The 54577-nt window shown below is 71.2% G+C and carries 53 protein-coding genes and 2 pseudogenes; 26 read left to right on the forward strand and 29 right to left on the reverse strand.

Annotated elements, in window-relative coordinates; genetic code table 11:
- Window positions 1-116 (forward strand): annotated as a pseudogene (locus Bequi_RS14470) (IS30 family transposase); the annotation flags it as partial.
- Window positions 117-365: 249 nt separating this feature from the next.
- Here Bequi_RS14470 and Bequi_RS13570 read toward each other — a convergent pair.
- On the reverse strand, window positions 366-1922 hold the full coding sequence (locus tag Bequi_RS13570; protein WP_249738476.1) for an SDR family NAD(P)-dependent oxidoreductase: 1557 nt from the start codon (window positions 1920-1922) through the stop codon (window positions 366-368).
- A gap of 149 nt (window positions 1923-2071) precedes the next feature.
- Here Bequi_RS13570 and Bequi_RS13575 point away from each other — a divergent pair.
- Together Bequi_RS13575 and Bequi_RS13580 are read left to right on the forward strand one after the other, a co-directional pair.
- Window positions 2072-3055: pseudogene (locus Bequi_RS13575) on the forward strand (cation:proton antiporter); the annotation flags it as partial.
- Window positions 3056-3640: 585 nt separating this feature from the next.
- Complete coding sequence (locus tag Bequi_RS13580) at window positions 3641-4066, forward strand: cation:proton antiporter (RefSeq protein WP_249738524.1); 426 nt, start codon at window positions 3641-3643, stop codon at window positions 4064-4066.
- Between the two features lie 11 nt (window positions 4067-4077).
- On the opposite strand, the gene Bequi_RS13585 is transcribed toward Bequi_RS13580, so the two are convergent.
- Window positions 4078-5412, reverse strand: coding sequence for an alpha/beta fold hydrolase (locus tag Bequi_RS13585; protein WP_249738477.1), 1335 nt, complete (start codon window positions 5410-5412; stop codon window positions 4078-4080).
- A gap of 110 nt (window positions 5413-5522) precedes the next feature.
- Here Bequi_RS13585 and Bequi_RS13590 point away from each other — a divergent pair, with 110 nt between their 5' ends.
- Complete coding sequence (locus Bequi_RS13590; protein WP_249738478.1) at window positions 5523-6137, forward strand: histone deacetylase; 615 nt, start codon at window positions 5523-5525, stop codon at window positions 6135-6137.
- A 7-nt stretch (window positions 6138-6144) separates the two neighbouring features.
- On the opposite strand, the gene Bequi_RS13595 is transcribed toward Bequi_RS13590, so the two are convergent.
- The 6 genes from Bequi_RS13595 to Bequi_RS13620 form a co-directional block, all read right to left on the reverse strand.
- Window positions 6145-6324, reverse strand: coding sequence for a hypothetical protein (locus Bequi_RS13595; RefSeq protein WP_249738479.1), 180 nt, complete (start codon window positions 6322-6324; stop codon window positions 6145-6147).
- A gap of 219 nt (window positions 6325-6543) precedes the next feature.
- Window positions 6544-7062: an NUDIX domain-containing protein gene (locus Bequi_RS13600; protein WP_249738480.1), complete on the reverse strand. Its 519-nt coding sequence runs from the start codon at window positions 7060-7062 to the stop codon at window positions 6544-6546.
- Window positions 7059-7457, reverse strand: a complete 399-nt coding sequence (locus Bequi_RS13605) for a hypothetical protein (RefSeq protein WP_249738481.1) — start codon at window positions 7455-7457, stop codon at window positions 7059-7061. Before Bequi_RS13605 ends, Bequi_RS13600 begins: the two co-directional genes overlap by 4 nt.
- Window positions 7458-7730: 273 nt before the next feature.
- Window positions 7731-8051: a DMT family transporter gene (locus Bequi_RS13610; protein ID WP_019160223.1), complete on the reverse strand. Its 321-nt coding sequence runs from the start codon at window positions 8049-8051 to the stop codon at window positions 7731-7733.
- Window positions 8051-8398, reverse strand: coding sequence for a DMT family transporter (locus tag Bequi_RS13615; protein WP_249738482.1), 348 nt, complete (start codon window positions 8396-8398; stop codon window positions 8051-8053). Before Bequi_RS13615 ends, Bequi_RS13610 begins: the two co-directional genes overlap by 1 nt.
- Window positions 8399-8400: 2 nt before the next feature.
- Window positions 8401-8931 (reverse strand): TetR/AcrR family transcriptional regulator, encoded by a 531-nt coding sequence (locus Bequi_RS13620; protein ID WP_249738483.1) that lies wholly within the window; start codon window positions 8929-8931, stop codon window positions 8401-8403.
- Between the two features lie 67 nt (window positions 8932-8998).
- On the opposite strand from Bequi_RS13620, the gene Bequi_RS13625 reads away from it, so the two are divergent.
- The 4 genes from Bequi_RS13625 (at window position 8999) to Bequi_RS13640 (ending at window position 10810) form a co-directional block, all read left to right on the forward strand.
- Window positions 8999-9655 (forward strand): DUF1345 domain-containing protein, encoded by a 657-nt coding sequence (locus Bequi_RS13625; RefSeq protein WP_249738484.1) that lies wholly within the window; start codon window positions 8999-9001, stop codon window positions 9653-9655.
- 107 nt (window positions 9656-9762) lie between these two features.
- Window positions 9763-9945 carry a chemotaxis protein CheY gene (locus Bequi_RS13630; protein ID WP_249738485.1) on the forward strand — a complete coding sequence of 61 codons (183 nt, stop codon included), beginning with the start codon at window positions 9763-9765 and terminating at the stop codon, window positions 9943-9945.
- A 162-nt stretch (window positions 9946-10107) separates the two neighbouring features.
- Window positions 10108-10350, forward strand: a complete 243-nt coding sequence (locus Bequi_RS13635) for an antitoxin VbhA family protein (protein WP_124093353.1) — start codon at window positions 10108-10110, stop codon at window positions 10348-10350.
- 1 nt (window position 10351) lies between these two features.
- Window positions 10352-10810: a Fic family protein gene (locus tag Bequi_RS13640; RefSeq protein ID WP_249738486.1), complete on the forward strand. Its 459-nt coding sequence runs from the start codon at window positions 10352-10354 to the stop codon at window positions 10808-10810.
- Window positions 10811-10832: 22 nt separating this feature from the next.
- On the opposite strand, the gene Bequi_RS13645 is transcribed toward Bequi_RS13640, so the two are convergent.
- From Bequi_RS13645 to Bequi_RS13660, 4 genes are read right to left on the reverse strand one after another with little or no spacing between them, the layout of a single operon-like run.
- Window positions 10833-11276 carry a GyrI-like domain-containing protein gene (locus Bequi_RS13645; protein ID WP_249738487.1) on the reverse strand — a complete coding sequence of 148 codons (444 nt, stop codon included), beginning with the start codon at window positions 11274-11276 and terminating at the stop codon, window positions 10833-10835.
- A gap of 10 nt (window positions 11277-11286) precedes the next feature.
- A complete protein-coding gene (locus Bequi_RS13650) occupies window positions 11287-13275 on the reverse strand; it encodes a hypothetical protein (protein WP_249738488.1) in 1989 nt (662 codons plus the stop codon).
- Complete coding sequence (locus Bequi_RS13655) at window positions 13272-13601, reverse strand: helix-turn-helix domain-containing protein (RefSeq protein WP_196382962.1); 330 nt, start codon at window positions 13599-13601, stop codon at window positions 13272-13274. Before Bequi_RS13655 ends, Bequi_RS13650 begins: the two co-directional genes overlap by 4 nt.
- Window positions 13601-14704: a tyrosine-type recombinase/integrase gene (locus tag Bequi_RS13660; RefSeq protein ID WP_249738489.1), complete on the reverse strand. Its 1104-nt coding sequence runs from the start codon at window positions 14702-14704 to the stop codon at window positions 13601-13603. The genes Bequi_RS13655 and Bequi_RS13660 overlap by 1 nt, the downstream gene beginning before the upstream one ends.
- Window positions 14705-14745: 41 nt before the next feature.
- On the opposite strand from Bequi_RS13660, the gene Bequi_RS14305 reads away from it, so the two are divergent.
- On the forward strand, window positions 14746-15228 hold the full coding sequence (locus Bequi_RS14305) for a DMT family transporter (protein ID WP_283775031.1): 483 nt from the start codon (window positions 14746-14748) through the stop codon (window positions 15226-15228).
- Between the two features lie 70 nt (window positions 15229-15298).
- Complete coding sequence (locus tag Bequi_RS13670; RefSeq protein WP_249738491.1) at window positions 15299-17233, forward strand: glycoside hydrolase family 15 protein; 1935 nt, start codon at window positions 15299-15301, stop codon at window positions 17231-17233.
- Here the strand turns inward: Bequi_RS13670 and Bequi_RS13675 are convergent.
- Together Bequi_RS13675 and Bequi_RS13680 are read right to left on the reverse strand one after the other, a co-directional pair.
- Window positions 17213-18100, reverse strand: a complete 888-nt coding sequence (locus Bequi_RS13675) for an aminotransferase class IV (RefSeq protein WP_249738492.1) — start codon at window positions 18098-18100, stop codon at window positions 17213-17215. The genes Bequi_RS13670 and Bequi_RS13675 overlap by 21 nt on opposite strands.
- A gap of 60 nt (window positions 18101-18160) precedes the next feature.
- Window positions 18161-18991 (reverse strand): hypothetical protein, encoded by an 831-nt coding sequence (locus tag Bequi_RS13680; protein ID WP_249738493.1) that lies wholly within the window; start codon window positions 18989-18991, stop codon window positions 18161-18163.
- A 132-nt stretch (window positions 18992-19123) separates the two neighbouring features.
- On the opposite strand from Bequi_RS13680, the gene Bequi_RS13685 reads away from it, so the two are divergent.
- Together Bequi_RS13685 and Bequi_RS13690 are read left to right on the forward strand one after the other, a co-directional pair.
- On the forward strand, window positions 19124-20623 hold the full coding sequence (locus Bequi_RS13685) for a glutamate-cysteine ligase family protein (protein ID WP_249738494.1): 1500 nt from the start codon (window positions 19124-19126) through the stop codon (window positions 20621-20623).
- A gap of 66 nt (window positions 20624-20689) precedes the next feature.
- Window positions 20690-21724: a bile acid:sodium symporter family protein gene (locus Bequi_RS13690; RefSeq protein WP_249738495.1), complete on the forward strand. Its 1035-nt coding sequence runs from the start codon at window positions 20690-20692 to the stop codon at window positions 21722-21724.
- 238 nt (window positions 21725-21962) lie between these two features.
- Here the strand turns inward: Bequi_RS13690 and Bequi_RS13695 are convergent, their stop codons facing one another.
- Together Bequi_RS13695 and Bequi_RS13700 are read right to left on the reverse strand one after the other, a co-directional pair.
- Entirely contained in the window at window positions 21963-23201 is a 1239-nt protein-coding gene (locus Bequi_RS13695) for a MalY/PatB family protein (RefSeq protein ID WP_249738496.1), read from the reverse strand.
- A gap of 1 nt (window position 23202) precedes the next feature.
- Complete coding sequence (locus tag Bequi_RS13700; RefSeq protein WP_249738497.1) at window positions 23203-23583, reverse strand: RidA family protein; 381 nt, start codon at window positions 23581-23583, stop codon at window positions 23203-23205.
- A 300-nt stretch (window positions 23584-23883) separates the two neighbouring features.
- Between Bequi_RS13700 and Bequi_RS13705 the strand changes: the two genes are divergently transcribed.
- On the forward strand, window positions 23884-25998 hold the full coding sequence (locus tag Bequi_RS13705) for an S-layer homology domain-containing protein (protein WP_249738498.1): 2115 nt from the start codon (window positions 23884-23886) through the stop codon (window positions 25996-25998).
- Window positions 25999-26173: 175 nt separating this feature from the next.
- On the opposite strand, the gene Bequi_RS13710 is transcribed toward Bequi_RS13705, so the two are convergent.
- A complete protein-coding gene (locus Bequi_RS13710; protein ID WP_249738499.1) occupies window positions 26174-27010 on the reverse strand; it encodes a hypothetical protein in 837 nt (278 codons plus the stop codon).
- A gap of 135 nt (window positions 27011-27145) precedes the next feature.
- Between Bequi_RS13710 and Bequi_RS13715 the strand changes: the two genes are divergently transcribed.
- Entirely contained in the window at window positions 27146-27712 is a 567-nt protein-coding gene (locus tag Bequi_RS13715) for a hypothetical protein (RefSeq protein WP_249738500.1), read from the forward strand.
- Window positions 27713-27748: 36 nt separating this feature from the next.
- On the forward strand, window positions 27749-30367 hold the full coding sequence (gene hrpB, locus Bequi_RS13720; protein WP_249738501.1) for an ATP-dependent helicase HrpB: 2619 nt from the start codon (window positions 27749-27751) through the stop codon (window positions 30365-30367).
- A gap of 9 nt (window positions 30368-30376) precedes the next feature.
- Here the strand turns inward: hrpB and Bequi_RS13725 are convergent, their stop codons facing one another.
- From Bequi_RS13725 to Bequi_RS13740, 4 genes are all read right to left on the reverse strand, one after another.
- Window positions 30377-31558, reverse strand: a complete 1182-nt coding sequence (locus Bequi_RS13725; protein ID WP_249738525.1) for a Fic family protein — start codon at window positions 31556-31558, stop codon at window positions 30377-30379.
- A gap of 84 nt (window positions 31559-31642) precedes the next feature.
- On the reverse strand, window positions 31643-32347 hold the full coding sequence (locus Bequi_RS13730; RefSeq protein WP_249738502.1) for an ASCH domain-containing protein: 705 nt from the start codon (window positions 32345-32347) through the stop codon (window positions 31643-31645).
- Between the two features lie 42 nt (window positions 32348-32389).
- Entirely contained in the window at window positions 32390-32644 is a 255-nt protein-coding gene (locus Bequi_RS13735) for a Txe/YoeB family addiction module toxin (protein ID WP_249738503.1), read from the reverse strand.
- Window positions 32645-32905 (reverse strand): type II toxin-antitoxin system Phd/YefM family antitoxin, encoded by a 261-nt coding sequence (locus tag Bequi_RS13740; RefSeq protein WP_249738504.1) that lies wholly within the window; start codon window positions 32903-32905, stop codon window positions 32645-32647.
- 75 nt (window positions 32906-32980) lie between these two features.
- Between Bequi_RS13740 and Bequi_RS13745 the strand changes: the two genes are divergently transcribed.
- From Bequi_RS13745 to Bequi_RS13770, 6 genes are all read left to right on the forward strand, one after another.
- Window positions 32981-34231 carry a methyltransferase domain-containing protein gene (locus tag Bequi_RS13745; RefSeq protein WP_249738505.1) on the forward strand — a complete coding sequence of 417 codons (1251 nt, stop codon included), beginning with the start codon at window positions 32981-32983 and terminating at the stop codon, window positions 34229-34231.
- 132 nt (window positions 34232-34363) lie between these two features.
- On the forward strand, window positions 34364-34876 hold the full coding sequence (locus Bequi_RS13750) for a hypothetical protein (RefSeq protein WP_249738506.1): 513 nt from the start codon (window positions 34364-34366) through the stop codon (window positions 34874-34876).
- 4 nt (window positions 34877-34880) lie between these two features.
- Entirely contained in the window at window positions 34881-35867 is a 987-nt protein-coding gene (locus Bequi_RS13755; protein ID WP_249738507.1) for an asparaginase, read from the forward strand.
- A 106-nt stretch (window positions 35868-35973) separates the two neighbouring features.
- Complete coding sequence (locus Bequi_RS13760) at window positions 35974-36891, forward strand: sulfurtransferase (protein ID WP_249738508.1); 918 nt, start codon at window positions 35974-35976, stop codon at window positions 36889-36891.
- Window positions 36888-37382 carry a SufE family protein gene (locus tag Bequi_RS13765; protein WP_249738509.1) on the forward strand — a complete coding sequence of 165 codons (495 nt, stop codon included), beginning with the start codon at window positions 36888-36890 and terminating at the stop codon, window positions 37380-37382. The genes Bequi_RS13760 and Bequi_RS13765 overlap by 4 nt, the downstream gene beginning before the upstream one ends.
- A 239-nt stretch (window positions 37383-37621) precedes the next feature.
- Window positions 37622-38893, forward strand: coding sequence for an aminotransferase class I/II-fold pyridoxal phosphate-dependent enzyme (locus Bequi_RS13770; RefSeq protein WP_249738510.1), 1272 nt, complete (start codon window positions 37622-37624; stop codon window positions 38891-38893).
- Between the two features lie 113 nt (window positions 38894-39006).
- On the opposite strand, the gene Bequi_RS13775 is transcribed toward Bequi_RS13770, so the two are convergent.
- The 6 genes from Bequi_RS13775 to Bequi_RS13800 all read right to left on the reverse strand — a co-directional run bounded on the left by Bequi_RS13775 (window position 39007) and on the right by Bequi_RS13800 (window position 46302).
- Window positions 39007-39999, reverse strand: a complete 993-nt coding sequence (locus tag Bequi_RS13775; RefSeq protein WP_249738511.1) for a hypothetical protein — start codon at window positions 39997-39999, stop codon at window positions 39007-39009.
- 213 nt (window positions 40000-40212) lie between these two features.
- Window positions 40213-42354 (reverse strand): 3-hydroxyacyl-CoA dehydrogenase NAD-binding domain-containing protein, encoded by a 2142-nt coding sequence (locus Bequi_RS13780; protein WP_249738512.1) that lies wholly within the window; start codon window positions 42352-42354, stop codon window positions 40213-40215.
- Between the two features lie 259 nt (window positions 42355-42613).
- Window positions 42614-42916, reverse strand: coding sequence for a hypothetical protein (locus tag Bequi_RS13785; protein WP_249738513.1), 303 nt, complete (start codon window positions 42914-42916; stop codon window positions 42614-42616).
- A 98-nt stretch (window positions 42917-43014) separates the two neighbouring features.
- Window positions 43015-43662: a LutC/YkgG family protein gene (locus Bequi_RS13790; protein WP_249738514.1), complete on the reverse strand. Its 648-nt coding sequence runs from the start codon at window positions 43660-43662 to the stop codon at window positions 43015-43017.
- A gap of 1 nt (window position 43663) precedes the next feature.
- A complete protein-coding gene (locus Bequi_RS13795; protein ID WP_249738515.1) occupies window positions 43664-45499 on the reverse strand; it encodes a lactate utilization protein B in 1836 nt (611 codons plus the stop codon).
- On the reverse strand, window positions 45496-46302 hold the full coding sequence (locus tag Bequi_RS13800; protein ID WP_249738516.1) for a (Fe-S)-binding protein: 807 nt from the start codon (window positions 46300-46302) through the stop codon (window positions 45496-45498). Before Bequi_RS13800 ends, Bequi_RS13795 begins: the two co-directional genes overlap by 4 nt.
- Window positions 46303-46529: 227 nt before the next feature.
- Here Bequi_RS13800 and Bequi_RS13805 point away from each other — a divergent pair, with 227 nt between their 5' ends.
- Entirely contained in the window at window positions 46530-48194 is a 1665-nt protein-coding gene (locus tag Bequi_RS13805; protein WP_249738517.1) for an L-lactate permease, read from the forward strand.
- Between the two features lie 91 nt (window positions 48195-48285).
- Here the strand turns inward: Bequi_RS13805 and Bequi_RS13810 are convergent, their stop codons facing one another.
- Window positions 48286-49098 (reverse strand): hypothetical protein, encoded by an 813-nt coding sequence (locus Bequi_RS13810; protein ID WP_249738518.1) that lies wholly within the window; start codon window positions 49096-49098, stop codon window positions 48286-48288.
- Window positions 49099-49391: 293 nt separating this feature from the next.
- On the opposite strand from Bequi_RS13810, the gene Bequi_RS13815 reads away from it, so the two are divergent.
- Complete coding sequence (locus Bequi_RS13815; RefSeq protein WP_249738519.1) at window positions 49392-50624, forward strand: RNA/DNA-binding domain-containing protein; 1233 nt, start codon at window positions 49392-49394, stop codon at window positions 50622-50624.
- On the opposite strand, the gene Bequi_RS13820 is transcribed toward Bequi_RS13815, so the two are convergent.
- Window positions 50561-51370 carry a serine hydrolase domain-containing protein gene (locus tag Bequi_RS13820; RefSeq protein ID WP_249738520.1) on the reverse strand — a complete coding sequence of 270 codons (810 nt, stop codon included), beginning with the start codon at window positions 51368-51370 and terminating at the stop codon, window positions 50561-50563. The two genes, Bequi_RS13815 and Bequi_RS13820, sit on opposite strands and share 64 nt — an antisense overlap.
- A gap of 76 nt (window positions 51371-51446) precedes the next feature.
- Between Bequi_RS13820 and Bequi_RS13825 the strand changes: the two genes are divergently transcribed.
- The 3 genes from Bequi_RS13825 (at window position 51447) to Bequi_RS13835 (ending at window position 54463) form a co-directional block, all read left to right on the forward strand.
- On the forward strand, window positions 51447-52115 hold the full coding sequence (locus tag Bequi_RS13825; RefSeq protein WP_249738521.1) for a hypothetical protein: 669 nt from the start codon (window positions 51447-51449) through the stop codon (window positions 52113-52115).
- A gap of 120 nt (window positions 52116-52235) precedes the next feature.
- A complete protein-coding gene (locus tag Bequi_RS13830) occupies window positions 52236-53993 on the forward strand; it encodes an ATP-binding protein (protein WP_249738522.1) in 1758 nt (585 codons plus the stop codon).
- Between the two features lie 131 nt (window positions 53994-54124).
- Window positions 54125-54463, forward strand: coding sequence for a type I restriction-modification system subunit M N-terminal domain-containing protein (locus tag Bequi_RS13835; protein ID WP_249738523.1), 339 nt, complete (start codon window positions 54125-54127; stop codon window positions 54461-54463).
- Window positions 54464-54577: the final 114 nt, after the last annotated feature.

Consider the following 54577-nt stretch of genomic DNA (forward strand, 5'->3'; position numbering starts at 1 on the left):
CGAGCATCGCGGAGGAGATCAACAACCGGCCCCGCCGCCGACTCGGCTTCCTCTCACCGAAAGAAGCCTTCACCCGCCTCCTCGCCGGCGAACCCCATGTTGCTACGACGCCTTGACGCCACCACCGGACCGACATTCGAAACCGACGCGCCCCGGCTGTGGATAAATCGGATTAGATGGCGCCAGCTTTTCCACGATTGTGCAGAACTGCGCCTGTGGAGGATTTAACTAGACGCTTCTTCGCACAGTTCTCCACATCTTCCATATTTCGCTGACGCCTTGCGGGATGCTGAGGGCCGCACGAGCCGACGGGTGAGCAGGAGGTCGGGCAAGAAGAGCCGCCGCTCAGCCCCTCACCGCATTTCTCACCACGGGCTCGGCTTGTAGTCCTTCACGAAGCAGCCGTACATGTCCTCGCCCGCTTCGCCGCGCACGATCGGGTCGTAGACCCGAGCCGCGCCGTCCACCAGGTCCAGGGGTGCATGCCAGCCCTCGGCCGCGATCCGCAGTTTGTCCTGGTGGGGGCGCTCATCCGTGATCCACCCGGTATCCACGGCCGTCATGAGAATGCGGTCCGTCTCGAATGCCTCACCGGCAGCAGTGCGCGTGAGCATGTTCAGCGCAGCCTTCGCCATATTCGTGTGGGGGTGCCCCGCGCCCTTGTACCGGCGCGAGAACTGGCCCTCCATCGCCGACACGTTCACGATGTACGCCCGCCGCGCCCCGGCCTGCACAGCGGCGCGCATCGAGGCCCGCAGGCGGCTGATCAGCAGGAACGGCGCGGTCTCGTTGCACAGCTGCACCTCGAGCATCTCGAGCGCCTCGACCTGGTCGACCGTCTGCGTCCAGGAGTTGCGGGTCTGCAGATCAGGAAGGAGCCCGCCGGCGTCGACGGCCGTCCCCGCGAGGTGCTGCTCGAGGCTCGCACTGCCCGCCTGCAGCGACAGCGCCGTCATCTGGGCGGCCGACTGCGCCGTCATCTGCGCTGCCATCTGCGCCGTCGTCTGCGCCTCCTGCTGCGCGGCCAGCGCCGCCTCGGCCGACTCCCCCTCGTGATGGGGCACGGCGACCGACCCCAGCACCCCGGCGATCGCTGCGGGGTGAGCTTGGGAGATGCGGTCGAACGCCGTCATCTCCGGCAGCGGGATGCCCGTCGGCAGCGGCGCATCCTCCTGCTCCAGCAGCGCCGAGTACGAGCTCGGGGAGCGCCGCACGGTCTGCGCGGCATTGTTGATGAGGATGTCGAGCGGGCCTGCGGCGGCGACGTCGTCGGCCAGAGCGATCACCTGCGTGGGATCGCGCAGGTCGATGCCGACGATCTTCAGGCGGTGGATCCAGTCGGCCGCGTCCTCCATCTGCGCGAAGCGACGCACGGCGTCCTTCGGGAACCGCGTGGTGATCGTGGTGTGGGCGCCGTCGCGCAGGAGCCGCAGCGCGATGTACATGCCGATCTTCGCGCGGCCTCCCGTGAGCAGCGCCCGCTTGCCGGTGAGATCGGTGCGCTGATCGCGCTTCGCGTGCGACATCGCGGCGCAGTCCGGGCACAGCCAGTGGTAGAACGCGTCGACCAGGGTGTAGTCGCGCTTGCAGATGTAGCAGCCGCGCGCCTTCTTCAGCTCCCCCGCGAATGCGCCCTTCGCGTTCGAGACCAGGGCGATCCCGCGGGTCTCGTCGTCGATCCGCATCGGCGATCCCGTCGCCGTCGCGGCGATCACGGCGCGATCCGCCTTGCGCTGCGCCCAGGTCTTCTCGCTGCGGCGACTGCGGGCGAGCTGGCGCTCGAAGGTGCGAGCGCCGCGCTTCAGCGCGACCAGGAGCTCATCCTCGTCGGCCAGCAGCGGGGCCGACCGCAGCACGCGCAGGGCGACGGCGACGTCGTCGGGAGTGGGCGGGAGGGTGTTCGCGGGGGTCTGCTCAGGCACCTGGCGAGTGTACGGGCAGTGCTCTTCGCCCAGTGCTCCCCACGCAGTGCTGAGAGGGCGGCGCGCCCTCCCCGGCCCTACGATCGATCCCGCCGTCCCGGCACCCCACCCGCCGCGCCGCGTGCGCGCCCCACCGAGTGGAGTCCCCGATGATCGAGCTGATCGGACTGGGCATAGGGGCCGCGCTCCTCATCTGCGCGGCCGACGTCCCCGCGCCCCGCGCCCGGATCGCCGCCCCGCTGCTGCTGGTCCTGGCGGGGATCGCGCTGAGCTTCATCCCGTCGCTGCGCGGCTTCGAGCTGGAGCCGGAGCTGGTGCTCGAGGTGATCCTCCCGCCGCTCCTGTACGCGTCGGCTGTCGCCATGCCTGCGATGAGCTTCCGCCGCGAGCTGCCGCCGATCGGCGGCCTCGCGGTCGCGCTCGTGCTCATCAGCTCGCTCTCGCTGGGGCTGCTGTTCGCCTGGCTCGTGCCCGACCTCGGATTCGTCTGAGGCGCCGCGCTCGGCGCGATCATCTCGCCGACCGACGCGGTCGCCACCTCGATCATCAAGGGCCGCGGGGTCCCCGGGCGCGTCGTGACCATCCTCGAAGGGGAGTCGCTGCTGAACGACGCCACCGCGCTCGTGGTCCTCGCGACAGCGATCGGCGCGACAGCCCACGGCTTCTCGGCGCTCGCGGCGACCGGCTCGTTCCTGTACTCCGTGGTCATCGCGATGCTGATCGGCGCCGTCGTCGGCATCGGGAACTTCTGGGTGCGCCGGCGCGTCGAGAGCCCGGTCGTCAACACGATCCTGTCGTTCACGCTGCCGTTCCTCGCCTCGGTCCCGGCGGAGCTGCTCGGCTCCTCGGGCCTGGTCGCGGCGGTCGTCGCGGGGCTCATCACCGGCGTCCGCGGGCCGCGCGAGCTCCCCGCGGAGCACCGCCTGACCAGCGGCATCACCTGGCGCAGCATCCAGATGCTGCTGGAGGGCATCGTGTTCCTGACGATGGGCCTGCAGCTGCACGCGATCGTCGGCGAGCTGACGGGCGAGGGGGCGGCCGAGGGACCGGCCCTGCTCGGCGGCCTCGGCATCGCCGCGCTCGCCCTCGTGCTGGTGCTCCTGGCCCGCACGGCCTGGGTCGCGCCGATGCTGCGGGTGATGTCCCATCGCGCCCAGCGCCACGCCGTCCTCCAGCCCAGCATCACGGCGATGCAGGAGCGCCTGGAGCAGAGCCAGCAGCTCACCCAGCAGCACCTCGACGCATGGGAGCGGGTCGGTGCCGCGCTCGCCGGCATCGAGTCACCGACGCGGCAGCAGGTCGGATCGGCCTGGCGGCGCGTGCTCGAGGAGCAGGCCGACGGCGGCGACGAGCTCGCCGCCCGCCGCCTGGAGCTGATGGACCGCACGCCTCAGGAGCAGTTCGGCACCGCGCTCACGGCTCCGGCGGAGCAGCGCGGACCCCGGCGCGGGAGGCAGCGCGGCGACCGGGGCCCCCGCGGCCGCCATCCCCGCCTGCGCCGCCACCGCCGCGAGCTCGCCCGTCGCCGGGCGCTGCGCGCACTCGGGCTCGGCGGCCGCGACGCCGGAGCCGCGTTCGCCCTCGACGCGCGGGCGATGCCGGATCCGGCACGGCTGGAGCGCTACGCGACGCGCCTGCGCCGGGCCAGCGCGGACATCGGCTACCTCGTGCGGCAGCCGCTCGGCGCACGGGACGGCGCGGTGCTGGTGTGGTCGGGCATGCGCGGAGCGATCACTGTCGCCGCCGCCCAGACCCTGCCGGAGGAGACCCCGCACCGGGCGCTCGTCATCTTCATCGCCTTCGCCGTCGCGACGCTGTCGCTCCTGCTCCAGGGCGGAACCATCGGCCTGCTCGTGAAGCGCCTCTACTCCCCCGAGCCGACGCAGGAGGAGGCCGACCGGGCCCGCGAGGAGCACTCGGCGATCATCGCGCTCATGGAGGCCGCGGGCGCCGAGGCCGAGCTCTCGCTGGACGAGGACGCGAGCGCCAAGGAGCACCAGCTCACGACCCTCACCGCGCAGCGCGAGACCCTGCTGGATGCCCGCGATGACGGGCTGTTCGACGCCGACGCGCTGCAGCACGCGCTCGACGCGGTCGACGCGGAGGAGATCGCGCTCGCGATGCGCGGCGGGCCGACGGGCTGAGGCAGCGGGGTTCAGCCCCGCCGCTCTCCTGTCACCAGGCCCAGCAGGTGGTCCAGCACGCCCTCGCCGCTCGCTCGCAGTCCGTTGTGCTCGAACTCGCTGGTGATCCAGAGCCGCGGATCCCGCAGGTGCGAGGCAGTCTCGAGCGACAGCTCCCGCGGCACGTACGCATCGTCGTAGTACACCGCCGCGGCGACCGGGCAGGTCGCCTCGGCGAGCGCGGCGGGGTCATACAGGGCCGGCCACTCGCGCGCGGCGAGCAGCTCCGCCGCCTCGGCCCAGGGCGCGAGCTGCGGATCCTCGGCGATGGCCTCGCGGTGCATGTGCTCGCCGGCGAGCAGCGTCGGATCCTCGCGGACCGCGTCCGGCATCGTGCGCTGCGCCGCCCAGCGGGTGGCGCCGCCGTCGGCCCAGCAGGACTCGTGCAGCACCGCGTAGATCGGGTTCCGGCCGGAGAACGGGAGGGCGCCCGCGAGATCGGCGCGGAAGGCGGGACTGCGGGGGTCGAGCTCGAGCAGGTGGTGGAGCTTCTCCTGGCCGCCCGAGGCGCCGAGCAGATGCCCGAGCCTGCGCAGCCGTTCCGTGCCGACGGGTGCGCCGTCGGCCGTCGAGAGATCACCCGAGCGCGCGAGATCGACGAGGGCGCGCATGCGCTCCCGGTCGCCCGGGAAGCGCGACCAGTGCCGCTCGCTGCGCGCGATCATGCCGTCCCAGGTCAGGGCGTAGGCCTCGTCGATGCGGGGGCCGAGCACCGGCAGCCCGCCCGTGAACATCGCAGCCGCGACCGACCTGCTCGCGACGCTCAGATACCGCAAGGTCGTGAAGCCGCCGAAGGACTGGCCGAGCACGGTCCAGGTCTCTGCGCCGAGGGCCACGCGCAGCAGCTCGGCGTCGGCCACGATCGAGTCCGCGCGGAAGAGCGCAAGGTAGTCAGCCTGCTGAGCAGGGGTCGCCTCGCGGAGCGTGGATGCGCCCGGGATCGCGCCCTCCGGGAGAGCTGAGTCCAGGCCGACGGGCGTCGAGCGGCCGGTCCCGCGCTGATCGAGCATGATCACGCGGAAGTCGCGCAGGGCGCGCGCGAGCCACGGCGGCGAGGAGGGCCCGTCGGACCGGGGCGCCTCGAAGCCCGGGCCGCCCTGCAGATAGAGCAGGAACGGGCGGTCCTCGCCGCCCGGAGCGGCGAGCTCGCGGGCGAAGAGGGAGAGGTGCGGGGCCGACGGGCCGGCGGCAGCGCCATGGTCGAGCGGGACCTCGAGGACATGGTCCGTGATGCGCAGCCCGGGGGCGCTCCACGGCGTGCTCGAGAGCGTGCTGGAGGGGGCGGGGGCGGCGGCAGGGGAGGTCATGCGGCCAGCCTAGCCGGGCTCCCGGAAGGGGCGGATTCCGTGGCCTTGACCACGCTCTGCACTCCCCGGGCTTCCGTATCACCCTGGATCAGGGTCATAGTGGACAGGTCATGCACTCTTCAGAAGACCTCGTCTGGTACGTCAGCTACGGCTCCAACATGAACGCGAGCCGGCTCGCGTGCTACCTCGAGGGCGGCAGGCCCCCCGGCGCGATGCGCGGATACACCGGCGCCCGCGATGCGACGCCGCCGCGCGCCGCGGCCCCCGTGATGCTCCCCGGGCGCCTGCACTTCTCCGGCAGCTCGCGCGTGTGGGGCGGCGGGATCGCCTTCTACGACCATGAGGCCGACGGTCCTACCCCGGCTCGCGCGTTCCTCATCAGCGCGGAGCAGTTCGTGGACGTCGCCGAGCAGGAGATGCACAAGCCCGTGCGCGCCGACGATCCGCTCGAGGAGATCGTGCGCGAGGGCGTGCCCGGGGGTCGCTTCGAGGCCGGTCCCGGCCGCTACGAGACGCTGCTGAACGTCGGCGAGCGCGACGGGCTGCCGATGCTCACCTTCACGGCACCGGATTCGATCACCGAGATGGAGTCCACCGACCCGACCGAGCCCTACCTCGACATGCTCGCCGAGGGGCTCGCCCAGGGCCACGGCTGGGGCCGGGACCGCTGCGACGCCTACTTCGCAGCGCGCGGCGCGCACCTGGATCTGCCGGCCGCAGCCTGAGGCGGAGTCAGCGGCGGGCGGCGGTGCCTGCGTGCCGAGCGAGGCGTGCGCTCTGTGGGACCCGCGCGCGCAGCAGGCGCGTCAGCACGACGGCGCCGACGATCGCGCACGCGAGCACGATCACGGTCATGCCGGTCGAGAGCAGCAGGACGAGAAGCTCCTGCGGGGTGAGTCCGAGCATGTCCATCGTCGTCCCTCCATCGGGCGTGCGCTCAGCCCTGTGGCCTGCGCTCCTGGGAGGAAGGTAGCACCGCCCCCCATGGCGCAATGGTCCGATGCCACAGCTCCGCCGGCACCGGAACGCCCGCAGGCAGGCGGCGAGAGTCACGAGAGGACCCGAGCCGGGCTGCTCTCGAGTCCTCTCGTGACTCTCGCCGTGGGCCACCTCGCTCAGCGGCCGCCTTGCTCAGCGCCCCGGGCCCACCAGGGTCCCGAGCCAGGTCGGGCGGGAGCTGGGATCGGACTGCAGCCATTCGCGCAGCCGCGCCGGGCGCACGTCGTACTGGTGCAGCTCATCGATCGGCAGCCAGGCGGTGCCGATCTGCTGCCCGTCGGGAACGGCGCCGAGACCGGGCTCCTGGCCCTCGGGGAGATCGCACCAGAACACGAGGTTCACCTGGTGGAACAGGTCGATCGGACGGCCCGAGCGCGCGGCGACGTCCGTGATCACCTCGAAAACGCAGGCGAGGCCGAACACCTCGATCTCGGCGCCGATCTCCTCGCGGCACTCGCGCTGGAGCGCGTCGATCTGCGCTTCCCCGTGCTCCTGGCCGCCGCCCGGGAGGTCGTGGACCTCCCCGGCGTAGCGGTTCATCAGGATCGCGCCCCCGCGCACGATCGCGGCCCGCACCCCGACGCGCGGGGTGCGGGAGATCGGCGTCAGGGCGTCGGACGCGGATGCGCCGGCCGAAGACGCGTCGCTCACGGACGGCCCGCGAGGGGATCCTCACCGGGCGTCGTGGCCGAGTTGCCGTCGAGCTCGGCGGCGATCTCCGGCGACTCGAAGCCGGGGGCGCCCACGGTGTCGACGCCCTCGGCGTCGCCCGCCAGCTCGACGTTCTCGGCCGCGGAGTTCCCCTCGGCGACCATCTCGTCGCCCTCGCGGTTGCCCTGCTCGGCCGCGGTCAGGTCATCGGCGCCGACAGGATCGGGCGCGTCGGCCGCGTCGTAGGAGGCGTCCTGCGCGTCGCGCGCGCGATCGGCCTCGAGGATGTCATCGGCGCCCTCGACGCCGGTGCCGACGGGACCCTCGGCCCCGGGAGGGGTGTTCGCGCGGATCGCCTCGTCGCCGAAGGGGTTCTGACCGGTCTGCTCCGTCATGGGGGCCTCCTGTGCATGTCGCTGCGCCGGTGCGCAGGTGGAGCACAGAGTGTAGGCCGCGCCTATGGTTGTTCGGTGAGCTCCCCTTCCCTCCCGCCTGCACCTGCGCCTTCCCCGCTCCCCCCGTCGGCCCCCGCCTGGGCCCTGCCCGCCGCGATGCTGGGCGGCGTCTGCGGCGCTGTGCAGTCGCGCATCAACGCGCGCCTCGCCCTCGGGCTGGGCGACGGGTTCACCGCCGCCGCCGTCTCCTTCGGCACCGGGCTGCTCAGTGGGTTAGTGGGCGGCGCCGAGTTCGACGAGGAGGACGCCACCGATGATCAGTGCGATGCCGAGCGCCATGACCCAGGTGAAGGGTTCTTTGAACAAGAACTTGCTGGCCACCGCGGTCAGAGCAACGCCCGAGGCGGCCCAGATTCCGTAGGCGACACCGATACCGAGGCCAAGGGCGAGGACTTGGGTGAGGAAGAAGAACGCTCCGAGGTAGCCCACGACGACGGCGATGTAGAACAGCTTCCGGCCGCCGGTCGCGAGGCGCAGGGAGAGCGCGGCGCCGACTTCGAGGACGATGGCGAGGATGAGGAAGAGCCAGACCATCAGATGCTCGCCTCCTTCTTGCGCTGTGCCGCTTGTGATCCGAGCTCGACGGTGAGGACACCGCCGATGATCAGCGCCAGGCCGAGGAGCATGACCCCGGTGAGGGGCTGTCCGAACAGGAGTGCGGCCAGCAGCGCGGTCAACGCCACGCCCATCGCGCCCCAGATTCCGTAGGCGACCCCGAGGGCCATTCCTTCGCGCAGGACGAGCGCGAGAAGGGTGAACGCGCCGACGTAGCCGACGCCGACGAGGATGAACCAGGCCGGGTGGTCCTGCGCGGCTTGGAGGGAGAGGGAGCCGGCGACTTCGCCGATGATCGCGCCGGCAAGGAGAAGCCATTTCTTCATAGTCAGTCCTTCAAGAGGGTGTGGGCAAAGACGCGGAGCTGGGCTCGCTCGTCAGGGGTTGGGGGGTAGAAACTGGCGGCTTCGGCGAGCCATCCACCGTCCGCGAGGAGGCGGGCTGCGAGTAGTCGTGTGCGTTCGGCGGGGTCCACGTCATCAGGCACGACGAGCCACGGTGCGAGACGTTCGGCCCAGCGTCGGGTGAGCGAGCGCCGCAGCTTCGGGTCGCTCATCGCCACCAGGTCGGTCTCATCGAACCCCCCGGACAGTGACCAGTCGAGGTAGGCGCCGATGCGCGCCGCCGCGCCCGCCTCAGCCGGAGGTATGCCCAGTCGTGCGATCAGAGCCTCTTCCCACCGGTCTAGAACGGAGTCGACTAGGGCGAGCATGAGCGCTTCCTTCGTGGGGAAGTGATACATCACCCCCGGCTTGGTCAGACCCACGATCCGGGCCACCGAATCCAGGGACACCGCCCGCCCCTCATCGAGCTGGGTGAAGGCGGCCGCCAGGATCGCGGGACGAGGATCAGTGCGCATACAGGTAGATTACGATCCGGAAGGTAACCGCGCTGACAATATGCTGTGATCGGGAGAAGGAGGCGTCGTGAACGCAGAGCGGCCGCGTGGCAGGAATCGTGGCGTCGACTACCTGGTCACAGGCCTAGAAGCCCTCACCGCCCTGGCTGCGCTGGCATACGTGGCGTCCGGGGATGTCGTGATGCTGATCGTGTGGGAGGCGATCGCCGCCGGATACCTCCTCGGAGGGCTCGCACTGACCTGGTACCGCAGCGTGCGCGGCCAACAGGTGCCCCCACGGACGGGAGTGCTGGACGCGCTCTCCTGGATCTTCCCGCTCGTGGCAAGCCTCGTCGGAGTGAACGCCGCGCTCCTGGCCATCACCGTCCGCGCACCGATCGACGGAACCCGGGCCGGCTACACCTTCACCGGTGTTGTGGCGGCCGTCGGCATCATCTTGTCGTGGCACCTTCTACACACCGGATTCGCGCAGATCTACGAAAGCATGCAACACCGCAGCCCCCCGCAGCCGGGCCTCGAATTCCCGCGCACCACTACGCCGGGCCTAGCCGACTACCTCTACTTCGCGTTCACCGTGGGAACCTCATTCGCGACCTCGGATACGTCCGTGACCACGGTGCGCATGCGGTGGCTGGTTCTTCTCCACAGCGTTGTGAGCTTCTTCTACAATGCCCTCGTCGTCGCCGTGGCCATCCAGATCATCCAACAAATCGCCGGCGCCTAGCTCCATCGTCGCGCGCGATCGCAGGCCCGCGGCAATAGCGATGCCTCCAATCTCCCCGCCTGGGCCTCGAACCAGCTACGATCCGGGAAGCTCTGGGGGGAGTGTCTATGGCTGAGCGAGTGGCAGAACGGGTGCGGCGGACGCTGCGCGAGCAGCCGGAGCTCGAGATCCGGTTCACCGAGGCGATTAGGGCAGATAGCTACTACCAAGGCTCTGTCGTGCTTTTCTTGCACCCCATGCACCAGGCCCTCGTCGACGAACTGCGCGCCGAGCGTCGCGGCGGTGAGTGACGGGACCGAAAACGATCGATTCCGGCACGGCCGCGAGCTGCACCGCGGCGATGTCGACACGCCGTGCCGAAAGTCCGTGCCGAAACCCTCTTGTGCCGAAACTTCTTATAGACCGTTTTCGGGAAAACCGGTAGACTGGTAGGACGACGAAGGGAGCCCATCGTGGCTGAGACATTCACGGTCGAGCAGGAGTGGCCGGAGCTGTTCGCGCAGCTCGACGCGACGCAGCGCGACAGCGTGCGCCAGGCCCTCGCCGCTGGATGGCACGAAGGGTTCACCCCAACCCGCGAGGACGTCGAGAACGTGACCGACTACACCCGCGGGGCGATCGACCTCGCGGAGTACCGTCGACGCGGCCACGCTGCCGCTCGCCGCGCGGCCGGCGTCGTCGGCGCCGCCCGCTGACGTGGCATCCCAGTTCGATAGCTGGGAGTCGTACTTCTACCCCGACACGATCGACCCGGATACCGGGATCGGGACGCTGCGCAACCTCTACGAGGAGCGCGACGCGCGGGTGCTGTCCCGGATGGAGTACACCGACACCACCGTGCGCGCCGTGCAGCTCGGTAACGGCGAGGTCGAGATAGCTCGCACGTTCGACGGGGCGCACCTACGCGCGATCCACGGGCACCTGTTCCAGGACGTCTACGAGTGGGCGGGGGAGTACCGCACTGTCGAAATGTCGAAGGGTCCGGGCCGCGGATTCGGTGAGGTCAGGTCGGGCGAGGTCGACCGGTATCTGTCGGACGCGCGCCAGCTCGTGACCTCGACCGACTGGGCCAAGATCAGCCGCAACGATTTCGTGGCCACGGCGTCGACCGTGTTCGCCTACGTCAATACCGGTGGAAGTGCATTATCCGAGTGAGAACTATCCGCCTTGTCTGAGGTCAGCTCGATGAGTTGATCGGGACGAGGCAGTCAACCTCGCCCTCGCGGCGGTAGTACTCGATGTGTGGCCGTCCAGGGTCGTGGTTTGCGTGTTTGAAGAGCGCGTCGAATGCTGGGGCGATGTCCTCGTAGATGGACGGTGCGCTGCCGCGCAGGCGCAGGCGCAGATAGCTGCCGCCTGGGATCACGGTCTCGTCGAGACCGAGTGGATTGTCGTGGTCTCGATCGAGACGCGCGGAGGACAGCCGATAGACATCGTCTTGGCCGTAGAACAGTCCCATCATTCTGCGGCCCTGTAGCGAGTCGAAGGAGCCCTCGAAGTCGGGCCAGGAGGCTTGGATCGCCGCGATATCGAGGGCGACGTCACGACTCAGGGCAGGGGTATCGTCAAGCTCGATGACGTCGATCCGGCCGAGGTCATGGTTCGTGGGGTAGTCGGTCATGGGTTCCTGTCTACTGGATTTTCGGGCCTTTTCTCAACGCGGCTGGTGCCGTGCCGCGCAGGGCGGGGTAGTCGCCACGGGTGCTGCCGGAGAGGCGGGCATAGTTCTCGAAGGTGGCGACGCTGAAGTCGAGCATGTCTGCGAGGACTTTCGCTGGGACCGCTCCTGCGAGGCGGAATCGGGCGATGTTCTGCAACTCGGAGATGGAGACGCCGAACGGGCGGAGTCGGCGATTGAGATACTGCGGGTCACGCGGCTGGCCGGGCCGTAGGCCGGGGAAGAGCCAGCCATCGGGCGTTGGCTCCGCGAGGAGATCGAGTTGTTCCCTGGCGAGGATGGCGATCGGATCGGAGAGCGCGAGTGGGCGGTCTCCGATGAGGAGGTCGAGGGAAGCGTCTCGATCCCGGAGCTGGTTGCGGCGCAGGAGGAGAACCTTGCTGGCCGGGAGCCCGTAGACGGCGATCAGCAGCGATGCGAGGCGGGCATCGAGCGCGATGGTGCGATCCGTCGCGAGGATGCGGATGACGTGTTCGAGCTGTTCTTCGGAGGTGCTGATCGTCGGTTCTCGACGTGGGAGCGTCGCGATGCCGAGGTCTGGTGTGATGTCTCGTTCGGCGGCCCAGGCGAGGAACTGCGGGAGCCAACGGCGGGCGGTGCGAAGGGTGATGAACTCTTCGATCTGCGCCTGGGTGAGGGAGGCCAGGGGCGTCTGCTGTTCTTCGATCCACGTGAGGAAGGCGACCAGGCCACGCAGGGATGCTTTGACGTGCCGGGCGGCTCCGATGGGGATGTCGCCGGAGTCGTTTCGGCTGGCGCGGCGGAGAAGTACCCATCGGGTGTAGGTGCGCAGCATCTGGTGATGCTCGGCCGGTGCCTCGCTGATGGTCTGCGCCGCCCAGGCCATCAGCTGCCTCGTGGCGGCCGTGTCGCGGGGAAGGGCACCGGCGTCGAGGAGCAGCGTCCGCAGGTAGATCAACGGCTTACTCGGCCGCGGCGTGTCGAGCACCGCGTCGATTGACGCTCGCCCGGAGGCGATGTCGCGCAGCAGGTCCGTGCTTGGCTCCATGCGCAGCCACTTGATGACCTGAGCCGGACGGGGCTGGGCGAGCAGGTAGTCGCGCAGTGCCTGCATCGGAGGAAGGAACTCACCGTCGGGTCCGGTGAGGATGTCGTCGCAGCGGTCGCTGAGCACGCACTTCCCGCAGAGGCGACCGTAGTTGTGTTCTTCGCTGCCGCAGCGGCGGCAGGCGTATCGAGGAGGCTGCCCGGCGCAGGCCGCGCAACAGGGGTGGTCGTCCTCGCTGAGGAACGCGAGGATGCGCTTCTGGCCGCATCCGGGGCAGGGTGCGGCGTTGCGGAGGATGCGGTTGTGGCAGGCGAAGCAGTGCGGGCCGTGCAGGATCGTCGCGGCGATCTTCTTCTGCTGCCCGCAGGAGACGCAGCGACGCAGGCGTGGCGGCAGGCAGTTCAGGCAGACCCGTCGCCCGTCGACGCGCCCAACGGTGGTGACGGTCTTCCCGCAGCTCTCGCAGGCGAACGTCGGGATGCCCTCTGGGCCGCAGCGCTGGCAGACGCGCTGCCCGTCGGCGTTGATCGCGGTGAGCTTCTTCATTCGCAAGCACTGGGCGCATTCACCATAGGAGCGGCGCTGAGTGCATCGGAAACACTCACGCTCACCGTGCTCGTTGCGGGCTTTGACGACCTTCCTCGTGCGGCAGGAGGGGCAGAGCGGCAGGCCGATGCCCGTCGCGCCGTCGCGGGCGAGGCTCGCCAGCAGCATCTGCACCTCCCTCAACGTTTCAGCGTGCAGTTCATGGGGATCGAACTGCTCGCTGGTCAGCAGCCGCAGCGCCCCGTTCCGCGCGCCTGCTCGCACGATCTTCTCCGCTGCGTCGATGACGACCTGTTCGGGCGCGATCACGCCCTTGACGGCCAGTGCGGCCGCGACGCGAAGCCCGAACACTCCATCCGGCTGTGGGGTGCCGCGCGGGATCGTCACGGTTTCGGACGTGTGATTCGCGCGGGGACGGGACGCAGATCACCGATGTCTTCGATCCGCCCGCCCGTGCCCGTCGCTTCAGCAGGCCGCGCGGCGACCTGTTCGAGGACGAGCAGGTCACTGGGGGTGCAGTCCAGGATCGTGCAGAGCGCGGCGAGGACCTCGACGTTGAGCCGTTGCGGGGTCTGCGTGACCAGCCGGAACACCTGCTCGCGGGAGAGCGCGACGCCCTCGGCTTTCAGCGGTTCGAGGAGGTCGGTGGTCTTGAACATGCCCCGCTCGGCCATCAGCGTGCGCAGCCGCCAGGTGATCGTCTTCGTCGTCATCAGGTGCTTCCTTCCGGGAAGTAGAACTTGTCTATCGCCGCCGCCAGGACGCGGTTGCGGTAGTCGTCGGTCACCGAGGTGTAGATCGCTGTCGTCGACGCGTAGGCGTGCCCGACCTGGGTTTGCACGAACTGCTCCGCGTAGCCCAGCTCAATGAGGTGCGTCACGTAGGAGTGCCGCAGGCTGTGCAGGGTCAGCTCGGCCGGCAGCTCGGCCTCGTCGCGGAGCTGCGCGAACCGGCGGTCGAGGTAGCGGTCACCGACACGGGTGCCGCGCTCGGTCGGCCAGAGCCCCGGGTGATTGCCGGGATTGAACCTCTCCCGAACCTGCTCGACGTAGACGCGCAGTCCGTTGATTGCCCAGTCGAACTCCGGGAGGGACAGCACCGACCGGCGCTTGGGGATCGACCCCTTTGAGGACTTCCCGTGCCGCACGTGCAGCAACCCGAACCGACCCCACTGCGGTGTCTTCGCGTTCGTCCGAAGATCGACCACATCCAAGCCCAGCACCTCGCGGCGGCGCAGCCCCCACGCATAGGTCGTCTTCAGCAGCTGGGCATCTCGCAGCGCGGCCAGCGCGCCCTTGCGGCCCTGCCGCCGCAGCGTCTCCACGCGAGCGTCCGCGACAGCAAACAGCGCGTCCAGCTCGTCGTAGTCCAGCGGCCGCCGACCCGGCGTGCCCTCGAAGTCGACGGTGTGCGCGACCGTGTTCCACTCGAAGCACACCTGCGTCGGCACCGACCCGAACCGAGACCGGCACTCTGCGACCCAGCCGTAGCGCTGGTCGGTGATGAAGTCGCAGAACGCGCGCAACGTCAGGTGATAGATCCGCACCGTCGAGCGCGACAACGGGCGTGGCCCGCTGAACAGGCTCGTGGTGAAGTCCTCGATGTCACCGGGCAGCCATTCCCACGGGTACGAGTCCGCGAACCGTTGGAACCGCTCCACCTGCCAGCGCCGCATCTGGATCGTCTGCGTGGCCAGACCGCGACTCGTCTGCTGGCGGGAGAACCCATCGAGCATGCCACTGAATACCGCAGCGTCCTCGTGCAACGGCACGACGCCCGGCTGCCGAAGCAGCAACACCTCCGCATCCTCACTCACCCCATCATTATTGCATCTAACGCAACGCTATGATGGATGACATGGGTCACGACACGAACCAAACCCTCGGGGAGTCGCCCGGAATCGTACGGCCGAGCGCTACTCGCGGGCACTTGTGCACCCCACTCCACGGATACGCTGGCAAGCGGACGCGATCATGGCGACCCGGAGGCCCGGAAACCCGCGGAACCACCGCATGTTGCATCAGATCGAAAAGTTCTCGGTTCCTCGCCCACGCGTTCCTCACGGGGAACGGTCCGACGCATCTGCCGACCAATCCGCTGCTCTACACGGGGGGCGCGATCGGCGTCGCGTTCATCGCGGTGGCCGCGTACCTCGCCCAGCCCCTCGGCGTGCTCACCCTCGCGATGTCCACGATCGCCGGGCAGATCGTCGGCTCCGTCGCGCTGGACCTCCTCGCGCCGACGGCGACGACGCACCTGACGCCCCTCACCCTCGCGGGAGCGGCGCTGACGCTGGTGGCGGCGGCGATCACGGCGGGGGTGCGGCCGCGGCGGCGCTGACTCCCCGCGCAGCGGAGGATGCTCCCCGCGCATCGGGGGTGTTCCCAGCGCACTGCGGGATGCTTGGAGCATGACCGCCGCCGACGAGACCCCCCGCCCCGGCGACCGCGGGAGCGGCGCCCCGCTCTCGGGCCGGCCCCCGCACTGCCCCGCCCCGCGCACCGATCCCGGCCCCAGCACGGCCCCCGCGATCGAGGAGCACGCGCTGCTGTCGGACCAGCGGGGCTCGGCGCTCGTGACCCGCGAGGGCCGGATCGACTGGCTGTGCATGCCCCGGTTCGACTCGGCCGCGCAGTGCGCAGCGCTGCTGGGGAACGAGGAGCACGGGCACTGGAGCGTCCGGATCGCAGGCGGCACGGTCGCCTCCCGCCGGTACCTCGAGGACACGATGGTGCTGGAGACGACGTGGACCTGCCCGACGGGCACGGCGGTCGTCACGGATTTCATGTCCATCCGCCCCGATCTGCGCGACGGCACGCTCCCGTCGGAGCTCGCCGACCACGCCGACCTCTACCGCATCGTGCGCTGCACCGAGGGCTCCGTGCAGGTCGAGCACGAGCTGCGGCCCCGCTTCCAGTACGGATCCGTGGTCCCCTTCGTCCAGCACGCCGTGGACGACGAGGGCGCCGAGGTGCTCTCGGCGATCGGCGGCGAGACCGCGCTCGTCCTCCACGGCGCGCTCCCCACGGCCGAGGACCACACCCATCGCGGCACGCTCGACCTCGCTGCGGGCGAGCGCGCCCAGTGGGTGCTCACCTGGCATCCCTCCTGGTCGGCGATCCCCGTGCCGACGGATGCCGACGAGGCCCTCGACCAGACGCGCGAGGCGTGGACCTCCTGGCTCGGCGACATCCGCATCGGCCCGCGCTACGACGCCGCCGTGCGCCGCTCGCTCCTCGTGCTGAAGTCCCTCACCTACGGGCCGAGCGGCGGGATCGTCGCCGCACCCACGGCCAGCCTCCCGGAGGACTTCGGCGGCGAGCGCAACTGGGACTACCGCTACTGCTGGCTGCGGGATGCGGCCCTGTCCATCGAGGAGCTGCTCACCCACGGCCACACCGGGGCCGCCGCGCAGTGGCGCGACTGGCTGCTGCGCGCGATCGCAGGGGACCCCGAGAAGCTGCAGATCATGTACGGGATCGACGGCGGGCGCCGGCTCGACGAGAGGACCCTCGACCACCTTCCCGGATACGCCGATTCGCGGCCGGTGCACGTCGGCAACGGTGCGGCGACCCAGTTCCAGGGCGACGTCCTCGGCGAGGTGATGATCGCCTTCGCCATGTTCCGCGACGCCGGCATCGAGGAGACCGGCTGGTCCTGGTGGGCGCAGCGCGCCATCCTCCAGTACGCGCTCGACCACCTGGACGACAAGGACCAGGGGCTGTGGGAGATGCGCGGGGACCCCGCCTTCTTCACCCACTCGCGGGTCATGATGTGGGCCGCCTTCGACCGCGGCATCGCCGCCGTCGAGGAGCACGGGATGCCCTGCGAGGATGCCGCACTGCAGGACTGGAATGACGCCCGCGCGCGACTGCGCGAGGAGATCCTCGCGCGCGGCCTCGACGAGACCGGCTCCTTCACGCAGTCCTACGGCAGCTCCGAGGTCGACGCCTCGCTCCTGCAGATCCCGCACACCGGGTTCCTCCCCGCGGACGATCCCCGCATGCTCGCCACCGTCGCGCGGATCGAGGAGGACCTCCTCACCGACGACGGCCTGCTGCTGCGCTACCGGACCGTCGGCCAGGACGGCCTGGCCGGCGAGGAGCACCCCTTCCTCATCTGCAGCTTCTGGCTCGTGGAGCAGTACGCGGGCTCGGGCCGGCTCGCCGACGCGGAGAAGATGATGGAGCGCACTGTGGCCTGCGGGAACGATCTGCACCTGTTCGCCGAGGAGTACGACGGCACGGCGGGCCGCATGGCCGGGAACTTCCCCCAGGCCTTCAGCCACCTGGGGCTGATCCGCGCGGCCGACGTGCTGGAGCGCTCAGCGCGCAGCGCGGCCTGAGATCGCCTGGCTCAGCTCCTCGCTCAGAGCGCGATCCACCGGGAGCTCCTGGTCGTCCAGGTGGGTGATCGGGCAGGCCAGCCGCACCGAGGACAGCAGCCAGGCGCCGTCGGCCTCGGCGACCTGCGCCGGCGTCAGCAGCTCCTCCACGACCTCGCGGCCGCTGCCGCGCAGATGCGAGGCGACCGAGGCGAGGCTCGTGCCGGGCAGGACGCCCGCGCTCGCGGGCGTCGTCGAGAACTGCTCGCCGCGCCGCACGAGGAGCGTGGACGTCGGCCCCTCGAGGGCGAAGCCGTCGCTCGAGACGAACAGGACCTCTTGCGCGCCCCGGCGCTGCGCCTCGCGCAGGGCCGCCATGTTCGTCGCGTAGGAGAGCGTCTTCGCGCCCGCGAGCAGCCAGGGGCTCGTCTGCGGGGCGGTGGTGGAGATGCCGCGGTCCAGCGCCACGACCTTCAGGCCCGCGCGCTCGGCGGCGTAGCTCGGCGCGGTCTGCGCGTGGATCCATGCGCTCGGCGTGCCGGAGCCCTCGATGCCGCGGGAGACGACGATCTTCACCAGCAGCTCGGGGACGGGCAGGTGCGCGGTCACGGCCGTGTCGAAGGCCTGCTCGAGGACGCCGAGGTCCAGATCGGGCAGGTCGATCATCGCGGCGCTGCGCGCGAGTCGCTCCAGGTGCGGGCCGAGGTTCGCGGGCCGGCCGTCGAAGACGCCGACGGTCTCGAACACGCCGTCCCCGCGAGTGGCGGCGAGGTCCGTGACCCGCAGGCGCTTCCCGGGCTCGGCGACGATGCGGAAGGCGGGCCTGCCTCCGAGGGAGGAGCCGCGAGCGGCGCCGTAGATCATCACCAGGACGGCGGGATGGGACACAGATATCTCCTGCTCAGAGGGGTATGGGGGGGGTGTCGATCCTACGCCGTGCCCGGCGCGTCAGACAGCGGAGGCGGGAGCAGGGGCGAGGATGTCGACCACGAGGCCTGCCTCGCGCCAGCGGACCTCGAGGGCCAGCGGGTCCGACCCCGGCGGCAGCTCGGCGTCCATCGTCTCCACGCGCGTGCCGACGGCCACGCCGCGCAGATCGGCCTCGGCGACGGCGCCGGCGGGAGCGCCCGCCCCGGGAGCCGTCAGAGCGACGGCGGGGCCGAGATCGTCGGCCGCGCCGAGCAGGGGCGCGAAGAAGCCCTCCTCCATCGCCTCGGCGACGGCGTCCGCATCGGGGGCGGCGTCAGGATCCTCGCTGTGCGCGGCGATCGCGCGCTCGAGGGCGTCGGTGTAGCGCTCGAGGTACTCCTGCAGGCTCGTGGCCGCGAGGGTCAGGGCGAGATCCTCGCCGATCCCGTAGACCGCGCCCGCCGCGCCCGTCTCGTCGAGAGCGAGGACCACGGCGACGTCCTCGCCCTCGTGGAGCGGGGTGCAGGAGGCGGGGTCCGCGATCACCGTGTAGGGCCCGAGATCGGTGCGGTCGGCGGGGACGATCATCAGTCCCGCGCGCTCGCCCGCCACCTGGACGCCGCCGAACTCGTCGGCGATCCCCGCGAGGACGGGCGCGAGGAAGCCCTGGGGGTCCAGCGGATCCAGCGGGGCGCTGGGCTCGGCGGCGCCCTCGGCATCCTGGCCTGCGGTCTCCTCCTGCTCGAGCGGCTCGAGGAGCTCGACGACTCCCGGATAGCGCAGCGCGAGGGAGTGCAGGCGCTCGATGGCGGGGCGCAGCGGCTCGATGGGCAGGGGCTTCGCCCCGCGGGGCCAGTGGACGGAAGGCATGGGGCCATGCTGGCACACCCGCGTGCGGACAGGCGTGCACGGACAGGCGTGCGCACCAGCGCCGGCACCGTGCCAGGATGGGCGCGGTCGCTCCCTCCGGAGCGCTGCCCCTGAGAGACAGGCGGATGCCCCATGGGACGCGAGATCGGCTCGACCCAGTACACGCGCAGCCAGCGCACCCACTACCGCCGCGAGCTGCGCCGCAATCTCGACCTGTTCGAGTCGTTCCTGGACACCGCGGAGTTCGAGAGCACGGGCACGATCGGCGTCGAGCTCGAGATGAACCTCGCCGACGCCTCGGACTTCTCGCCCTCCCTCACGGCGACCGAGGTCATCGAGGAGATCGGCGACCCCGAGTTCGTCCACGAGCTGGGCCGGTTCAACACCGAGACGAACCTGCCGGTGAACCACCCGCGCGGGGCCGGGCTGCGGGATCTGGAGGACCAGCTCGCCGCCCGCATGCGCCGCACCGACGAGGCCGCGCAGAAGCACGGGGCGCGCATGGTGCCCGTCGGCCATCTCCCCACCCTCTCGAGCGACACCTTCGCCGACGAGCGCTGGCGCTCCCCCGGAGCGCGCTATGAGGCGCTCGAGAACACGGTGATGGAGGCCCGCGGCGAGGAGATCCACCTGCGGATCAGCGGCGAGGGCAAGGGCCTGGACGTCGAGTTCGACTCCATCGGGCCCGAGGCCGCGTGCACCTCCATGCAGCTGCATCTGCAGGTCTCCCCCGAGCGCTTCGCACCCGTGTGGAACGCGGCGCAGGCGATCGCCGGGCCGCAGGTCGCCCTCGGCGCGAACTCGCCGTACCTGCTGGGCAAGCGCCTGTGGCACGAGACCCGCATCCAGACCTTCACCCAGGCCCTCGACACCCGGCCCCCGGAGTACGCGACCCAGGGCGTGCGCCCGCGCGTGTGGTTCGGGGAGCGCTGGATCACCTCGATGTTCGACCTGTTCGAGGAGAACGTGCGCCTGTTCCCGGCGCTGATCCCCGAGTCGCGCACCATGGCCGAGGAGCCGCTGCTCACCGAGGGCTCCTCCCCGAAGCTCCACGAGCTCATGCTCCACAACGGCACCGTGTGGCGCTGGAACCGCCCGATCTACGATCCCGGCTCCGACATGCCCCACCTGCGCCTGGAGAACCGCCTGCTCCCCGCGGGGCCGACGGCCATCGACATGGCCGCGAACGCCGCGTTCCTCTACGGCAGCCTGCAGACTCTGGTCAACGAGCGCCGTCCCCTGTGGTCGCGGATGAGCTTCGAGCAGGCCAGCGAGACGTTCGGGCAGTGCGCGCGGTGGGGGCTCGAGGCCCGCATCAGCTGGCCGCGCCTCGGCAAGATCCGCGCCGCCGACCTGCTCGTCGAGCACCTCATCCCGCAGGCGATGGACGGGCTGCGCGAGCTCGGCACCGACGAGGACGTCGTCGCGCGCTACGAGCACGTGCTCATCGGGCGCGCCCGCACGGGCCGCAACGGCGCCCGCTGGCAGATCGACACGGTCAACGCGCTCGAGCTGCGCGGGGCGAGCCGCGAGGAGGCCCTGGCGGAGATGACCGCGCTCTACATCGACGGTGTCTGGTCCGAGAAGCCCGTGCACGAGTGGCCGCGGCCGGCGCGCGGAGGGCGGGGCTGAGGGGGTGCGGGGCTGAGGAGTCTCAGTATTCGAGCAACTCATCTCACAGCTGACTAGCATGGAGGGATGACATCCTCATCCCCCGTCTTCACCACCCAGGAGGATCGCTCCGCGCGCATCGCGGTGACGATCTTCCCCCTCCTCATCCTCGCCGCCGCCGCGCTCGGCTTCTTCGCTCCGGCGGCCGGGCAGGCGATCGCCGGCTACACGAGCATCTTCCTCGGCGTCATCATGTTCGCGATGGGCCTGACGCTCACCCTCCCGGACTTCGGTCTCGTGCTGCGCCGCCCCCTTCCGGTGCTGATCGGCGTCATCGCCCAGTACCTGATCATGCCGCTCACCGGCTTCGCGATCTCCTGGGCCCTGCAGCTCCCGCCCGAGCTCGCCGCCGGCGTGATCCTCGTGGGCTGCGCCCCCGGCGGCACCAGCTCGAACGTCATCACCTACCTCGCCAAGGCCGACACCGCCCTGTCGGTCACGATGACCTCGATCTCCACGCTGCTGGCGCCCCTGCTCACCCCGCTGCTGACGCTCTGGCTCGCCGGCACCTACATGCCGCTCGATGCAGGCGGCATGGCGCTGACGATCGTGAAGATCGTGCTGATCCCCGTGATCGCCGGCCTCGTGATCCGACTGCTCTTCTCGCGGCTGGTGGACCGCATCCTGCCCGCCCTGCCGTGGGTGAGCGTCGCCGGCATCTCGCTCGTGGTGATCGCCGTGGTCAGCGGCAGCGCTGACAAGATCGTCGCCGCCGGGGCCCTCGTGCTGCTCGCCGTGATCCTCCACAACAGCTTCGGCTACCTGCTGGGCTACTGGTTCGCGCGCGTGCTGCGCCAGCCCGTGCGCACCGCGCGCACCACCTCCATCGAGGTGGGTATGCAGAACTCCGGGCTCGCCGCCGGCCTCGCGGCCAGCTACTTCTCCCCCGCCGCGGCACTGCCCGGCGCGGTGTTCTCCATCTGGCACAACCTCTCCGGGGCCGTGCTCGCGATGTACTACCGCCGCTCGGCCGACCGTCACCTCGCGGCCGATCCGCACGCGGGGGCGGAGGCGCCGGGCCTCGGGGCGGACGCCGGGGCGGGCGCGCCGGAGTCTCGCTGACCCCTTCCCAGGGAACCGGAAGCCTCTGCGCAGTGAATCCCCCAGGTCACCTGGTTATCTGTTCTCAACGCGCCGCAGGCGGCCGGATCTTCTGAGGAGGGGATCCCGCCACACATGCCGCGGCGCGGGGGAAAGGGATGGCCCCGGCTCGTGGGGACGAGCCGGGGCGCTTTCCATTTCGGGGGGTTCCGTTTCGGGGGGCCGACACGCGGATCACCGTCAGGCGTACGCCTCACCGTCAGGCGTACGCCCTGCGCATCCGCTCGAGGCCCGCGAGCAGCGTGTCCGTCGGGCAGGCGATGACCAGGCGCTCGAAGCCCTCGCCCTCGGGGCCGAAGATCCCACCCTCATCGAAGAACAGCCCGGCCTCGATGTTGCGCCGGGCGAGCTCCTCGGCGCTGAGGCCGAGGCCGCGCAGGTCGAGCCACTGCAGGTAGGTGCCCTCGAGGTCGGCGACGATCACCTGCGGCAGACGCTCGGCGCAGAAGTCCCTCACCACCTGCTGGTTGTGCGCGATCAGCTCGATAAGGGCGTCGAGCCACGCCTCGCCGCGGGTATAGGCGAGCTGGCAGGCCAGCGCCCCGAGGATGTTCGGGTTCTGGTGCCCGGTCGCGAGCAGCTCCCGCGCGAAGCGCTCGCGCAGTGCGGCCGACGGGATGATGACGTTGCTCGTGGCCATACCGGCGATGTTGAAGGACTTGCTGGGCGAGGTGAGGACGAGCGCGCGCTGCGCGATGTCCTCGCCGAGGCTCGCGGCGACCGTATGCCGGTGGCCGGGGAGCGCGAGATCGCAGTGGATCTCGTCGCTGACCAGCACCAGGTCGTTGTCCACCACGATCCGGGCGACCTCGGCGAGCTCGCCCTCCTCCCACACCCGGCCGGTCGGGTTGTGGGGGCTGCAGAACAGCAGCATCGTGGTGCGCGGATCACGCGCCTGGCGCTCGAGCTCTTCGAAGTCGATGCGGAACCGGCCCTCGTGCTGGACGAGAGGATTCCGCACCACGCGCCGATCGTTCAGCGCGATCGCGTCGAAGAACGGGTAGTAGCCGGGGGTCTGCACGATGACGCCGTCGCCGGACGCGGTGAGAGCTCGGATCGCCAGCGAGAACGCGGGGATGATTCCGGGGCTCAGGACGATCCACTCGGGATCGACCGTCCAGCCGTGGCGCCGCGCGAACCAGCCGGTGACGGCTTCGACATACTCGGGCGTGGTGACGGTGTACCCGAGGACCAGCCCGCCCTGCAGCGCCTCGATCAGGCCGTCAGTGATCTCGGGGGCGTTCGGGAGGTCGAGGTCGGCCACGGAGAAGGGCGCGATCCCCTCCCCCGCGGCGCCGCCCGGCGCGGCCGCGTGCATTGCCGTCCACTTGGAGGAGCCCATCGCGGTGCGGTCCACCAGGGTGGTGAAGTCGTAGGCGGGGGCGCCCCGGTCTGGGGAGACGAAGTCCTGGGCGGCGGGCGCCGGGCGGGGATCCACGTCAGCCCGCGGCGGCGACGACGGCGATTTCGACCAGGGCGCCGCGCGGGAGGCCCGCAGCGGCGTAGGCCATGCGCGCCGGGTACGGCTCGGAGAAGAAGGTCCCGTAGACCTCGTTGACGGCGGCGAAGTCGTCCATCGAGGCCAGCAGCACGGTCACCTGGAGGGCGTTCGCGAGACTCGTGCCCGCGGCTTCGAGAACCGCCTGGGCGTTGGTGAGCACCTGCTGGGCCTGCTCGCGCACTCCGCCGGCCACGAACTCGCCGGTCGCCGGGTCGATCGGGATCTGGCCCGAGGCGTAGACCGTGTCGCCGTGGCGCGTGGCCTGCGAGTACGGGCCGATGGCGGCGGGGGCGGAATCGGTGTGGAAGGTCTGGACCACGGGATGCTCCTTCGGATCGGGTGCGGGTGCGAAGCCGAGCCTAGAGGGTGGGGGCGACTGTCGAGGTGCAGGATGAACGCGCAGGACGGCCCCCGCGCCGGGCACGGTCGATCCAGAGCCCGGCCTGCGGCCTTGACTGGCCCTCGAGAAGACCCATATTCTGTCGCAATATGTTTTTCGGCTTCCGCTGGGGTCGATTCCTCTTTCCCTTCTTCGAATTATTGGAGCGCGATTTTCGTGAATTCCTCATCCGGCTCTCCCGAGTCGCCCGCATCGCATTCCGCTGTCAGCGGATCCGGTATGGGGCGGCGCGCATTCCTCGGTGCCGCCGCCACCGGCGCCGCCTCTGCCGGTCTGATCGGGACCGTGCTCCAGCCCGTCGCGGCGCACGCCGCTGGCAGTGCGACAGACGATTCCGGCAGCAGCGACTTCCGTCTGGTGTGGGAGGAGCAGTTCGAGGGGGGCCGGCTGGATCCCGAGGTCTGGGAATACGAGCTGGGGAACATCCGCGGCAATTCGGCGCAGCACTACTCCTCCAGCAGCGACAACGTGCGCGTGGAGAACGGCCAGCTGGTCATCACCGCCACCGACCGTCCCGCGCAGGACCGGTTCCAGCCCTGGCCGGGAGCGCGCCAGGTGCGCTACAACTCCGCGAGCGTGCGCACTCACGGCCGGCGCGACTTCCTGTACGGGAAGATCGAGGTGCGCGGCCGCCTGCCCCGCGGGAAGGGCGCCTTCCCTGCGTTCTGGACCCTCGGTCACGACTTCCCGCTGGACAACCGCATCAACCCCGCCCAGGGGCACACCTGGCCGTCGTGCGGCGAGATCGACATCATGGAGATCATCGGTGCCCCCACTGCGCGCCGCGCCGCCGAGGGCGAACAGCCCAGCTACGGGCAGAGCAATCGCGTCCTCTGGGGCACCCCGCACTTCTACTACGCCAAGGGCAACGAGGAGGGGAACGGCACGTACCTCCCGTACCGGTACGGGACCACGACCGAGATCGCCGAGGATTTCGCCGAGGCGTACCACGTCTTCGGCATCAATCGCAGCCCGGGCAAGATCGAATGGACGCTCGACGGCAGGGTGTACTGGAGCGTCGGCTATTCCGATGACCCCGCCGATCAGCCCCGCCGCGACGCCGCGCAGGCCGGGCTGAACCGCCCGCACTATCTGCAGATCAACCTCGCCCTCGGCGGCGACTGGGCGGGGGACGTCAGCGACCACCTCGCCGAAGACGGCACCCGCCTCGAGGTCGACTGGATCCGGTTCTCCCAGACGCCCCAGCAGGCCGCTCAGGATGCCGCCTACCGCTCCCGCATGCCCGTGCTCCAGAACGTCCGGGACATCGCCATCCGCCAGGGCGAGGCGGCCGATCTGATCGCCGCAGTCACGGTGGACCGTCCCGGCTACGACGTGCAGCTGTCGGTGAACGACACGCCCATGTTCGTGAACACGGGCGCTCCGGGCGGCCGCAACGAGGTGCATCTGCGGGTCCGCGACGAGAACGACGCCGCCGCGATCGCCGCCCTGCCCGAAGGGGTGTACTCGCTGTATTACACGGCGATTCCGAAGGGGGCCACGATCACGGGCGCCCGTGTCCCGACCGCTCCTACCGCCCGCGCACGCGCGTTCTTGACAGTCCTGCCTGCGGCCGGTCTCAGCGGGCAGCACGGCGCCGCCGTCAGCTCGGTCGCCCTGCCGGCCGGACACCGATTCCGCGACGGCAGCCAGATGCTTGCCGATGGCTCCTCGTACCTGGTCGACTTCGTGAACCCGCACGACCCGATCCCCGAGGCGAAGAGGCTGGTGCACACCTACCGCCTGTCGAGCTCGGCGATCTCCATCGCGACGAAGAGCCCCTTCGCCGATATCAAGGAGGGCCACGAGCACTTCGAAGCCGTGCTCTGGGCATACAGCGCGGGCATCACCAAGGGCTACCCCGACGGCACCTACCGTCCGCTCTCGCCCGTGAACCGCGATGCGATGGCCGCGTTCCTGCACCGCATGGCGGGCAGCCCGGCGGTCAGCCTCCCCTCCACCGAGCCTTTCACCGACATCAAGCGGGGCGATCAGCACTACGAAGCCGTCATCTGGGCCTACCAGAACGGCATCACGACCGGATACCCCGATGGCAGCTACCGGCCGACCCAGCCGATCGCTCGCAATGCGATGGCCGCTTTCCTGTATCGCTACGCGGGCTCGCCTGCGGTGAGCGCGAGCGGGGCACCGTTCGTGGACGTGCCCGCCGGCTCGGCCTTCACCCGCGAGATCGCGTGGCTGAAGCAGCGTGGCATCACCAAGGGCTGGCCCGACGGCACGTACCGTCCTTACGGTCCGATGAACCGCGATGCGACTGCCGCCTTCATCCAGCGCGCGGTCGTCGAAGCGGGAGTGACGTTCGGGCGGGGCTGAGACCCCGGACCCGGCCAGCGGACCTGGGGGCCTCCGGATCGAGGTGTTCCTTGGCGTCGGAACGAGGAGACCCTCCGGATCGAGGTGTTCCTGGACGTCGGAATGAATGGCGCATTCCGACGGCACGGAACACCTCGATCGAGCGGGCGGGCGCTGAGGCTGCGCCTCTGTCCCCTCAGCGCCGCAGGTCGATGCCGAAGACGCGACGGATCTGCGCGACCGCGTGCCGGGTGAAGCGGACGTCCGACGGGGTGCTCGCGAGCGGCACGAACAGGCCCGGGTGCTTCGGGTGGCTGACGCGCCCGTGGGAAGCGCCCGCGGTGATGACGAACCCGGCCTCCTCCATCCGGTCGATGAGCTCGCGACGGGTCGTGGGGTGGCGCGTGCCGCGGCCGCCGCGGGCCGAGCGGCCAGCGGCGTCGTCGGCGATATCGAGGGCGCTCTCGTATTCCTCCGGGCGCACTGAGAGTGCGTAGCGGGCGGAGAACGCGCCGATCACGGCGTTGTCGGCCCGGCGCACCTGCACCACGAGAGCCCCGCGCAGGAAGTGGTCGGAGGTGCCTGCATCCGCGGTCCAGGCCTCCTCCGGATCGGCGACGACCTCGATCACCTGCTCGCTCGTGAGCCCGAAGACGCCGACCGTGCGGATCTCGCCCTCGTCGATCGTGAGGGGACGCAGGTTCGGCCGCGGGTCCGACGGCTGCAGGGAATGCACGGCGCCTGCCGGCGGGGCCGGGAGGGGGCGCGGCAGCTCGACGGTGCGGGCGCGCGGGCGGGGGCGAGGCGCGGGGCCAGGAGTCGCCGGGGTCTGCTTGCGGGATGTCGACGGGGCTGCGCCGGGCGCCGACGGGCCTGCTCCGGTCGCCGACGGGGCAGGGCTGGTGGCCGACGGGCGGGCACCGGTCGCGGTCCAGTCCACGGGCCGCACCTTGAGGGCGGGCTTCGCCTTGCCGGCGAGCGCGCGCGGGGACGGCCTCGGGACGCGGGGCGTGCCGGGGTTCTGCGCTGCCATGGCGTTCTCCTGGGGTGTGGGGCGGTTCGGGCCGCGGGATCGGCCGCGTCCAGTGTGGCAGGCGGGCCGGGAGAGGCCTCCGGTACGGTGGACGGCCTGCCCCTCGCCCCAGCCCCCCACCTGAAGGACCTTCCTGTGCCTGCACCCTGTGCCGTTCGATTCCGATTCGTCCGCGCGCTCAGCGCCGCTGCCGTCGTGACGGTGCTCGCTGCGGGCTGCGCGGGAAGTGCAGGATCGTCCGACGGGGCGGGAACGGCCGACGGCACCGGGGCTAGCGCGTCGGGGACTGCGAGCGCAGCGGCCGACGGCGCAGCGTCCGACGGCACGGCGACGGGGACTGCGGAGGCGCCCGGCGCCTCGGGCCCGTCGGCCCCTGCTTCTCCGTCGGGCGCCGAGAAGCTCCCCGTCACCCCGCCCGCGCAGCCGATGGAGCTCGCGGATCCCTGCACGTACGAGGGCGCCTACCTCGTGCGCCCGGGCGAGCCGACCAGCCCCGCGCTGCCGGAGCGCGGCGGGCACTCCCTGCAGGTGAGCCTCCTCGGCGTCACGGCTGACGGCGGCGCGGATCTCGAGGCCACCAGCGGCGAGCGGACCACGCCGATCGAGACCGCGCACGTCGGCGACACCATCGCGGCGGGCGAATGGACCCTCTCGGTGACCAGCGTGTGCGCGGACCAGGTGGAGTTCGACCTCATCGACTGAGCGCGGATGTCGGTGGAGCGCGAGACGATGGACCCCATGCCCGCCCCGCACGCCTTCGACCTCGCCGCCATCGGCGCCGGACTGCCCGTCGCGGGCGCCCGCGCAGAGCTCGAGGCCGGGGCGCGGTCGGGCGCGATGGTCGTCACCGCGCCGCCCGGCACCGGCAAGACCACCTTCGTGCCGCCGCTGCTGGCGAACCTCGTGCCCGGCCAGGTGCTGCTCACCCAGCCCCGCCGCGTGGCCGTGCGCGCCGCGGCGCGGCGCATCGCGCAGCTCGACGGGACCGCGATCGGCGGACCGTCGGGCTTCACCGTGCGCGGGGAGCGGAAGGTCTCCGCGGCCACGCGGATCGAGTCGCTCACCCCGGGCGTGCTGCTGCGGCGCCTGCTCGCGGACCCGGAGCTCGAGGGCATCGGCGCGGTGATCCTGGACGAGGTCCACGAGCGCTCTCTCGATACCGATCTGCTGCTGGGGATGCTCGCCGAGGTGCGGGCTCTGCGGGAGGATCTTCTGGTCGTGGCGATGTCGGCGACGCTGGATGCGGCCGCCGTCGCGGATCTTCTCGGCGGCGCGGCCGTGCTGCACGTGCCCGCCCCGCTGCACCCGCTGCGCATCGACTACGCGCCGAGCGCGGCGCCACGGCTGGATGCGCGCGGGGTGACCCCGGGATTCCTCGACCATGTCGCCGAGGTCGCAGTGCGCTGTCAGCGCGAGGAGGGAGGGGCCGACGGGGGCGGCGCCGGAATGAGCAGCGCTGACGCGCTCGTGTTCCTGCCCTCGGCCCGGGATGTCGATGAGGTGGTGCGGCGCGTGCGCGCTCTCGCCCCGGAGCTCGAGGTGCTTCCTCTGCACGGCCGCCTCTCCCCCGCCGAGCAGGATCGCGCGACCGCGGGCCATGCGTCAGGCCCAGCGCGGATCATCGTCGCGACCGCGCTCGCCGAGAGCTCGCTGACCGTGCCCGGGGTGCGGCTCGTGATCGATGCGGCGCTGTCGCGGGAGGTGCGGCGCGACCAGGGCCGCGACATGACGGGCCTGGTCACCGTGAGCGCCTCGCGCGCGAGCATCGAGCAGCGGGCCGGTCGCGCGGCCCGCCAGGGCCCCGGCCGCGCCGTGCGGCTGTGCACCGAGGCCGACGCCGCGCGCATGCGCCCGTCGGCTCCCCCGGAGATCTCCGCGGCCGACCTCACCGACGCCGCCCTGCTGCTCGCCGCCTGGGGCACGCCGTGGCGGGTGGATGGGAGCGGGACGGCCAGGAGCGAGGAGGTGCGCACGGATCTCGCGCTGCTCACTCCCCCGCCCGCCGCGTCCGTGCTCCAGGCCCTCGAGGTGCTCACCGCGCTCGGGCTCACGGAGGCGGACGGCCGGGCGAGCGCGCTCGGGGCGCGCGTGGCGCAGCTCCCCGTCGGGGTGCGCGAGGCGCGGGCGCTGCTGGAGACCGCTCGCGCGACCGCCGATCCGCGCGGGGCCGCCGAGGTCATCGCCGCGATCTCGGACGACCACCGCACTCGCGGCGCCGACGTGCCCGCGCTGCTGCGCGAGCTGCGCAGTGGGCGCGCGCCCGGGGCGGCGCGCTGGCGGCGGGAGGCGGAGCGCCTTGAGCGGATCGCGCGGCGGGAGCTCGGGGCGAACCGGGCGGGCGAGGGGCCGGGTGCCGTCGGCGCTGATGCGGCGGGCGCGGTCATCGCCCGGGCGCGCCCCGACTGGATCGCCCGGCGCACCGGAGCCGCGAGCCGGTCATACCTGCTCGCGAGCGGCACACGCGCCGCGCTGCCCGAGGGGTCCGGTCTGATCGGCAGCGCGTGGCTCGCGATCAGCGAGGTGCAGCGCGCCGAGGGGCGTGCGGCCGACGGCACCGGCGCCGTGATCCGCGCGGCCGCACCCCTCGACGCAGACGACGCCCTCGGGATCGGGAGTGCCCTGCTGCGCGAGGAGCGGATCGCGCGAGTGGAGGACGGCGCCGTGCGCGTTCGCGCACAGCGGCGGCTCGGCGCGATCGTGCTGGCCGATACGCCCGTCGGCGCCCGCGAGGAGGACCTCGCGCCCGCCTTCGCCGCGCACCTGCGGGAGACGGGGCTCGAGGCCCTGACCTGGAGCGATGCCGCGAAGAGCCTGCGCGGGCGGCTGGGACTGATCCACCGGGAGCTCGGCGCGCCGTGGCCCGCGATGGACGATGCCGCGCTGCTCGATCGGCTCCACGAATGGCTCGGGCCCGATCTCGCCCGTCTGCGACCTGGCGGCTCGCTGCGCGGCATCGACGTGACCACGGCGCTGCAGCGTCTGCTGCCCTGGCCCGAGGCCGCGCGCCTCGGAGAACTGGCGCCCGAACGGCTGGCTGTGCCGTCGGGCGGAAGCGCCCGGATCGACTACCCGGCTCCGGATGCAGAAGACGGCCGCCCCGTCGTCGCGGTGAAGCTGCAGGAGCTGTTCGGCCTCTCCGTCACCCCGCGCCTGGTCGACGGGCGCGTGCCCGTGCTCTTCCACCTGCTCTCGCCCGCCCGCCGGCCCCTCGCGGTCACCGACGATCTCGAGTCGTTCTGGAACGGGCCGTATCAGCAGGTGCGCAAGGAGATGCGGGGGCGCTACCCGAAGCACCCGTGGCCGGAGGATCCGTGGACCGCGGTCGCGACGGCGCGGGTGACGCGGGGGCGGGGGTGAGGAGGGTCCTCAGCTAGCGGCGCTCGCGGGCACCAGCCGCCCGCCGCGCCGCAGCATCCGATAGGGATCCTCTGCCTCCTCGAAGCGAGCTGCTGCCTGTGCCTGCACCCCGTCGATCCAGGCGGCGAGGTCATCGGCCGGGCTGTACCAGGTGCCCCGCTTCTGTCCGTGCCGCTTCAGCAGACCGGCGTCGACCAGGGCGTTCAGCTCTCGCGATGCGACGTTCGCGCTGACCTCCGCGAGATCCCGGTACGTCGCGTTGCGGATCCTCCAGCCGGAGAGCGCCAGTTCCATCGCCGCCGAGCTGCGCGCGGGCATGTGGCCGGCATCGACCAGCTCGTCCACCTTCTCGGCGATCCGGTCGAGCACCCAGATCCGTCTCTGCACCGTGCGCACCTGCCGGTAGTGGGCCGCCAGCACGAACTCGATCCACTCCGAGGCGTCCCGCTGCGGCGACCACTGGCCACCCCCGACCCGCGCCAGGACGTCGTAGTAGGCCTGGGCACTGCGGCCCAGATGCTCCTCGATGCTGACGAGCTCGGCCTCATCGACCTGCTCCCGGTAGAGCATGAAGGACTGCACGATCCGGGCCATGCGGCCGTTGCCGTCGGCGAAGGGATGGATCATCACGAGGTTCAGGTGGGCCATCGCCCCCTGCAGGAGCGGATGGACCCCGCTTCCTGCGAGCCGCGCGAGATCCTGCGTGTACTCGGCCATCAGGCCTGGAACGTCCGCCGGCTCGGGGCCCGCGTAGACCACCTCACGAGCATCGTCGTCCCGCACGAAGATCTCGCCTCTGCGGTACTCCCCGGGCCGACGATCCAGGTCATAGCTCTGCACCATGAAGTGCAGTGCCAGCAGCGTCGACTCGTCCAGGGGCGCTCCAGGTCGCCGGGCGACGGCGTGGAGATACGTCATCGCGTCGCTGTACCCCTTGACCGCGAGCCAGGTGGGATCGATGGACACCTGGTCCGATTCTCCGCTGACGATCGCGAGGGCTTCATCATCGGTGACCTCGATGCCCTCGATGCTGTTGGAGCCCCGCACCGCACGGGCAAGGCTCTGCCGGCGCAGGGTGCCGCGCCAGCGACGGGGCCGCGACAGCGAGAACCGCAGAGCCTGGCGCATCTCATCGATCGCTGCCAGGACCTGGGCATCGGCCTCGCTCAGCTCGGGAAGCGCGAAGAGCATTCGGGTCACCTCGTCAGTTATTAACTGACATGGAGCGTACGTACGCTATGCCCGGCGGTCAACGAACGACGGCCCGTCTGCGGGTCAGCCCTCCCCCTCCAGGCGGAATCGGACGACCTCCACGACCGCGTCGTCTCGGATCTCGGGATAGTGAGTGCGCAGCAGGTCCTGGAGCTCGGCCGCCGTCTCGCACCCTTCCCGCTGGGCATCCTCATCGGTGATCTGATCGAAGCGCTTCGGGGTCACGGAGTCGACGCTGGCGCGCAGCCTCCTGTACCCCTCGTCGAACTCGAAGAGCAGCCACGCCGGCCCCGCAGCGCAGGGCTCGTCGAAGCGCGTGGTCGCCGTCTTTGTGCCATCGAGGACCGCCTCGTAATAGCGCGGGTGGAAGCGGATGATCCGGCCCAGCGCATCCGCGGCAACGGTGTACGAGTAGGGCAGCAGCTTCCGCACCGGCACTGCCGCGAGGGTTCCATCGATCGGGAGGATGACGTCGCAGTCGGGATGCTGGTCGAGGAGCACCTGTCGGCAGCGCCCGCACGGCGGGATCGCGCCGCGCCCGACGTCGGCCACCGCCACCATCGTGACGAGCGGCGCCCCGGCGGCTTGGCCGAGAGCCGTGAGCTTGGCGCACGGCCCGCCAGTGAAGTGGAAGACGTTCACGCCGGTATGGATCCGTCCCTCGGTGTCCATCGCGGCCGCCGCCACGGTGTGGAGGTCATTTCCGGTGAGACGGTCGAGCTCCTGGAGCGCCGCGTCCACCACGCGCTGCTGCTGGCGAGTGATCATGCGGCGAGTCTGGCATGCGGAACGCGCTGCGCGGCACCTGCCTCAGTAGTGATAGCGGGCCTGCAGGATCACAAGGTCCTCGCCGTCGACGAGATAGACGAGCCTGTGCTCATCGGTGATGCGCCTCGACCACGATCCCTGCGCGCCGTACTTGAGCTGCTCGGGCTTGCCGATCCCCGAGAACGGCTCCCGCAGGCACGCGTCGATGAGGGTGTTGATGCGCTTCAGCACTCTTCGATCAGCTGTCTGCCAGTGCGTGTAGTCCTCCCAGGCGGATGCGTCCCAGACCAGGCGCACTCAGTCGTCCTCGTCAGAGCGGTCGAGCTCGTGCACCTGGGTCTTCCCGGCGCGGGCGCGGTCGTAGGCGTCGAGGAGGCGACGGGCGTTGGCGGGCGAGCGGAACAGGTACGCGGTCTCCTGCCAGGCGGCGTACTCGTCGGCCGGCATAAGGACGGCATTGCCCTTGCGGGAGACGATCTCGACGGCGTCGCGATCCTCGTTCACGCGCTCGATGAGCGGGAACAGAGTCTTGCGCGCCTCGCTTGCGCTGATCGACATGGTGCGGGCCCCTTCCTGCTGTGAACTGGTACGGGGTAACGGTACCACTCAGGGTGCAGCCCCTAGACTCCCCGGGTGCAGTGCCACCACTTCGATGCCGGACGCTGCCGCTCCTGCACGCTGATCCGCGTGCCCCACGAGCGGCAGATCAGCGACGCCGAAGCGCGCTATCGGGAGCTGCTCGCCCCCTTCGCCGCGGCGGGGGCCGACGTGTGGGGCGCTCCCGTGACCAGCGCGGACTCCCGCTTCCGAGCGACCGCGAAGATGGTCGTCACCGGCACGGCGGCCGAGCCCGTCCTCGGCATCCTGCCGGAGCCCGGCACAGGCCCCGGCGGCAGCGGCGAGGGTCCGGGCTCGGACCTCGTGGACTGCCCCCTCTACCTGCCCGGCGTCGAGGAGCTGCTCGAGGGCGTGCGCGCCCTCATCCGCCGCGCGCAGGTGCCGCCGTACAGCGTCGCCCGGCGCCGCGGCGAGCTGAAGAACGTGCTGGTCACGACCTCCCCTGCCGGGGAGCACATGCTCCGCCTCGTGCTGCGCACAGGCGCACCCCTGCCCCGGATCCGCGAGCACCTCCCCGCGCTGCTCGCCGCGCAGCCCTCCCTGCGCGTGGTCACCGCGAACCTCCACCCCGAGCACAAGGCCGTGCTCACCGGGCCCGAGGAGATCCACCTCGCCGGCGAGCACGCTCTGCTGATGCGGATGGATGGCCTCGGGCCGGGCGCAGAGGTCGACCTGCGCGTGCGCCCGGGCTCCTTCGTCCAGACGAACACAGCCGTGGCCGCCGCCTTGTATGCGCAGGTGGGACGCTGGATCGCGCAGCTGCGCCCGGCGCGCGTGTGGGACCTGTACTGCGGCGTCGGCGGGTTCGCGCTGCACTGCGCCCGGGCTCTGGAGGGCACCGCGGCAGGCGACCGGGTCGAGATCGCAGGCGTAAAGATCCCGGACGTCGAGATCACGGGCGTGGAGATCTCCCGGGAGGCCATCGCCTCCGCACAGGAGACCGCCGCCGACTCCCCTCTCACCGGCTCCCGCCTCGCCTTCCATGCGGCCGACGCGACCTCCTGGGCGATCGAGCAGGCCGAGCGCACCGGGCCGCCGGAGGCGATCATCGTGAACCCGCCGCGCCGCGGCATCGGCGAGCGCCTCGCCGCTTTCCTCGAGGGCTCCGGGGTCCCGCACCTCATCTATTCGAGCTGCAACCCGGCGACCCTCGCCGCCGATCTCGCCGCGATGCCCTCGTACCGCATCACGGCCGCGCGACTGGTCGACATGTTCCCCCACACCGGTCACGACGAGATGCTCGTGCGCCTGGAGCGGGCGCTCTGAGCGCGAGAGGAGACGGGCCCGATCCGTCGGGCCTCGTTCGTCGGCCGGATGTGCCAGAGTTGGGCGGTGAGCACGCGCCGGCGACCGACCGGCCCCACGAACCCGCAGGCCCCACGAACCAGGAGCACGACGATGAGCACCCAGATGAGCACTGACTCCCGCACCGCCGCGGTGCAGCAGCCCGGGCCGAAGCCGCTGCTGGCCGGCCTCTTCGCCGACCAGATGGCGCGGCTGGGCCTGTCCACCGCGACTCAGCGCCACACCGGTGCGATGCCGACCGTCCTCATCGATCCCGCGCGTGCCACCGGCGCTCTGGCCGCCGAGCTGCGCGGTGTGATCGTCCAGCTCAACGGCGCGGAGGTCTGGGGGCCCTTCGAGTCCGCGCGCAGCACGGGCGACGGCTTCTTCGAGATCGTCCTCGGCGACCGCACCGTCCGCACCGAGGCCCAGGACCGCCTCGCGGTGAGCGGCAGCGCGTACGCAGAGGCCGGCGGCAAGCCCGTCGTGCAGTACGCCGCCGCTCCCGTCGCGGATCGCGCCTACGCCGGCGGCGCCATGGACGTGGCCTTCGAGGCGCGCGACGACGCAGGCGCCACGGCTCCCCTGCGCGCCAGCGTCCTGGAGGACGGCTCCCATCGCCGCTGACGCCGTGACGGTGCTGTCGCTCGGCGGCACCATCTTCATGACGGCCGACGAGACGGGCAGCCGCGCCACCCCTGACGCCGCGAACGCGCAGGTCGCGGCGTCGGCTCAGGCGCTCGTGCCGGGCATCGCCCTCACCCACCGGGCGATCGCGAACGTCGGCTCTCCATCGGTCCGGCCGGCGCACCTCGCGGCCGTCCTCGAGGCGGCGCGCGAGGCCGTGCGCGCGGGTGCGCGCGGGGTGGTGCTCACCCACGGCACGGACACGCTGGAGGAGTCGGCATACCTGCTGAACCGTTACTGGGACGAGGACGCCCCGCTCGTGCTGACCGGCGCGATGCGCCCCGCGAACGCTCCGGGGGCCGACGGGCCCGCGAACCTGCGCGACGCGGTGCGCGCGGCCGCCTCCGACGCCGTGCGCGGTCTCGGCGTGCTCGTGGCGTTCGACGGCGCCCTGCACCTCGCCGATCGCGTCACCAAGGGATCCTCCCGCTCGGTCTCCGCGTTCGCCTCCGAGCCGGGCGGCCCGCTCGCCCTGGTCGACGGCGCGCAGGTGCAGCTGCTGCGCCGGCCCGTCAGCCCGCGGCCCGTGCCGCTGGGCGCTGACCTGCCGGAGTCCCTTCCGCGCGTGCCCGTGATCGCGCTCGGCCTCGGAGACGACGGGGAGCTGCTCGACCAGATCGCCCCGGGTGCGATCGCCGGGCTCGTGGTGATCGGCTCCGGGATGGGCCACGTGAGCGCCCCCGCCGTGCCGCGGCTCGCAGCGCTCACGGAGGCCGGGGTGCCGGTGGTGGTCGCGACCCGCATCCCCCGCGGCGGCACCTCCACGCACCACTACGACTACCCGGGATCCGAGGTCGACCTGATCGCCCGGGGCTGCACCATGGCCGGGCTGCTGCGCCCTGCCCAGGCCCGCCTGCTGCTGCAGGCGGCGCTCGCGGCGGGCGGCGGCTCGGGTGCGGCAGCCGCCGCGTTCGCGCCCTTCGCCTCGTAGCGAACACCCCTGCTGTGCGCGTCACCCCGGCGTGACGCGCACAGGCGGGGCAGGCAGACTCGAGGGACGAACCGCTTCCGACGCCAGATCCCCCGAGGTGATCCCTGTGCCAGCCCCTCTCGACCCCGCCCCCGACTTCGCCGACTACGCGCATCCCGAGAAGCTGGTGAGCACGGCCTGGCTCGCCGAGCACCTCGACCTCGTGGGCACGGAGGACCTCGCGGTCGTCGAGTCCGACGAGGACGTCCTGCTGTACGCGACCGGGCACATCCCCGGCGCCGTGGGCATCGACTGGCACCTCGACCTCAACGACCCGGTCACGCGCGACTACGTGAGCCCCGAGGCGTTCGCCGCGCTCATGGAGCGCAGCGGCATCACCCCGGAGACGACGATCGTGGTCTACGGCGACAAGTCCAACTGGTGGGCCGCGTACGCCCTGTGGGTGTTCGAGCTGTTCGGCCACGCCGACGTGCGCCTGCTCGACGGCGGCCGCGCCGCCTGGCAGGCCGAGGGTCGCGAGCTCACCCGTGAGGAGCCCTCCCCCGCCCCGGCCCCCTACCCGGTGCCGACGCGCAGCGACGCCCCGATCCGCGCGTTCCGCGAGGACGTGCTCGGCTTCCTCGGCGGCCAGCTCATCGACGTGCGCTCCCCGCAGGAGTACAGCGGCGAGCGCCTCCACATGCCCGATTACCCCCAGGAGGGGGCCGTCCGCGGCGGCCACATCCCCGGGGCGCGCTCGGTGCCGTGGGCGAAGGCCGCCCGCGAGGACGGCCGCTTCCGCTCGCGCGCGGAGCTCGAGCAGATCTACCTGACCGAGCAGGGCATGGACCCTGCCGAGCCCGTCATCGCCTACTGCCGTATCGGCGAGCGCTCCAGCCACTCCTGGTTCGTGCTCACCTACCTGCTGGGCTTCGCCAGCGCCCGCAACTACGACGGCTCGTGGACCGAGTGGGGCAACGGCGTGGGGCTGCCGATCGCGATCGGCGAGGAGCCCGGCGAGATCCCCGCAGGAGCGCGGCGATGAGCGCGGGCGCTGAGGGCACGGGCGCACGCGGCGCGGAGACCACGGGCGCTGTGCCGGCGGCGCTGGCGGAGATCGCAGAGGACTTCCGGGCGATGGCCCCGAAGGACCGCCTGCAGCTGCTGCTCGAGTTCTCCGACGGGCTCCCTGAGCTGCCGGAGCGGTACCGGGAGCACCCGGAGCTGCTGGAGGGCGTCCCCGAGTGCCAGTCCCCGATCTTCCTGCTCACCGAGGTCGGGGGCACCGGAGCGGACGCCCCCGTGCGCCTGTTCTTCTCCGCTCCCCCGGAAGCGCCGACGACGCGCGGCTTCGCGGGCATCCTCGCCGAGGGCCTCGACGCTCTGAGCGCCGCCGAGGTCGCGGGCGTCCCCGCGGACATCACCGAGGAGATGGGGCTCGCGGAGGTAGTCTCGCCGCTGCGGCTGCGCGGCATGGCCGCGATGCTGGGCCGGATCCAGCGCCAGGTGCGCGAGAAGGCACAGCTCGGGGGCTGACGGGCTGAGCCCTGAGAACAGACGAGCGGCCCGCGCTGCACCAAGGTGCGTGCGCGGGCCGCTGCCGCTCGGCGTCTCGGACCCCCACCCAAGACGCCAGTGCCAGGCCGAGGCCTTACACCCCGGGAGTCTAGGCAGGATCGCGCGTCCGGATCGGCCACCCGCGCAGTTGCGAGAACGTTTCCGCAGGTCGGGGGCTCGCCGTAACTTTTCACCGCCCCACCTGCGACACTGCCTGCATGGACGCCCCTCCCGCATCACCGCTCCCCGCGACGTCGGCCCTCCCCTGGCAGCGCGCCGCAGCGGGCGCTGGGCTGCTCGCCGGATCCGTCCCGCAGCCGACGATCTTCGCGCGGATGTCGGCGCGCGCGGCGCAGCTCGGGGCCATGAATCTCGGCCAGGGCTTCCCCGACACCGATCCGCCCGCTGCCGTCGCCGACGCCGCCGTGCGCGCGATCCGCGAGGGCGTGAACCAGTACCCGCCGGGACCGGGCGCCCCCGCCCTGCGCGCGGCCATCGCCGAGCACCAGCGGCGCTTCTACGGACTGGACGTCGACCCCGCGACCGACGTGCTCGTGACCACCGGGGCGACCGAGGCGCTCGCCTCCGCGATCCTCGGCCTCGTGCGCCCCGGCGATGAGGTCCTGACACTCGCCCCCTGGTACGACGCCTACGGGGCGCTCATCGCGCTGGCCGGCGGGATCCACCGCACCGTGGCGATCCGGGAGCTGGGCGAGGAGGGCGGCGATGGCCGGGCGAGGGGCGTGCGCCTCGGCGTGGACCTCGAGGAGCTGCGCTGCGCGTTCACCGACCGCACGCGCCTGGTCATCGTGAACTCCCCGCACAATCCCACCGGCATCGTGCTCGATCCGGCGGTGCTCTCCGCGATCGTCGAGGAGGCGACCGCGCACGACGCCCTGATCCTCACCGACGAGGTCTACGAGCACCTCGTGCTCGAGGGCGCGCACGTGCCGGTCGCGACGCTCCCCAGGGCGCGCGAGCGGACCATCACCGTCTCCTCCGCGGGCAAGACGTTCTCGGTGACGGGCTGGAAGATCGGCTGGGCGTGCGCGCCGGCGCCGCTGATCGCCGCGATCACCGGCATCAAGCAGTGGCTGACGTTCACCAGCGGCGCCCCGTTCCAGGGCGCGGTCGCGGCCGGCCTGGCCCTGCCGGATGCGGACTACGCGGAGATCCGCGAGGACCTGCGCGCCCGGCGCGACCTGCTCGTCGCAGGGCTGCGCGACATCGGCGCGCGCGTCAGCGTGCCGGACGCCGGCTACTTCGTGCTGGCCGACCTCTCACCGCTCGGGGCGCAGGACGCCGCGGAGCTCTGCGAGCGCCTGCCGGAGGAGGCGGGGGTCGTCGCGATCCCCGTGAGCGCGTTCCTGCGGCCCGGCGAGGGCGATCATCTGCGCAGCTGGGTGCGGTTCGCATTCTGCAAGGACCGCGAGACGCTGCGGGAAGCCATCAGCCGGCTCGAGCACTGGGCGCAGACGCAGCAGGGCTGACGCGGCGGGAGCGTCAGCGCGCGGAGGCGTCAGCGGGAGGACGTGTCAGCGTTGGGCAGATGTCAGCGCTGGGCAGATGTCAGCGCTGGGCAGATGTCAGCGCTGGGCAGGTGTCAGCGCTGTGCAGGCAGGCGGCCGAACACCATCACGGGCTCGCCGTCGATGCTCGAGTGCAGCGCTCCGTGCCAGACGCCGTCGGCCCCGCCGTCGGGCGTGCCGGTGAGCACGCAGGTCGCCTGCGCGCCGCCGCTCTCGAGAGTGCACACGGCCGTGGGCATCTGGGTGATCTCGCCGTCCGCGACCTGGGAGAGCAGCGCGCCCTGGACGAGGGACTGCTCGATCTGCGCCGGAGCGACCTCTGTGAGCACGGTGACCGGTTCGAGCTGCGCGTCGCGGACCGGCGCGAGGATCACGGGAACGCCCGTGGGGAGCGTCATGGGGGCGGTGGCGCTGCCGGGGGCCCGTGTGAGCAGCAGGCTGTGCGCATACGGCGCCGGGGCCAGCAGCAGCTGCGAGGTGCTCGCCTGGACGGCGGGATCCGCGGGGAGCAGCTGGCAGGTGATCGCCCCCTGCGCCATGGAGACGGCCTGGTTGCACTGGGTGCTGAACTCGGCCCCGCCGAGGTGGACGGTGTGCGTGGACTCCATCTGGGAGAGATCGTTCGCCTCGACGCGGGTCTGCCCCTCGTAGAGGACCTCCCCGAGGAGCGTGCTGGCGCTCTGCCCCTCCGGGGCGGGCCAGCTCGGCTCCGTCAGGAGCGTCCCCGACCAGGTCGCGGGGATGACGGGAGCGCCTCCGGACTCGAGGCCGGCATCCGTCGGCCCGACGGTGTCGCTCGCGGATTCCGATGCCGGGCGGGTGCTTCGCGGCGCGGACGTCTCCGAGGGCCAAGCGGCACTGGAGGCCTCCGGCGCCGCAGTGGCCGCTTCCGAGGAGGGCTCCTGCGCGGTCGCGGTGCCGGCGGTGGCCTCCGTGGGCGTGCGCTCGTAGGTCGTCGCCGTGCCGCAGCCGGCGAGCGCGAGGACCGCCGCCGCCGCTGCTGCCGCTCCGCGAGCGCGCACCATCGCGGCTCGAGGGCGCAGAGCGCTCGCGGCGGTTCGGCTCATCGGCAGGAGACCTTCCGGGCGGATCGCGGGAGTGCGGACGGGGCGCCGTCGGGGGCGCCCATGGGGGCAGACTGCCCGTCACTTTACCTGCCCTTGGGGTCCGACGGGCTGTGAAATCGGACAGATCGCCCGGTCTGGCGGCGGCCCCGCCTCTCGGAATGAGACGGGGCCGCAGGCCAGGGGCGCATTCGCGGGGTCACCGCGCGCCTCGGATCAGTGCGCGAACCGCTCCCCGTGGAAACGGGAACCGGTGGCATCCTGCGCCGCACCGCACTGATCGAGGTACGGCGTGAGGCCGCCGCGATGGCGCGGGTACCCGGCGCCGAGGATCATCGCGAGGTCGATCTGCTCAGGCCGCTCCACGACCCCCTCGGACAGCATCAGGCCGACCTCCTCCGCCAGGCCCCGCTGCACGGCGGCGAGCAGATCCGGGCCGACGGGCGCGCCCGCGCCCGTCTCTTCGGCGCCCTCGTTCGCGGCGGCGAACACGGGGGCGACCTCGTCGCTGACGGCGGGGTGCACCTGGTCCTTCGCCCGCACGGTGAACGACTTCTTCTGCTCCACCATCGCCGCCAGGCCCTTCGAGATCGGGAAGCGCGTGGTGCCGAGCTCCTCTGCGAGCACCCGGCCGACGTGGTCCGCCACGCCCGTGCCGACGAGATCGAGCAGGGCGAAGGGGCGCATCGGCAGGCCCATCTCGTCGATCGAGGCGTCGACCTCGGCCGGATCCGCGCCCGCATCCACGGAGGCGAGCACCTCGCAGAGCACGCGGAACAGCAGGCGGTTCACGATGAACCCGGGGGCGTCGGCCGACTCCACCGCGAACTTGCGGCAGCGGCGCACCACCTCGCGACCGGTCGCGAGGGTGACCTCGTTCGTGGCGGGGGCGTTGATCACCTCCACGAGCGGCATCTTCGCGACGGGGTTGAAGAAGTGCAGTCCGACGACGCGCTCGGGGTGCGCGAGATCCGCGCTCATCGCCGCGACCGAGAGCGAGGAGGTGTTCGTGACGAGGAGCGCGTCCTCGGCGAGGACCCCTTCGAGCTCGGCGAACACGGACTTCTTGATCGCGAGGACCTCGGGGACCGCTTCGAGCACGAGGTCGCAGTCGGCGAGATCGGCGACGTCGACCGTCGCGGAGAGGAGGCCGGCGACCTGCTGGGCGGCGTCCTCGGTCAGCGCGCCCTTGGCGGCGGCCTGCGCGATGACCTCGCGGGCGTGCGCCAGGCCCTTCTGCGCGATCTGCTCATCGAGGTCGCGCAGCACCACGGGAACCTGCAGTCCGAGGGCGAGCTGCGCGGCGATCTGGCTGGCCATGAGGCCAGCGCCGGCGACGCCGACCTTCCGGATCGCGCGGGCGCCCTCCACGGGGGTGCGTCCGGGCTTGCCGCGGCGCAGCAGCTCTGCGGCATACAGCGATCCGGCGGCGCCGTCGCTCGCGACGAGCTCGAGGAGTCCCTCGGCCTCAGCGGCGAGCGCCTCGGGGAGCGTGCGACCGGGCAGGGCGTCGAGGAGGCCGACGGCGCGCGAGAGCGCGGGCGCTCCGGCCTCGCGCATGCGCTGTGCCCATTCGCGGCGGCTCTCGGCCGGGCTGTGGGGCGCGTCGAGCGCCGCGCGCAGGGCGCGGGCCTCCTCGGAATCGGCAGCAGGGATCGGGTCGGGACGGGCCGAGGGCTCGAGGTCGCCCGCGGCCATGCGCGCGGCGAGCACGTCGAGGGCGGCGTCGAGGTCGCCCGCGAGGGCATCGACGAGCCCGAGCTCCTGCGCGGCGGAGGCGCTGAGCTGCGTGTCGCGCGCGGGATCCTCGAGGATCATCCGCACGCCGTTCTCGGGGCCGACGACGCTGGTCAGGAGCGTGGTGCCGCCCCAGCCGGGGAGGATGCCGAGGCTGGTCTCGGGCACGCCGATGCCCCGCACGCCCGGGGCGGCGGTGCGGATGTCGGCCATGAGGGCGACCTCGAGGCCGCCGCCGAGGGTCGCGCCGTTCAGGTGCGCGAGGACCGGGACGGGGATCGCGCGCATCGCGACCTGGAGGGCGTGGGCGCGGTCGGTCATCGCGGAGACGGCGCGGGAGGCGGTGTCGTCGGCGAACATCGCGAGATCCGCGCCGGCGAGGAAGACGCGGTCCGTGCCGGTGAGGGCGAGGGCCTGGATCTCGCCGGCCTCGGCCCGGGAGATCGCCGTCTCGAGCGCGCGGGCGATCGCCTCGAGGGACTGCGGGCCGAGGGTGGCCGGGCGCGAGGAGCCCTCCTGCGGCGCGAACGTCAGGACGGCGACGGTGCCGATGCCCTCGTGCGCGCGATCCTCGGCGAGGACTCGGGTGACGTGCTCGGTGTAGGTGCTCTGGTTGCCCATGGGGCTGCTCTGCCTCTCCGCGATCGGTCATCGGCGGCAGTATGTGGTACCGCCGGTCTCAGGCAGATCATGCCCCAGGGAGCGGGGGGCGGCAAGGCGGGGCGGGCGGCGGGGAGGCACGTCGGCTCGAGTCGTTCGCCATCCGTCGGCGCACGCAGAGGCCCGCTCCGGTACCTCTCGCGCGCGGGAAAGGTACCTGAGCGGGCCGGAGACCTGCAGATTCGGAGGGGGGCTGGCCAGGTGATGCCGGGCGGCGGTGTCAGCTGCCGTTGACGATGGCGGCGATGCCGCCCATCCCGGCGACCGCCACGATCACCGCGATCAGGACGACCCAGATCAGGAGCATCGCACCGTTGAGGATGATCCCCCACAGCGCGCGGCCCTGGGCGAGCGGCTCACGGCGCCGCGAGGAGACGCCGAGGTACAGGCCGATCACAGGGGCGAGCACGAACCAGCCCGCGAGAACCGAGCAGATGCCCAGGACCAGGCTCGCTGTGCCGCGGCCGGTGCCGGTCTGCTGGTAGGCGGGGATGGAGGTGGGGGCTCCATGGGTGGGGGTCATGCGGTGTTTTCCTCTCGTGGTCGATGCGCGCACGGGAGCGTGCGCCTGCGTCCACGATTCTCCCGCGATCTCCGCACCCTCTGGGAATCGCGCAAGGCTCAGTCCTTCAGGATGATGACGTCCAGCTTCCGCGGTCCGTGCACTCCTTCGACGCGCTGCAGCTCGATGTCTGACGTGGCCGAGGGCCCCGAGAACATGGTGACCGGGCGCTCCGGGTCCACGCGCGCGAGCGCCTGCGGCAGCAGCTCCACGATGCTGCCGGCGGGCACCACGCAGATGTGGTGGTCGGGCACGAGCGAGATCGCGCGGCGGCCCTCGTCGGGGGCGCTGGTGAGGAAGATCGTCCCCGTCTCGGAGCAGGAGACCGTCGAGGAGGTCAGCACCGCGTCGGTCGCATCGAGCTCGGCGTCGCTGAGCACGGCGCCCTCCCCGTCGGCGCGCCACTGCCAGAAGCCGCCCTCGGGGAGCCAGGAGCGGTCGATCACCACGGGGATCACGCACGTGCGGGCCTCCCCCAGCAGCTCGGCGATCCGAGCCGGGAGCGTCTGGCGGGTCTCCACGAACGCGCGCGCCCGGTAGTCCTCGAGCCGGTCGATGAGCTGCTCGCGCACCGCGTCGGCGCTGAGTGCGCCCTCGCGCTGGTAGCGGCGGGAGGGGACGGGCGGCGTCGGCGCGCCTCCGAGGGCCCCGCGGATGCGGGCGAGGATCTCGCTCTTCGCGCTGGGCGTGCTGTCGCTGCTGCTCATCTCAGGCCTCCCCGTCCTGCTCGGTGCCGCGCGCGTAGTCGGCGAGGGTACGGCCCGTGGCCTCCTCGCGCTGGATCTGCTCGCGCTCGACGGCGAGCAGCCGCGAGTACAGATCGCCGTCCTCCCCGCGATCGTCGACCGCCGGGGCCGACGGCGCCCCGCCCTCCGCGGCGGCTCCGCCGTCCTCGGGCGCGGGGTCCGCGGAGGACGGGCCCTGTCCGTCGGCCCCCGTGAAGCGCTCGTGGAGGCGCTGCGCGGCGCCGCGGTTCTCCTCGATCAGCGCGAGCACGTCGACCGCCGTGCCGTCGGGCCGACGGCGGTCTGCCTTCGGCCGATTCTTCTTCCACCAGTGGCGGAACGCCTCGCTGGGCGGGGCGTCGATGTCGCGATACTTCGTCCAGCCGCCGATGAGGCCGGGCAGGGTGGAGATCACCTGGTCGCGGCCCGCGACGAGCTTTCCGGCAGGCAGGCCGCGCTCGGCGAGGCCCATGCGGGTGCCGGAGGCGAACATCGCCTTCGCGGCCAGCATGATCGCGTCCATCTGGTCGGGAGCGCTGCGGCGGGCGGGTTTCGCGCCGCCGGGGGCGTCCTCGGCCTTGCCGTGCTTGGCGTCGACGTCCTCCGCGCGCAGGTGCACGAGCACCTCGGGGATGTTGATCTTCACCGGGCACACGTCATAGCAGGCCCCGCAGAGCGAGGAGGCGTACGGCAGGGAGCTGTTCTTCCCGGCGTGGATGCCCGTGAGCTGCGGGGAGAGGATCGCGCCGATCGGGCCGGGGTAGACCGAGCCGTAGGCGTGACCGCCCGTCTTCTCGAACACGGGGCACACGTTCAGGCAGGCCGAGCAGCGGATGCAGTGCAGGGCCTGGCGACCCACCTCGTCGCGCAGCACCTCCGTGCGCCCGTTGTCCAGCAGGATGACGTGCAGGTTCTGGGGGCCGTCGCCCGGGGTGACCCCGCTCCACATCGAGGTGTACGGATTCATCCGCTCGCCCGTCGAGGAGCGCGGCAGGAGCTGGAGGAACACCTCGAGATCGGCGAAGGTCGGCAGCACCTTCTCGATGCCCATCAGCGTGATGAGGGTGTCGGGCATGGTCAGGCACATGCGGCCGTTGCCCTCGGACTCCACGATCGTCAGCGTGCCCGTCTCGGCGATCCCGAAGTTCGCCCCGGAGATCGCGACGCGATTGCGGAAGAACATCTCCCGCAGCCGCACGCGGGAGGCCTCGGCGAGCTCGGCGGGATCGTCGCTGAGGTCGGGGCTGACGCCCGGGATCTCGCGGCGGAAGATGTCGCGCACCTCGGTGCGGTTGCGGTGGATCGCGGGCACGAGGATGTGGCTCGGGGTGTCGTGGCCCAGCTGCACGATCGCCTCGGCGAGATCGGTCTCGATCGCCGTGATCCCGTGCTCCTCGAGGTGCTCGTTGAGCCCGGTCTCCTGGGTCGCCATCGACTTGATCTTGTTGACCTCGGTGACGCCCTCGGCGCGGATCAGATCGAGCACGATGCGGTTGGCCTCATCGGCGTCGCGGGCCCAATGCACGTGGCCGCCGCGCGCGGTGAACTCCGCCTCGAAGCGCTCCAGCAGCTCGGGCAGGTTCGCGAGCACGTTCTGCTTGATCTCGGATCCGGCCGTGCGCAGCTGCTGCCAGTCGTCCTTCTCGCCGACGACGATCGCGCGCTTGGTGCGGATTTTATGCATCGCCATGTCGAGGTTGCCGCGCAGGGTGGGGTTCGCGAGCTCGCGGGGCGCTCGGTCCGGGAAGGACTCTGCGGCGATGATGTTGCCGCTGCCGTAGGCGCGGATCCCGGGCATGCCGAGGGAGACGGTGCTCATGCGCGCCCCCGTCCGGTCTCGGCGAGCGCCACCGGGCCGCTCACCTGCAGGCGGTTCTCCCGGGTGCTCGCGAGGATCTGGGCGAAGTGGAGGGTGCTGACGGGGATCTGCTCGCGGCTGAGCGCCCCGCCGATGTTCATCAGGCACGAGACGTCGCCGCCCGCGCACACGCGCGCGCCGGTGCGCTCGATGTTCCTGATCTTCGAGTCGACCATCGCCCCGGAGGTGTCGGCGTTCTTGAAGGAGAAGGTGCCGCCGAACCCGCAGCACTCCTCCAGCCCCGGCAGCTCGGTGAACTGCACGCCCTCGACGGTGCGCACCAGATCGGACTGGCGCGAGCCGAGCTTCATGTGCCGCATGCCGTGGCAGCTCGAGTGGAAGGTGACGGTCTCGGGGAAGTAGGAGCCGAGCTGCGCGGCCGCATCCGTGACGCCGAGGACGTCGATCAGCAGCTTCGAGAGCTCGAAGGTGCGGCCGGCGACCTCCTCGGCCGCCTCGGCGAGCGCCTCATCGCCGGCGCGCCGACAGACCATCGGCTGCTGGTGCTGCAGGGAGACGACGCAGCTGGCCGACGGGGCGACCGCGACGTCGTAGTCCCAGGAGGAGAACGCCTTCACGTGGTTCTTCACGATCGCATGGGCGTCATCGAGGTAGCCGGAGTTGACGTGCATCTGGGAGCAGCAGGTCTGCCCCGGGGGGAAGACCACCTCGTGCCCCAGGCGCTCGAGGATCTCGACGGTGGCGCGGGCGACGCGCGGATACATCGCGTCCACGATGCAGGTGCTGAACAGGGCGATGCGCATGGGCTGCCTTCTCCGGTCGGGGCGAACGACGGGTGAGCGGATCCCGGGCGGGCCGGCAGCGTTCGCCGATCACGGGGGGAGGCCAACGCTACACTCTGGTCCCACCGCGGCAATGCAGGATCGCCCCGCTCCTCCGAGACCCCTGCATCCGTTCCCCACCACCGGCATCGACGGCGATGTCCCGCCCCCTCGGCGGGCGCGGCCGATCGCGCACGAGGAGACGATCCGTGGACACCTTCACCCCATCGACCGAGGCCGTGGCCGGATCGACCGCGCTGTCCGCGCTGGTCTCGACGATCCCGCTGCTGACCTTCTTCATCCTCCTGATCGGCCTGCGCCTGCGCACGCACACCGCGGCCGCCCTCTCCCTGCTCGCGGCGCTGCTCGTCGCGATGATCGGCTTCGGCATGCCGATCGCGCTCGCGCTGATGTCGGCGACGCAGGGCGCGGCGTTCGGCGCCTTCCCGATCGTCTACATCATCGTGGGCGCCCTGTGGTTCTACGAGCTGACGGTGCGCTCGGGCCGCTTCGAGGATCTGCGCCTGACCTTCGACCGCATCGGCGGCGGCGACGTGCGCATCCAGGCGATCCTGATCGCCTTCTGTTTCGGCGGCCTCCTCGAGGCGCTCGCGGGCTTCGGCGCGCCGGTCGCGATCACCGCGACGATGATCCTCGCGCTCGGCGTGAAGCCGCTGCGCGCGGCCGTCGCCGTGCTGCTCGCGAACACCGCGCCGGTCGCCTTCGGCGCCGTCGCCATCCCGATCACCACCGCCGGCGCACTCACGGGCGAGGATCCCGCGGTGATCGGCGCGATCGTCGGCCATCAGGCGCCCTTCCTGGCCCTCGTCGTCCCGACGATCCTGCTGTGGGTGCTGGACGGCTGGAAGGGTGTGAAGGATGTCTGGCCGGTCGCGATCGTCGCCGGCATCTCCTTCGCCGCCGCGCAGTGGTGGTCCTCCAACCACTTCTCCTACGAGCTCACCGACGTCGTCGCCTGCCTCGTGTCCCTCGGCGCGGTGGTGCTGTTCCTGCAGGTCTGGAAGCCCCGCGGGGCCGCCGGCTATCGCCAGCGCAACGGCATCGAGGAGCCGGAGCCGTCGGCGCGGCTGAAGCCGGGCCGGGTGTGGATGGCGATCCTGCCCTACCTCGTTGTCGTCGCGGTGTTCGGCATCGGCAAGCTGTGGACCCTCGGCATCGACATCCCCGCGCTCCTGGCCAGCACCGATCTGAAGCTCCACTGGCCGGTGACCGACGGCGCCATCGTGAACGCCGCCGGGGAGCCGATCTCCGGCACCGTCTACAAGCTGACGTGGCTCTCGAGCCCGGGCACGCTGCTCGTCATCGCGGGCCTCATCATGACCCTCGTCTACACGGTCTTCACCGAGAACGGGCGCTACCGACTGGGCTTCGGGGCCGCGCTCGACGTCGCGGGGGCCTGCCTCTACCGCATGCGCTGGTCGGCGCTGACGATCATGCTGGTGCTCGCGCTCGCGTACGTCATGAACTTCTCCGGGCAGACGATCGCGATCGGCACGTTCCTCGCCTCCCTCGGCGGGATCTTCGCCTTCCTCTCGCCGACCCTCGGCTGGGTGGGCACGGCCGTGACCGGCTCGGACACCTCTGCCAACGCCCTGTTCTCGAACCTGCAGCACACCGCCGCCACCAACGCCGGCCTGGATCCGAACCTGCTGCTGGCGGCCAACACCAGCGGCGGCGTGGTCGGCAAGATGATCTCCCCGCAGTCCCTCACCATCGCGGCGACCGCCGTGAAGCTCGAGGGCCAGGAGTCGGAGATCTTCAAGAAGGTGCTGCCCTGGTCGCTCGGCTTCCTGCTGGTGGTCTGCACCTTGGTCTACCTGCAGAGCACGGTGCTGAGCTGGATGGTCGGCTGAGCCGGGCGATCCGAGCAGAGAGGGCTCCCGCGGCGATCAGTCGCTGCGGGAGCCCTCTCGCGTCCGACGGGCGGGCAGGGCCCGCGCCTGCTCACTCTCCGGCGATGAACAGCGGATCCGCTCCGAGCGGCGCGATCGAGTACTGGACGCCGCCCTCGGCCTCCTCCGGCACCATGAGCAGCACGGTCCCGGAGCCGGACTCGCCGTCGCCGAGCCCGCCGATCTCGCGCACAGAATCGGCGGGGATCGCGCGCACGTCGGCGTCGCTGGTGCTCTCGCCGTCGGTCTCGGCGGTCACCCAGATGTCCTCGAAGGGGTCCACGACCCCCTCGCCCTCGACGCTCACCTCGAGGGCGATCTGCGTGTAGTGGGTGCCGTGGTCGGCCGGCGGGTTCTCGGGATCCGCGTCGGCTACGAGCGCGTCGGCGTCCTCGTCGATCCCCGAGACGACCACGCGCACGGTGCCGCCCTCGGGGGTCGGCCAGGTGAGGACGTCGCCGACGGCCGCGGGCTGCTCCTCGGTGCCGGCCTCCGGCTTCTCGGTGCCGTCGGCCCCGGTGACGGTCCCGCTGGGAGGCAGGAAGTCCCAGGGGCTCTCGGCCTCCGGTGCACCGGGCGCCGAGGCGCTCGCCGCCGACTCGCCGAGGAAATACATCGCCGCGCCGGTGCCGCCGACGATCGGGAGGCCGAGGACTGCGACGGCCGCGAGGGCGATCCAGGGGCTCAGCCCGCGGCGCGGCGGAGACAGCGGCTCCTGCTGCGCCTGCGCGAAGGCGCTGGCCTGCGCGGAGGTCGAGGCGGCGGCCGACTGGGGCTCGCGGGCAGGCTCGGGAGTCGGCGCGGACGGCACGTGCGGCGCCGGCGGCTCGGACGGCGGCAGGGCGGCGGGCGGAACGGATGACATGGCATGACTCCCTGGACTGGACGACGACTGGAATCTACCCGGCGCTCCTGTCGAGGAGCGTGCGACTTCCGTCGGCAGGGCGCGCGACCTCGGGCCAGAGGGCTGGGGGCGGGGCGGAGTGCTCGGCGCGGCGGGCAGGTCGGTGGGCTCAGGGCGGTGGGCTCGGGCTCCTGCGGGTCTGATCCCGGGTCCGCCTGGGGTCTGAGGCTGGGCACGGAGCAGTTGTTGCGCGAGTAGTTGTCAGTTGTTTTGTAGTTGTTAAAATTACTGACCACCAACTCTAGGCTCGAGGCATGTCCACTCCCGCTCCGCCGCCCGATGCCGCGATCGACAGGGTCGTTCCCGATGAGGTCGCTCTCGCGCTGCGCGCGATCCTCGACGGAGCGATGGCCGACAGCCTCGAGGGCCAGCACCTCGACTTCACCGAGGACCCGGCGCGAGCGGCTCGACCCGCGGGGAATCCCGATGCCCGCCTCGCCGAGATCGTGCTGGACACCGCCATCTGCTTCGCCAATGCCGACGGCGAATCGCACGTGATCCTCGGCGTCGCCGACAGGACCGCCGGCCCGGCCGCATTCACCGGGACCGACGCCGATCCGGACCTGCTGCGCCGGCGCATCTTCGACCGCACTCAGCCGAACCTCTCCGTCGAGATCCGCGAGTTCCACGTGGGAGAGGTGCGTCTGCTCGACATCCGGGTGCCGCAGGGGCTGTCGGTCTACAGCCGGAAGAACATGGCCGCTAGCCGTCGCGAGGGCACTTCGTGCGTGCCTCTCACCGACGACCTGCGCCAGCAGATCGGCTTCGAGCGCGCCAATCCGGACCTGACGGCTCGCCCCACCGCCCTGAGCATCAGTGATCTCGACCCCGGCGCGATCGCGCACGCCCGCCGTCTGCTGGAGCAGCGCGAGCCGGACAGGCCCGCGGCTTCGGACCTCGACGTCCTGCGGCGCATGGGAGTCATCGACGGCCACGGAAGGCTCCTGCGGGCCGCTCAGGTCCTGCTGGGTCGCTCAGAAGCGCACGATTTCATCGCCCGGCATCTGTGGCGGCGCGCCCCCGGCGGAGAGCCCTCGGCAACGGGGTACCGAGGCCCCATGCTCGAGGCGATGGCCGCCATGCGCGACCGCGTGGAGACTCTCCGCGACCCGGAGGCGGCCCGCGTGGAGCTGCCCACGGGGCAGGAGGTGCCGATCCCGAACTTCCCCGCGCAGGCCATCGACGAGTCCGTCTCCAACGCCTTCATCCATCGCGATTGGTCCTCATCCCTGCCGATCGTGGTGGATCAGTCCCCCGTGGCCCTCTCGGTCATCTCTCCGGGCGGGCTGCCCCGAGGAGTCGACGCGGACCGTCTGCTCAGCACCCCGTCGCGACCCCGCAACCTGGTGCTGATGCGGGCGCTCCACACCCTGGGCCTCGCGGAGGAGACCTCGCGCGGATTCGACCGTTTATGGCACGGGTGTCAGCGAGGTTGCGGATCGCGGTTCAGTTTCGCTGCGATCCGGTCTGCGGTTCCCACCCGGTAGCCAAGTGTGTGCACGACGACCGTGGTCGCTCCGTGGTCGTCGAACCCTACGAACGATCCCTGATCACGGTTATGTCCGTTGTGCCACCACAGCCCCCGTGAGCGCACCCATCCGACGGGGCGGTGCTCTACCCAGGGCGCGGTGGCCATTCTCTGGGCGTACCGACACAGATCCTCGAAGGTGCTGAGGAGCCCTCCCGTACCGACGAACGGGCCGGTGTCGACCCATGTTGAGCGAATGCCACCGCCCCAGGTTCGGAGCTGCACGATGCGCTGGGGGTCGTGGTGTGTTGTTGCCTGGTCCAGGCCTAAAGGGTCGAGAACCAGCGCACTGGCCAGGCTTGCCCAATCTCTCCCCGTCACCTTCTCTAACGCGCGCGTGAGGACTGCATAGCCGAGGTTCGAGTAGCTCCAGATTCCGAGTGTGCCGTCGTGCATCGTCCCGAGCTGTGGCACCACGTTTTCGTCAAAGAATGCCGTAGTGAAATGGGCATACGGGTCGAGAGCGGTCAGTGGCGTGCCTGGGGGTAATGAGGGCAGGCCGGAGGTGTGCGCGATGAGCGATGAGACATCAACCCACTCTGGTAGCTGCGAACCTGGCAGATACGCAGTCACGGGCGCTGCTAAGTCAATTTCGCCTGCCAGTGCGAGGCGGGAGGCGATCTGTGCTGTCACCGTCTTTGTGACTGATCCCCACTCCAGCAGCATCGGGGACCGCTGTAGGTAACCGATGGACTTTGCCTTCATGGCACCGTGGCGGCGCACTTCGTATGCCCTGCTTCGATCACGGACCGCCAAGCTCACGAGACCCACCTTCTAACCGATGCTGGAGCGCCCCACTGTGCCAGGGCTCCCTGTGCCGTCGCTGCTCGATCCGATGGCGCGAACATGCACCGCCAACGACCGCATGTGGGTCTCGATGCTCAGCAGCGGACGCACCCCGCCCACCATCGACGCCGACGACTTCCAGTTCGCCGTCACGTTCACCGCGGGCCGGGCGGACGACGAGTTCGTCCGCTGGGTCGCTGCACTGAGCTCCCATGGATTCCCGCGGGAGCAGGTGCGCTCGCTGAGCGCTCTGAGCACCCTGAAGCACTTGGAGAGCGCCCCGACGATCTCCGCGCAGACGGCGTCCCGGCTGCTCCAGGTCGGCCGAGACGAAGCTGCCGCTCAGCTGGAATGGCTGAGCGTCGTCGGTCTCCTCGCCCCAGCGCAGGATCCCCGCGAATGGCAACTCTCCGGCACCGCCCGCGATGCACTCGGCCAGGTGGGAGGATCAGCCCCGCTCGCAGGAGCGATCGAGCAGTGGATCCTCGAGGCCGTCGAATCCCAGCGCGCGGTGAGCAATCGCGACGTCGTGCGCGCGACCGGCGCATCGGGCCGCGAGGTCACGAGCGTGCTGCGCTACCTCGCTGATACGCATCGGATCGAGAAGGATCCCGACGGCCCGGCGCGCGGCGTGGGGGTGCGGTGGATCCAGCGGGAGGGGTGAGGGCTCGGGCCCGCTGCCTGCGCAGATCCCGAGACGCGCGACCGGCCCTTCGCTGCAGACCTTTGCAGAGTTTTACCCTAGGATGAGACCCGGTAGCATGTAAAAACTCGGAGGAAACGCATGATCGACCTCGTCGACACGCTCGAGCAGATCCGCAGCGGCACTGCAGCCTCCGAGCTCGAAGGTCCGGAGCTCGACTTCAAGACCGTCGGCCGATCCACTTCCGATGCGCTTGTGGACCTGGCTCAGGCGGCCGCCTGCTTCGCCAACTCTGCCGGCGGCACCATCATCGTCGGCGTCAAGGACTCCCCCGGCGGCCCTGACGCGTTCATCGGCTGCGAACTCGACCCTGTCCGGACCGTCGCACGAATCTACGAGCTCACCAATCCCGCACTCAATGTCATCGCCGAAGCAGAGCAGTTCGATGGCACGCACCTCCTCGTGATCCATGTCCCCGCCAGCCCCGAGATCCACCAGGTCAAGGGCATCGCCACCGAGCGAATCGGCAGCTCCTGCCATCCGATGACCGCCTCGCGGATCGCCACCCTCCTGCAGGACCGCCGGGGTGACGACTGGTCCGCCAAGGACTCAGGCAAGAGCCCCGACGACGCATCCCCGATCGCGGTCGAGATCGCTCGTGACCTCCTTCGCGCTTCCACCGACGGGGAGCGGCGCTCATGGGCGGAAGCCAGCTGGCCCGACCTGTGCCGTCGGCTCGGGATCCTGATCGATGGGCGGCTCACCAATGGCGGCCGTTCGCTCTTCGTCGACGACGGTGCGCCCCACGTGCAATACACCCACCGCGTGTCCACGGCCGGACTCCTCGGCGCGAATGAGCAGATCTCAGGATCAGGCCTCTGGGCCCTTCAGCGCACACTCGAAATGATCGATGCTCGTATCCAGCGCACAGCCATCGTCATCCCGGGCGGAGCGCAGCTGCTGATCGGAGAGCTTCCGGACGGAGCTGTCCGCGAAGCGGTTGTCAACGCCTTCATGCACCGCGACTATCGGCAAGCGCTGCCTGTTCAGGTGGAGCAGACCGAGCAGCAGCTCCGTCTCACATCCCCGGGCGGCTTCGTGCCAGGTGTCACCGTGGACAACATCCTGACCACTCCGAGCCGAAGTCGCAATCCTTCCCTGGTGCAGGCACTTCGCTCACTGAGCCTCGGTGAGGCGGCAGGGGTGGGCGTGGACCGCATGTACTCCGCCATGACCTCGGTAGGACATGCACCTCCGCAGTTCTCCACCGATGGATTCACAGTCACCATCAATCTCTTCGGCGGCCCTCCCAATGAGCCCTTCGCTCGCTACGTCTCCGGCATGCCCGCTAACCGCCGCCACGATCCCGACACGCTCCTCGTGCTGCGCCACTTGCTCGAGCAGCGCACGACGACTGCCCAGAAGATGGCCCCGATCCTTCAGAAGTCGAAAGACGAAGCCGAAGCCATCCTCATGGGGCTCTCTGCACCAGGCTCAGCACTCATCGAGCGCACAGCGGACTCCGCACACAGCCGCTCAGGCGAATACCGGCTGACGGGCGACACCATCCGCGAACTAGGGCCAGCGGTCAGGTACCGCACTCGATCCGGGGATGACACTGCCCGCAAGATCACCGAGATGGTGAGAGAAGCTGGGGTGATCACCGGTCGGATGGTTCAAACCATGTTCGACATCAAGCCGACATCTGCGTCGCGCATCCTTTCCGACCTGGTCGATCGCAGGATCCTGGTGAAGACCAGCACCGCGAGCCGCGGGCCCTCCGTCACGTACGGCCCGGGCGATGCCTTCCCGACGAGCAATCGACGAGCTTCCCGCGGCCGGGACAACGGCAACCCGGCCCAGCCGACCCTCGATGACGTCGACGTGCAAGGGGAGTGAACCTCCGCTCATCGCAACCGCAACGGGGTCGCGCTGCCGCGGCATGCACTGGCCGCAGGTGAGCCCTTGTGCGGCGCCGGTGCCCTAGCCTGAGACCCACCATCAGTGCCGACGAAGCGAGCCTCTCCCCCGTGTTCAACCACGCTCAGTTCATCTGGAACGCAGCAGACATCCTGCGCAGCACGTACAAGCAGCACCAGTACGGGGATGTGATCCTGCCGTTCACTGTGCTGGCCAGACTGGATGCAGTGCTCGCGCCGACGAAGGACGCCGTGGTGGCACACCTGGAGGGCTTCGACCGGGATCGAATGCCCCCTGCGGCGATGCTGAAGACGAGGGCAAACCACCCGTACTCCTTCTTTAACTGGTCGCGCCACGACCTGCGCAGCCTGCAGGGCGATCCCGACAACCTCGAGGAGAACCTGCGCGACTACGTGAACTCGTTCTCCGAGAACGTGCGGGGCGCTTGACCCCTGATCGTGGACACGCTGATTCCAGCACGAGGCTGGGGAAGCGAGAATCCAAGGGATGGCTAGGAAGAATTACACGGACGAGTTCCGCCAGCGGGCGGTGGATTTGTACGA

The organism is Brachybacterium equifaecis (assembly GCF_023509525.1).
GTDB classification, from domain to species: Bacteria; Actinomycetota; Actinomycetes; order Actinomycetales; family Dermabacteraceae; genus Brachybacterium; species Brachybacterium equifaecis.

Excerpts from the sequence above, each read along its gene's own strand:
- Bequi_RS13590 (WP_249738478.1), top strand. The coding sequence starts at position 5,523 with ATGCACTCTTCAGAAGACCTCGTCTGGTACGTCAGCTACGGCTCCAAC.
- Bequi_RS13800 (WP_249738516.1), bottom strand. The coding sequence starts at position 46,302 with ATGCGCATCGCCCTGTTCAGCACCTGCATCGTGGACGCGATGTATCCG.
- Bequi_RS13815 (WP_249738519.1), top strand. The coding sequence starts at position 49,392 with ATGTCCACTCCCGCTCCGCCGCCCGATGCCGCGATCGACAGGGTCGTT.
- Bequi_RS13595 (WP_249738479.1), bottom strand. The coding sequence starts at position 6,324 with ATGGACATGCTCGGACTCACCCCGCAGGAGCTTCTCGTCCTGCTGCTC.
- Bequi_RS13630 (WP_249738485.1), top strand. The coding sequence starts at position 9,763 with ATGGCTGAGCGAGTGGCAGAACGGGTGCGGCGGACGCTGCGCGAGCAG.
- Bequi_RS13710 (WP_249738499.1), bottom strand. The coding sequence starts at position 27,010 with ATGGCAGCGCAGAACCCCGGCACGCCCCGCGTCCCGAGGCCGTCCCCG.
- Bequi_RS14305 (WP_283775031.1), top strand. The coding sequence starts at position 14,746 with ATGGGTCACGACACGAACCAAACCCTCGGGGAGTCGCCCGGAATCGTA.
- Bequi_RS13830 (WP_249738522.1), top strand. The coding sequence starts at position 52,236 with ATGATCGACCTCGTCGACACGCTCGAGCAGATCCGCAGCGGCACTGCA.
- Bequi_RS13685 (WP_249738494.1), top strand. The coding sequence starts at position 19,124 with ATGGGACGCGAGATCGGCTCGACCCAGTACACGCGCAGCCAGCGCACC.
- hrpB (WP_249738501.1), top strand. The coding sequence starts at position 27,749 with ATGCCCGCCCCGCACGCCTTCGACCTCGCCGCCATCGGCGCCGGACTG.
- Bequi_RS13825 (WP_249738521.1), top strand. The coding sequence starts at position 51,447 with ATGCTGGAGCGCCCCACTGTGCCAGGGCTCCCTGTGCCGTCGCTGCTC.
- Bequi_RS13680 (WP_249738493.1), bottom strand. The coding sequence starts at position 18,991 with ATGCCTTCCGTCCACTGGCCCCGCGGGGCGAAGCCCCTGCCCATCGAG.
- Bequi_RS13605 (WP_249738481.1), bottom strand. The coding sequence starts at position 7,457 with ATGACGGAGCAGACCGGTCAGAACCCCTTCGGCGACGAGGCGATCCGC.
- Bequi_RS13775 (WP_249738511.1), bottom strand. The coding sequence starts at position 39,999 with ATGAGCCGAACCGCCGCGAGCGCTCTGCGCCCTCGAGCCGCGATGGTG.
- Bequi_RS13820 (WP_249738520.1), bottom strand. The coding sequence starts at position 51,370 with ATGAAGGCAAAGTCCATCGGTTACCTACAGCGGTCCCCGATGCTGCTG.
- Bequi_RS13655 (WP_196382962.1), bottom strand. The coding sequence starts at position 13,601 with ATGACGACGAAGACGATCACCTGGCGGCTGCGCACGCTGATGGCCGAG.
- Bequi_RS13690 (WP_249738495.1), top strand. The coding sequence starts at position 20,690 with ATGACATCCTCATCCCCCGTCTTCACCACCCAGGAGGATCGCTCCGCG.
- Bequi_RS13765 (WP_249738509.1), top strand. The coding sequence starts at position 36,888 with ATGAGCGCGGGCGCTGAGGGCACGGGCGCACGCGGCGCGGAGACCACG.
- Bequi_RS13615 (WP_249738482.1), bottom strand. The coding sequence starts at position 8,398 with ATGAAGAAATGGCTTCTCCTTGCCGGCGCGATCATCGGCGAAGTCGCC.
- Bequi_RS13620 (WP_249738483.1), bottom strand. The coding sequence starts at position 8,931 with ATGCGCACTGATCCTCGTCCCGCGATCCTGGCGGCCGCCTTCACCCAG.
- Bequi_RS13645 (WP_249738487.1), bottom strand. The coding sequence starts at position 11,276 with ATGACCGACTACCCCACGAACCATGACCTCGGCCGGATCGACGTCATC.
- Bequi_RS13790 (WP_249738514.1), bottom strand. The coding sequence starts at position 43,662 with ATGAGCAGCAGCGACAGCACGCCCAGCGCGAAGAGCGAGATCCTCGCC.
- Bequi_RS13725 (WP_249738525.1), bottom strand. The coding sequence starts at position 31,558 with ATGCTCTTCGCGCTTCCCGAGCTGAGCGAGGCCGATGCCCAGGTCCTG.
- Bequi_RS13670 (WP_249738491.1), top strand. The coding sequence starts at position 15,299 with ATGACCGCCGCCGACGAGACCCCCCGCCCCGGCGACCGCGGGAGCGGC.
- Bequi_RS13580 (WP_249738524.1), top strand. The coding sequence starts at position 3,641 with ATGCGCGGAGCGATCACTGTCGCCGCCGCCCAGACCCTGCCGGAGGAG.
- Bequi_RS13780 (WP_249738512.1), bottom strand. The coding sequence starts at position 42,354 with ATGGGCAACCAGAGCACCTACACCGAGCACGTCACCCGAGTCCTCGCC.
- Bequi_RS13810 (WP_249738518.1), bottom strand. The coding sequence starts at position 49,098 with ATGTCATCCGTTCCGCCCGCCGCCCTGCCGCCGTCCGAGCCGCCGGCG.
- Bequi_RS13585 (WP_249738477.1), bottom strand. The coding sequence starts at position 5,412 with ATGACCTCCCCTGCCGCCGCCCCCGCCCCCTCCAGCACGCTCTCGAGC.
- Bequi_RS13770 (WP_249738510.1), top strand. The coding sequence starts at position 37,622 with ATGGACGCCCCTCCCGCATCACCGCTCCCCGCGACGTCGGCCCTCCCC.
- Bequi_RS13730 (WP_249738502.1), bottom strand. The coding sequence starts at position 32,347 with ATGATCACTCGCCAGCAGCAGCGCGTGGTGGACGCGGCGCTCCAGGAG.
- Bequi_RS13740 (WP_249738504.1), bottom strand. The coding sequence starts at position 32,905 with ATGTCGATCAGCGCAAGCGAGGCGCGCAAGACTCTGTTCCCGCTCATC.
- Bequi_RS13610 (WP_019160223.1), bottom strand. The coding sequence starts at position 8,051 with ATGGTCTGGCTCTTCCTCATCCTCGCCATCGTCCTCGAAGTCGGCGCC.
- Bequi_RS13785 (WP_249738513.1), bottom strand. The coding sequence starts at position 42,916 with ATGACCCCCACCCATGGAGCCCCCACCTCCATCCCCGCCTACCAGCAG.
- Bequi_RS13750 (WP_249738506.1), top strand. The coding sequence starts at position 34,364 with ATGAGCACCCAGATGAGCACTGACTCCCGCACCGCCGCGGTGCAGCAG.
- Bequi_RS13795 (WP_249738515.1), bottom strand. The coding sequence starts at position 45,499 with ATGAGCACCGTCTCCCTCGGCATGCCCGGGATCCGCGCCTACGGCAGC.
- Bequi_RS13705 (WP_249738498.1), top strand. The coding sequence starts at position 23,884 with ATGGGGCGGCGCGCATTCCTCGGTGCCGCCGCCACCGGCGCCGCCTCT.